Here is a 57,199-nt window from a genome sequence, read left to right as displayed (position 1 = left end):
CGGGTGCGGAGCCCCGAGGGCGCTTCGGCCGGTTCCTGCTGGAGCGCGAAGATGGCCGTACGGATCTCCTGGATGGTCACGTCCAGCTCGTCGACCGCCCGGCCCACCCCCGTCCGCACCTCGGGGACCACCGACCGGCGCTGCGCGCTCTCCAGCATCATCCCGGTGGCGAACAGCCGCTGGATGACCAGGTCGTGCAGGTCCCGGGCGATCCGGTCACGGTCCTCGTAGACCGCGAGCCGCTCCCGGTCCCGCTGCGCCTCGGCCATCATCAGCGCGAGGGCGGCCTGCGAGGCGAACTGGGTGGCGAGCGTCCGCTCGGTCCGGCTGAACGGGCGCGCACCCCGCGCCCGGGGCGTGGCCAGGGCGCCGAGCACCCGGCCGCCGCTCTGCAGCGGCAGCAGCATGCTCGGCCCGAACCGGCCGGCCAGCCTGGTGACCATGCGGCTGTCGGCGGCCGAGTCGTCGATGAAGACCGCCTCACCCGCCAGCAGCTTCGCCACCACCGTGGAGCGGGCCGGAATGATCACCCCGAGCGAGGACGAGGGATCGTCGGCGGAGACGGCGACGATCTCCAGACCACCGTCCCCGGAGGGCAGCAGCACGATGCCGGCGGCGGAATCGGCGAGGTGGCGGGCCTGCTCGGCGACGACGGAGAGCGCGTCGTCGGCGTCCCCGCCCGACAGGAGCGCGGTGGTCACCGCCACCGATCCGTCGATCCAGCGCTCCCGCTGCCGTGCCGCCTCGTACAACCGGGCGTTGCCGATGGCGATCCCGGCCTCGGTGGCGAGCACCCGCACCATGTGGAGGTCGTAGTCGCTGAACTCGCCGCCGCCTTGCTTCTCGGTCAGGTAGAGGTTGCCGAAGGTCTCCCCCTGGACCCGGATCGGCACCCCGAGGAAGCCGCGCATCCCGGGATGGCCGGGCGGGAAGCCGGCGGACCGCGGATCGCCGGTGAGGTCGGCCAGCCGTACGGGTTCGGGGTGGTGGATCAGCGCGCCGAGCAGGCCGCGGTGTCCGTCGGGCCCGCGCCCGATCGCCCGGGCGACCTCCGCCGGGACCCCGTGGGTGACGAAGTCGCAGAGCCCGTCGCCCGCCTCGTCGACGACGCCGATGGCGGCGTACCGGGCGTGGGCGAGCTCGGCCGCGGTCGCACAGATCCGGTCGAGGGTGGAGTGCAGTTCCAGCCCGGTGCCCACCGAACGCATCGCTTCCAGGAGCTGCGGAATCCGGGCCGCGAGTTCGGTGGAGAGGCCGCGCAGGCCCCGGGTGGCCTCGGTGGCGGCGTCGACTGGGTCCTGCGGGTCCGGCTCTGCCATGACCCGAGCCTAGTTAGTGGCGATTGGGGAGGAAAGTCGGGTTTTCTCTTTGTTGGTGCCGGACGGGGCTCAGGCCGCCGCCACCGTCTCCACCTCCCGCTCCAGCATCCGGCGCAGCAAACCGTCCTCGGCGGCGAGTTCCGCGTACGGGCCGCGCTGCGCCACCCGGCCCGCGTCCAGCACCAGTACCTCGTCGACCGCTTCGACTCCGGCCAGCCGGTGGGTGATCAGCACGGTCGTCCGCCCTTCGGTCGCCGCCAGCAGGTCGGCGGTGAGCGCGTCGGCGGTCGCCAGGTCGAGGTGCTCGGCCGGCTCGTCCAGGACCAGGACCGGGAAGTCGGCCAGCAGCGCCCTTGCCAGGGCGAGGCGCTGGCACTGGCCGCCGGAGAGCCGGGCACCGTGCTCGCCCACCGGGGTGTCGAGCCCTCGGGGCAGGGAGCGGACCCACTCCAGCAGCCGGGCCCGGGCGAGCGCGTCGTACAAATCGGCGTCGGTCGCGCCGGTACGGGCCAGGCGCAGGTTCTCGCGGATCGAGCTGTCGAAGACATGGGCGTCCTGGGCGCACAGGCCGACGGACCGCCGTACGGTGTCGCCGTCCAGGTCGGCCGCCTCCACACCACCGAGGCTGTACGTCCCCGAGGAGGCGTCCAGGAAGCGGAGCAGGACCTGCGCGAGCGTCGTCTTCCCGGAGCCGGAAGGGCCGACGACCGCGATGCGGCGACCGGGCACCAGCGTCAGGTCGAGCGCCTCCAGGGCGTCGTGGCGCGCCCCCGGATAGCGGGCCGACAGCCCCCGGACCTCCAGCGGGAACGGAGAGGCGGGCGCATCGGCCGGGGTCGCGGGCTCCCGTACGGGTACGGGGGCGTCGAGCACCTCGTACACCCGCTCCGCGCTCCTCAGGACCCGTTGGCGGTACTGCACCGCGAGCGGCATTCCGGCGACGGCCTCGAAGGCGGCGAGCGGGGTGAGCACCACCACCGCGAGCGCGACCCCGGACAGCCGGCCGTCCTGCACGGCGGGCACGGCGACGAGTGCGGCGGCCACCACCGTGAGCCCGCAGGCCAGGGCGGAGAGCCCGCCGCCGAGAGCCGTCGCGGTGGCGGCGCGGGAGGCGATCCGGGTCAGCAGGCCGTCGGCGGCCCGCACGTGGGCCTGCCGGGCCGGGAGCTCTCCGGCGACGGTCAGCTCGGCCGTACCGCCCAGGAGATCGGTGACCCGGGTGGCCAGGGCGGCCCGCGCCGGGGCCAGCCGACGCTCCGCACGGCGGGCGCAGGCACCGCTGACCAGCGGCACACCGGCCCCGGCGACCAGCAGCCCGACCGCCAGGATCACGCCCGCCTCGGGCAGCAGCCAGCCGGTGAACCCGGCGGCGGCCACGGAGACGGTGAGCGCGGTCCCGGCGGGCAGCCGCCAGCGCAGCCAGTAGTCCTGGAGCGCGTCCACGTCGGCGACGAGCCGGGAGAGCAGGTCGCCCCGGCGCACCGTGCGCAGACCGGCGGGCGCGACGCGTTCGAGGCCCCGGTAGACCGCCACCCGGAGTTCGGCGAGCAGCTTGAGCACGGCGTCATGGGAGACCAGGCGTTCCGCGTACCGGAAGACCGCCCGGCCGATGCCGAAGGCGCGGGTCGCGGTGACCGCCATCATCAGGTAGAGCACCGGAGGCTGTTCGGAGGCGCGGGAGATCAGCCAGCCGGAGACGGCCATCAGCCCCACGGCCGACCCCACCGCGAGGCTGCCCAGCAGGAGCGCCAGGGCCAGCTGCCCGCGCTGCGCGCCCGCCGCCCCACGGACCCGGGCGAGCACCCGCCCGGAGCGGGCGTCGGTCGCCCGCGCCCCTTCGGTCGCGGAAGCCGCGTCGGCCTCCCGGCCGCTCCGAGCCTCCGTGCCGCTCCGGGTTTCCCTACCGCCCCCGGTCTCCCGTACGTCCTCGGGCTCCCGTACGTCCTCGGGTTCCCGTACGTCCTCGGGCTCCAGCAGGTCAGCGGCTTCCAGTACGTCGCCGGGGCGGCGCGCGTCCATCGGCTCGCCGCCCGCGAACGGCTGCGGGACGGGCAGGCCCGGCGCGGCGAAGGTGTCCACGGGCTCGGCGCCGTCGGCCCCCCGTGGCTCCAGCGTCACCACCCGGTCCGCCACCGCCAGCAGCGCCGGGCGGTGGACGACCAGCAGCACGGTCCGTCCCGCCGCCAGCCTCCGTACCGCGTCGACGATCCCCGCCTCCGTCTCACCGTCCAGGCCCGCGGTGGGCTCGTCGAGCAGCAGCAGCGGCCGGTCCGCCAGAAACGCGCGGGCGAGCGCGAGGCGCTGGCGCTGGCCCGCGGAGAGCCCGGCGCCGTCCTCGCCCAGCCGGGTCCGCACCCCGTCGGGCAGCTCCCTGACGAAGTCGTACGCCCCCGCGTCCCGCAACGCCCCCGCCACGGCCTCGTCGTCGGCGTCGGGCCGGGCCAGCCGGACGTTCTCCGCGATGGTGCCCGCGAAGAGGTGCGGGCGCTGCGGGACCCAGGCGATCCGGCGCCGCCAGCGCTCCAGGTCCACGCCGGCGAGGTCCCGGCCGCCGACCCGGACATGTCCCTCGTCGGGTACGGCGAACCCCAGGACCACGTTCAGCAGGGTGGACTTGCCGACGCCGCTCGGGCCGACCAGGGCGACGGTCTCGCCCGGCTCGACGGTGAGCGAGACGGCATCCAGCGAGGGGTCGGTACGCCCCTCGTGGCGCACGGTCACACCCTCCAATTCCAGGCGCGTCGAGTCCGGAACGTCCTCGGTGCCCACCGCCCGGGACTCGGCCTCCAGGACCGCGAAGATCTCCTCGGCGGCCGAGAGCCCTTCCGCCGCCGCATGGTACTGCGCCCCTACCTGCCGGACCGGCAGATACGCCTCCGGGGCCAGGATCAGGACCACCAGACCGGTGTAGAGGTCGAGTTCCCCGTGCACGAGTCGCATCCCGACGGTGACGGCGACCAGGGCGACCGACAGGGTCGCCAGCAGCTCCAGGGCGAACGAGGAGAGGAAGGCGATCCGCAGAGTGCGCAGGGTCGCCCGGCGGTACTGCGAGGTGATGGTGCGGATCGATTCGGCCTGCGCCTTGGCCCGGCCGAAGACCTTGAGCGTCGGCAGTCCGGCGACGACGTCCAGGAAGTGGCCGGAGAGCCGGGAGAGCAGCTGCCACTGCCGGTCCATCCGGGACCGGGTGGCCCAGCCGATCAGGATCATGAAGAGGGGGATGAGCGGCAGGGTGACCACGATGATCGCCGCCGAGACCCAGTCCTCGGTGACGATCCGGACCAGCACCGCCACCGGCACCACGACCGCGAGTCCGAGCTGTGGGAGGTAGCGCGCGAAGTAGTCGTCGAGCGCGTCGACCCCGCGGGTCGCCAGTGCCACCAGGGAGCCGGTGCGCTGCCCGCTCAGCCAACCGGGGCCGAGGAGCGTGGCCCGCTCCAGGAGCCGGCCACGCAGCTCGGACTTGACCGCCGCGCTCGCCCGGTGGGCCGCCAGCTCGGTGAGCCAGGCGATCAGGGCGCGCCCGAGGGCGACCGCCGCGAGCAGGAGCAGCGGGGTACGGAGTTCGGTGACCGTAAGGCCTTCCTCGAAACCGCCCACCACGATCTCGGCGATGAGCATCGCCTGGGCGATCACCAGTGCGGCGCCGACCAGGCCGAGGGCCACCACGGCCGCCAGGAAGAAGCGGGTGGCCCGGGCGTACCGCAGCAGGCGCGGGTCGATCGGTTTCACGTGAAACATCCCCCAGCGGGATCGGTGGGATCGGTGAGATCGGTGGGATTGGCGAGATCGTTGGGATCGGCGAGATCGGCGAGATCGGCGAGGTGAGCCGGGCGGTGTTTCACGTGAAACACCGCCCGTCGGGGCCGGTGCGGATCAGTGCGCGTCCGCGATGTGCTGGGTGCCGATCCGCTTGCGGAACACCCAGTACGTCCAGCTCTGGTAGAGCAGCACCATGGGTGTGGCGATGCCGGCGCACCAGGTCATGATCTTCAGCGTGTACGGCGTGGACGAGGCGTTGGTGACCGTGAGGTTCCACGCGTCGTTTAGCGAGGACGGCATGACGTTCGGGAAGAGCGTCAGGAAGAGCATCCCGACCGCCGCCACGATCGTCAGCCCCGAGAACGCGAACGACCAGCCCTCGCGCCCCTTGGCGATGGCGCCGATCGCCGCCACCAGGGCCACCGCCGCCACGATCAACGCCGCCAGGCTCCAGCGGTCACCGCTCACGGCCTGGGTCCAGAGCAGGAAGCCGAGCGCGAGCACCGCGGTGGCGAGGCCCAGCTTCAGCGCCAGGGAGCGCGCCCGCACCCGGATGTCCCCGGCCGTCTTGAGCGCGGCGAACACCGCGCCGTGGAAGGTGAAGAGGAAGAGCGTGACGAGCCCGCCGAGGATCGCGTACGGGTTCAGCAGGTCGGCGAAAGTGCCGACGTACTCCATGTCGGCGTCGATCTTCACCCCGCGCACGATGTTCCCGAACGCCACGCCCCACAGCACCGCGGGGATCAGCGAGGTCCAGAAGATGGCGTTCTCCCAGTTCGTCTGCCACCGCTCCTCGGTCCGCTTGGCGCGGTACTCGAAGGCGACCCCACGCACGATCAGGCAGAGCAGGATGATCAGCAGGGGGAGGTAGAAGCCGGAGAACAGCGTGGCGTACCACTCGGGGAAGGCCGCGAAGGTCGCGCCGCCGGCGCTGAGCAACCAGACCTCGTTGCCGTCCCAGACGGGTCCGATGGTGTTGATAAGGACCCGCCGCTCCTTGCGGCCGCGGGCGAGCAGCTTGGTAAGGACCCCGATGCCGAAGTCGAATCCCTCCAGGAAGAAGTAGCCGATCCAGAGGACGGCGATGAGCACGAACCAGATGTCGTGGAGTTCCATCTCTCAGCTCCTGCGCTCTCAGTACGAGAAGGCCATGGGCCGGTCGGCGTCTTCGTCGTCGTGGCCGTTGATCCGGGTGGGCGGGTTGAGGTCGGACTCGGTGAGCTCCGGCGGCCCGGCCTTGATGTACTTCACGAGCAGCTTGACCTTGACGACGGCGAGCACGGCGTAGAGGAGGGTGAAGAGGATCATCGAGGTGAGGATCTCGCCCTGCGATACGCCGGGGGAGACCCCGGCGCGGGTCTGGAGCACGCCGTAGACCACCCACGGCTGGCGGCCCATCTCGGTGAAGATCCAGCCCCAGGAGTTGGCGATGAGCGGGAAGAGCAGGGTCCAGAGCGCGACGAGCCAGTAGAGCCTGGTGAGCTTCGGACTGAGCGCCTTGTTCCGGAAGAGGACCAGGTTCGGCACTTCGTCCTCGCCGGTCCGCAGCGCCGGTGGCAGCAGGAACTTCCGCCGGGTCAGCCAGAGCCCCAGGATGCCGAGGCCGAAGGAGGCCATGCCGAAGCCGATCATCCAGCGGAAGCTCCAGAACGCGACCGGGATGTTGGGCCGGTAGTCGCCGGGGCCGTACTTCTCCTGCTGGGCCTTGTTGATGTCGTTGATGCCCGGGACGTAGGAGTCCGGGTCGTTGTCGGCGAGGAAGGAGAGCACCCCGGGGAGCGAGATCTCGACCGAGTTGTGGCCCTCGCTGACATCGCCGTACGCGAAGATCGAGAAGGGCGCGCCTTCCTGGCCGTCCCACAGGGCCTCGGCGGCGGCCATCTTCATCGGCTGCTGGCGGAACATCACCTTGGCGAGCGTGTCGCCGCTGACGGCGGTGAGCAGTCCGGCGACGACGACCGTGACCAGCCCCAGCCGCAGCGAGGTCCGCATCACCGGGATGTGCTTCCCGCGCGCGAGATGGAAGGCGGCGATGCCGACCATGAAGGCCCCGCCGACCAGGAACGCCGCCGTGATGGTGTGGAAGAACTGGGTCACCGCGGTGTCCTGGGTGAGCACCTTCCAGAAGTCGGTGAGCTCGGCGCGGCCGCGCTCTTCGTTGATGCGGTAGCCGACCGGGTGCTGCATCCAGGAGTTGGCCGCCAGGATGAAGTAGGCGGAGAGGATCGTGCCGAGCGAGACCATCCATATGCAGGCGAGGTGGATCTTCTTCGGCAGCCGGTCCCAGCCGAAGATCCACAGTCCGATGAAGGTGGACTCGAAGAAGAAGGCGATCAGCGCCTCGAAGGCGAGCGGGGCGCCGAAGACGTCGCCGACGAAGCGCGAGTAGTCCGACCAGTTCATGCCGAACTGGAACTCCTGGACGATGCCCGTGACCACGCCCATGGCGATGTTGATCAGGAACAGCTTGCCCCAGAACTTGGTCGCCCTGAGGTACTTCTCGTTGTTCGTCCGCACCCAGGCGGTCTGCAGGCCGGCGGTGAGCGCGGCGAGCGAGATCGTCAGCGGAACGAAGAGGAAGTGGTAGACGGTGGTGATGCCGAACTGCCATCGCGCCAGGGTCTCCGGCGCCAGAGCGAGGTCCACGTCGTCTTTCTCCTTACGTCGCCGTGGTGACGCCACGTCGCCGTGACCACACCGGGCACTCCGCCCCTTTAATCCCACTGATCACGGGACCAAACGGGGCACGCTTGTGAACGCGTTCACATTCACAAGCAATTATGGCGCACACACTTTCGGGCCGTTCGCCGGGGGTACCCCTTTCGGCCACGGGCGCCCGGGACGTATGCGAAAAGGCCCCTGACCTCGTCGAACGAGGTCAGGGGCCACCGGCCCTACCGGCGCCGCGAACGGCCTCGGGGAACATCGGTACAGCGGCTATCGGTGAGAACGATCACGGCCGGTGGTGTCGATGAGCGCGCACGTCGTCTCGACCCGTGGCGGGCTTCGCAGAAGCAGTGAGAATGCCCTGAACCAGCGGACGGCGGCTGTCTTCGCCTGCGGGTCGTGCAGGCATCCCCGCAGAGCGCTTGACCTTACCCTCAAGGGCAAGGTTTAGCGTTCTTCGAGGTGAGAGGCATGCGGATCGGTGAGCTGGCCCGGCGAGCGGGTGTGACGACCAAGGCGGTGCGCTACTACGAATCGCTGGGGCTGCTCACACCGGTGCGGCTGGCCAACGGCTATAGGGACTACGACGAGCACGACGTACGGCTCACGCAGGAAATCCGGGCGCTGTGTCGCCTCGGCATCCCTGTGGAGGCGACACGGCCGTTTCTGGAATGCCTGGCTCTGGGGCACCGGCAGGCGGACGACTGCCCGGCTGCGCCGGCCGGGTACCGGGACGCCATTGACGAGCTCACGCAGCGGATCGAGGGCCTCACCGCCCGCCGGGCGGTGCTGGTGGCGCACCTGCACGAGGCCGCTCATCGCAACAGCCGCTTCTCAGCGGCCAACGGAGAGGAACCGATGACCGACTACACGAGCCTGCCTGCCGATCTGCCCGTTCCCGAGGACGACAGCGCTGCTGCCCACCTGCGCGGGGCGAGAATGCCGCAGCTGGACCTCCAGGCCACCGACGGCGCCACAATCAGCCTTGAGGCGCTGGGTGCAGGCCGCACGGTGCTCTACATCTACCCGCTGACGGGCCGCCCCGGCACCGATCTGCCCGAGGGCTGGGACTCCATCCCTGGCGCCCGTGGCTGCACCGCCGAGACATGCGGCTTCCGCGACCACCACCAGGACCTGCTCGCGGCCGGCGCGACCCGGGTGTACGGCCTTTCCAGCCAGGACCGCGACTACCAACGTGAGGTCACCGAGCGGCTCCGCCTCCCGTTCCGGATGCTGTCCGACCCCGCACGGAGCTTGGCCCAGGCACTGGACCTTCCCACATTCACCACAAGCGGGCTGACGCTGTACAAGCGGCTCACACTGATCATCAATAACAACGTGATCGAGCACGTTTTCTACCCGATCTTCCCGCCGGACCAGCACGCCGACCACGTCCTGGCCTGGCTCAGCGACAACGCTGACCGGCCTTGATGCATCGGCTACAGCTGTTGGCGATGATCATGGTGCGGTCGGGAAAAGGGCGCTGACCCGGTTCTCGTATTCGCGGCGGGCCTTGGCGCTGTGCCGGGACGGTCGGGGCGCCTTGAGTGCCGTCGAGGGGTTGGCAGCGGGCGAGGAGCTGGCGGTGGACTGCCGGGGTGGCGCTGAACCCGCAGGGTGTAGCCCTGGCCGCGCCGCACGGTTACGCCGTGGTCGAGCGCGGCCAGCTCGGCGTCGCCCATCTCGGTGGCGCGGAGGAAGTCGGCGACCTTGCCCGGCATGTCGAGGGTGACCGGCAACTCCTGGGCGGGGGCGTCCTCCTCGATGTTGGTGTGGTCGGGCATGAGGTCGGCCACGGCCGTGCGGATCGCGCCGCGGCTGACGCCGTGCTCACGGGCGAGTGCGGCGATCGAGCGGCCCTCCAGGTACGCGGTGCGTACGGCGTCGGTCTTCGCGGACGCCACGGCGGGGCGGCGCCCGCCTTTGCTGCCCTTGGCCTCGGCGGCGCGCAGTCCGTCGTAGGTCAGCTCGCGCTGGAGGTCGCGCTGGAGTTCGCCGGCGGCGGCGAGGGTCTGCACCATGAACTTCACGGTGGACAGCGGCTCGTCGGTGCGCGGGTGGCGGGCGGTGAGGTCCATCGCGGAGAGCGCGCCGTCGTGGATGCGCAGCGCGAGGCGGTTGCGGTGGAGGATGTCGAGCACGTAGAGGATGTGCCCGGTGCCGCGGACGAGGCGGCTGTGCACAACATCTTCACCACCACCGAGCTGGTGCCGATGCGCGTCCGGGGCATCGAACTGTCCGCCTCGCAGATTCACCGCCTGGTCTCCGGCACCCCCGAACGGCTCTCTCTCCAGGTGCTGGCCGCGTTCTGCGACATCCTCGCCTGCTCACCGGCCGACTTGGTCGCAACACCTGCCGAGAACGATGGGGTCCGCAAGACCGCGACTGGTGGCGTTCCGGCGCCGCCGTCGACCGTCGCGAAACTGCGACCCCGGCCGGCCCGGATCCTGCCCGACGCATGAGCTCCACCTATACCCCGGAAGAGTGCGAGCGCTGGCACAAGAGGACCCGCGCCCGCTGGCACAAGAGGACCTGCGCCCGCTGCCGGCGGCACAGCTGGTTCGCCGCCCGATGGCCCGATGGCCACGTCTGCCGCACCTGCCACGACAAGGCCCTCCTTGTCCGCGGCACCTGCCCGGGTGCGGCGACGAGCGCGCGCTTCCCGGCCTGCGGTCCGGGGACGGCACACGAATCTGCTCCGACTGCGCGGGCTTCATGATGTCCTAACGATGCTCTCGCTGCGGGATGGAGGACAAGCTTCACCGCGCACGGCTCTGCACTCGATGCACCATCGCCGACCGGCTCGACGAGCTGTCAAGCAGGCTGTTACGACGGGCACGCCGTCCTCGTCGGTGAACGCCGGCTCCTCCACGAAGGGCCGAAAGACCTCAGGGACTTCGTCGATCACTCCCGGCCAAGGCTCGCCATCGTTGCCATATGGGCTCATCGGCGATTCGTGGCTGAAGCCGCGGACATAGACCCCGGCCGCCGAGAACACTATGGAGTACTCACCTCCTCACCCGTTGCGCATCGAGGCCATCTCCTCGCCTTCAGCCCAAGCGGCGTTGAAGGAGTAGTACCGGCTTTCCCAGTCCGGGCTCAGGATCGCGTCGAGCATCGCAAGCGAGCGGCACAGGTCCCGCAGGTCAGAGATGGTGGGAAGCTGGCGGACCACGTCATGGACAGTCACGGGCTCATCCAACCGGATCCCTCTGACATCAGCCCCGCCCCTGCCAGACGTCACGGTCAGTAGCAGTTCCAGAGCCGGACGGACCAACACGCGACTGTTGATTAGGCGAGCCCACCAGTACCGAGGTCGGCGAAGCGCCGGGCCGCTACTGCTCCGCGCGGAACGCCTCCGCCGCCTTCAGGAAGAGGTCGTTGCCCTCACACTCCCCGATCGTGACCCGTACGCCCTCACCCTTGAACGGGCGCACCACCACGCCGGCCCGCTCACAGGCGGCGGCGAAGTCGAGGGTCCGCTCGCCCAGGCGCAGCCAGACGAAGTTGGCGTGCGACTCCGGAACCGTCCAGCCCTGCCGCACCAGCTCCTCGCTCACCCGGCTCCGCTCGGAGACCAGCGAGCCGACCCGGCCCAGCAGCTCGTCCTCGGCGCGCAGCGATGCGACCGCCGCGTCCTGGGCGAGCTGGCTGACGCCGAAGGGGACGGCGGTCTTGCGCAGCGCCGCGGCCACCGGCTCGTGGGCCACGGCGAACCCGACCCGCAGCCCCGCGAGGCCGTACGCCTTGGAGAAGGTCCGCAGCACCGCCACATTGGGCCGGTCCCGGTAGATCTCGATGCCGTCGGGCACGTCGGCGTCGCGGATGAACTCCTTGTACGCCTCGTCCAGCACCACCAGCACATCGCTCGGCACCCGGTCCAGGAACCGCTCCAGCTCGGCCCGGCGCACCACGGTCCCGGTGGGGTTGTTCGGGTTGCAGACGAAGATCAGCCGGGTCCGGTCGGTGATGGCCGCGGCCATCGCGTCGAGGTCGTGCACCTCACCGCTGGTCAGCGGGACCTTCACCGAGGTCGCGCCGCTCACCTGCGTGATGATCGGGTAGGCCTCGAAGGACCGCCAGGCGTAGATGACCTCGTCGCCCGGGCCCGAGGTGGCCTGGAGCAGCTGCTGGGCCACCCCGACCGACCCGGTGCCGGTGGCCAGGTGCGAGAGCGGCACACCGAAGCGGTCGGACAGCTCGTTCATCAGCCCGGTGCACGCCATGTCCGGGTAGCGGTTGAAGCTGCCCGCCGCGGCGAGCGCCGACTCCAGGACCCCCGGCAGCGGCGGGTAGGGGTTCTCGTTGGAGGACAGCTTGTACGCGACCGGCCCGCCGGCCGCCGCGGGCTTGCCCGGCACATAGGCGGGGACGCCGTCCAGCTCGGCGCGCAGCTTGGGGCTCGTCTCGCTCACCGCAGGTCCTCCTCGACCGTCGTACACATCAATACTGCTCACCTTATGAGGATTGGGCGCCGGTGCGAATGGCCCGGGAGAGGAATCTCCCGCAGTGCCGGGAATGGCCCGTCCGCGCACGGCTCCTCAGGGGGAGTGTTCGGGGTTCCGGCGCGCGCCCGTGTCTCACGCCGTGGCGCGCGTCCCCCGAAGTGGTGAGTTGAGACCTCTTCGAGACATCGACCATTCAACAGGCCCTCAGCCGTCCATACCTGAAACACGAATGTCCTTACTGCCAACCCCCTTGCATTGCACGGTATTTGACGGCCAATAACCTTGCAGAAACGTGCCTGCTGGTGCGTGCATATGCGACCGGACCGACCGCCCCTCCGAGCCCTACTATCGGCTCGCCATGACAGCAGCAGGGAAGCACCAGGTGAGCCGGACGGAGACCCCCCGGCGCAGCGGCCGGCCAGGACGGGCGGGGATCCGTGACGTGGCCGCCGCGGCCGGAGTCTCGATCACGACCGTCTCCGACGCGCTCAACGGCAAGGGCAGGCTTCCGGACGCCACCCGCAGCCATGTCCGCGAGGTCGCAGAGCGCTTGGGCTACCGCCCCTCCGCAGCGGCCCGAACCCTCCGTACGGGCAAGTCGGGCCTGATCGGCCTGACCGTGACCACCTACGGGGATGAACCTTTCACCTTCACCGAGTTCGCGTACTTCGCGGAGATGGCGAGAGCCGCGACCTCGGCGGCGCTCGCCCGGGGCTACGCCCTCGTCATCCTCCCCGCCACCTCCCGCCACGACGTCTGGTCGAACGTCGCGCTCGACGGGACCGTCGTGATCGACCCCTCCGACCAGGACCCGGTCGTCACCGAGCTCGTCCGCCAGGGACTGCCCGTCGTCTCGGACGGCCGCCCGGCCGGGACACTCCCCGTCACCGCCTGGGTCGACAACGACCACCGGGCCGCCGTGCTCGACCTCCTCGACCACCTCGCCGCCGCCGGGGCCCGCCGTATCGGCCTGCTGACCGGCACCACCACCGACACGTACACCCGGCTCTCCACCACGGCCTATCTCCACTGGTGCGAGCGGGTCGGCCAGGACCCCGTCTACGAGTCCTACCCGGCGCACGACCCCTGCGCGGGCGCGGTCGCCGCCGACCGGTTGCTCGCCCGCCCGGACCGCCCCGACGCGGTCTACGGGCTCTTCGACCCCAACGGCACCGATCTCCTCGCGGCCGCCCGCCGCTACGGCCTGCGGGTACCCGAGGACCTGCTGCTGGTCTGCTGCAGCGAGTCCACCGTGTACGCCGCCACCGAACCGCCCATCACGACGCTCTCGCTGAAGCCGCGCCGCATCGGCACGGCCGTCGTCCAGCTCCTCATCGACGCCATCGAAGGGGTGGAGCACGACGGGCCGGTGGAGCAGGTGATACCGACGGAGCTCATCGTCCGGACCTCCTCGCAACGCCGGCCGCCGCGCACCACGGTCAGCGCGCCACGCTCCCCCAGCAGGGACTGATCGTCTCTTTCCGGACCAATCGGCCGGTGATCCGCACGTGCGCCCGGATTCACCACCCCTGGTGCGTCACACAGATCGATCCGCATTCCTATGATGGGCGCACGACACCGCGGACCACCTCGACCAGGCAGGGCCCGTCAGGTGTACGGCGGCGCGACGGTGGTGGAGGGGTCGATGACACAGGGGGCCGGTCAGGAACCCGTGGTGCGGACGGCGACGTTGCGTGACTTCCGGGTTCCGCCGTATGCGCAGACGCCCGTGCCACCGCAGACGCCCGTACCACCGCAGACGCACGGTGCCGTGCCGCACCCGTCACTGCCCCCGCGTGCGCCGGAGCAGCCCGCTCCCATGCCGTACGCCTCCGTGCCGGCGCACGCGCCCGTCCCGCCCCGGCTGCCGCATCCCGGCAACGTGGCTGTCGGCGACGAGCCCCCGGAGGGGTACACGCCCACCGAGCGCGATCTCCCCGTCATCAACCGCGGCGACACCGTCAGGATGCAGACCGTCCCCGAGTCCCACCCCGACACGGGGGAGGGGCGCGGCCCGCTCTTCGTCGTCGGCGACGTCCACGGTTATCTGGACGAGCTGCTGGCCGCCCTCGCCACGCAGGGCCTCGTCGACGCCGACGGCAACTGGGCCGCGGGCAACGCCCGTCTGTGGTTCCTGGGCGACTTCACCGACCGCGGCCCCGACGGCATCGGAGTCATCGACCTCGTCATGCGGCTCTCCGCGGAGGCGGCCGCGGCGGGCGGCTACTGCAAGGCACTGATGGGCAACCACGAGCTGCTGCTCATCGGCGCCAAGCGGTTCGCCGACACCCCCGTCAACTCCGGAGCCGGCACCGCCACCTTCCAGGCCGCCTGGCTGCTCAACGGCGGCCAGAAGAGCGACATGGACCGCCTCCAGGACGTACACCTGCAATGGATGTCCCGACTCGACGCGGTCATCGAGGAGGACGGGCATCTGCTGATGCACTCCGACACGACGGCCTACCTCGACTACGGCTCCACCATCGAGGACGTCAACGACACCATCACCGCCATCCTCACGCGTAACGACGCCGATGAGTGCTGGGACCTCTTCCGCAAGCTCACCAGGCGGTTCGCCTTCCGGGACGAGGGCGGCGCCGAGGCGGTGCGCGAGCTGCTGACGACGTACGGCGGACAGCGCGTCGTCCATGGTCACAGCCCCATTCCGTATCTTCTCGGCGAGGTCGGCACCGAGGACGGCGAGGACGGCTCGGGTCCGGTGGTGAACGGCCCGCACGTGTACGCCGAGGGGCTCGCCATCGCCATGGACGGCGGAGTGACCATGGCCGGAAAGCTCCTGGTCGTCCAACTCCCCCTGCATGTCTGAACTCCGGCGGGGAAGGCGCTTCTGGATCGGACCGCGCCGATCAGCGGGCCTATTTCCGGAAACACCCTGTCACCGCGCGCCGTGAGCGCTCTACCATCGGCTCATCAGTAGCAGGCTCTCCTCCGTTTCCGCCCGATCGCCCGGTCAGACGCGGGCCGCCCGGGCCCGACGGAGCATCGGGGGATGCAGATGACAAGCGCTCCGCACCTGCTGGCCGAGGACGGCCCCGAGTACGGGCGGATCCTGGACGACGCACTGCGTCACGCCCACGAACGCCCGGACCTGGAGGGCGTCGGTGACCGGCTCAACACCGAACAGCTGCGCACGATGGCGCTCAACGCCACGGCGCTGATCACCGCGGCCGCCGCCACCGAGTACGAGCACTACGTGAAGGCCCGGGCCGAGCTGCGCGCGGCGAGCGCCACCGTCCAGGAGGGCGAGCCGTACGCGGACGGCTCATCGACGGTCGAACCGGGCGCCGGCATAGGAGCGGTGCTCACGGTCCTCACACCGCTCCTCGCGGGCGCCGCCGCCGTGATCTTCCTGCTCGTCGGCTATCTGCTGAAGGCGGTCAGCCCGTCGGTCGCCTTCGCCACCACCATGGTGGCGGCCGGGTGGTTCTTCGCGGCCGTCGCCGCCGCGGCCATCCTGGTCGCCGCCGGGGGGCTCCTCGTCACCGCCCTGCGCAACGGCTCGACCTCCCTGGCCGCCGAGGACGAGGAACAGGGGCTGCCGGAGGAGGTCGCCAGGGCCAGGGAGGCCTGGCGGCACGCCCTGCTGGAGCGCGGCATCCTGCCGTTCCTCCGGGACGCGCTGGCCGACCCGACCGCGGGCCCCGCCGCCCGGACCCCGCACCGCTCGCCCAACCGCATTCCGAAGGTCGGCTACAGCAGGCCGGACTTCTCCGGCCCGGAGGACGGCCCGTCGGCGGGGCCCCGGCCGACCTTCACGAGCCCCGACTTCAGCAGCCCGGACTTCGGCGGGCCGGAGCACCGGCCGGAATAGCGGTACGGGGCCGAGCCCTCCGGCCCCGTACCGGGCAGAGCCCTCCCGGGGTCCGGGAGGGCTTGCGGCTCCCGGCCGGCCCCGCCCTCGCCCCCGGAAACGCCGCAGGCCGGGGCGGCAAGTGCCGCACCCGGCCCGGGAGATGCTCCGGATCGACCGGAGCAGTGGATCAGACCGTCTGCGGAGCGAGCTTCGGGTTGGTCCCGTACTCGTTCGCCTCCGCCTTGCCCTCCGAGGCAAGGAAGACCAGCAGGACGATGCCGCCGACCAGCGGGACGAACGAGATCAGGAACCACCAGCCGGACCGGCCGGTGTCGTGCAGCCGGCGCACCATCACGGCGAGCGACGGGATGATCGTCGCAACCATGTAGATGAGGTACGGGACCGTCGTGTCGATCGCGGCGCCGAGACCCATCAGGATGGCCACCACAATCAGGTTGATGAGCGTGAACAGCCAGTACTCCTTGCGGCGCGCGCGTCCACTGAAGCCTGCGTAGTTCTTGAGTACGGCCAGGTACCAGTTCACTGTGTTTCCCTCCCCAGGCCCCCCGTGCGAGGGCCACCAATTTCAGCCAAGCAAGCCGGAAAGTAAGCCACAGATAAGGAGCGGGTCAAGCTCAGTTGACGCAGCTGCGAAACGTACATCCAGCTGCCGCACGACTGTGTCCATACTGTCGCCTAACAAGGCCCGCAACCACACCAGATGATCATCAAGGCCGCAAGGCGCCCATAAGGGAAGCCCGTTGGCCTCACGTCAATCGGTCAAGAGGCTGGAACGGCAGCCGTCCCCGACACCGCCGGGGGTGTCGGGGACGGCGATCGGGCCGCAGAGGCTAGTCGGCGATCGGCAGGTAGACGCGGTTGCCGGCGGCCGCGAACTCCTTCGACTTCTCGGCCATGCCCTCCTCGATCTCCTCCTGTGAACCGCCGTGCTGGCGGCGGATGTCCTGGGAGATCTTCATCGAGCAGAACTTCGGCCCGCACATGGAGCAGAAGTGCGCCGTCTTCGCCGGCTCGGCGGGCAGCGTCTCGTCGTGGAACTCCCGGGCCGTGTCCGGGTCGAGGGCCAGGTTGAACTGGTCCTCCCACCGGAACTCGAACCGAGCGTCGGAGAGCGCGTCGTCCCACTCCTGCGCGCCCGGGTGCCCCTTGGCGAGGTCGGCCGCGTGGGCGGCGATCTTGTAGGTGATCACGCCCGTCTTCACGTCGTCCCGGTTGGGCAGCCCCAGGTGCTCCTTGGGCGTGACGTAGCAGAGCATCGCCGTGCCCCACCAGGCGATCATCGCGGCGCCGATGCCCGAGGTGATGTGGTCGTAGGCGGGCGCGACGTCCGTGGTCAGCGGGCCGAGCGTGTAGAACGGCGCCTCCTCGCAGATCTCCTGCTGGAGGTCGATGTTCTCCTTGATCTTGTGCATCGGGACGTGCCCGGGGCCCTCGATCATGGTCTGGACGCCGAACCGCTTGGCGATCGTGTTCAGCTCGCCCAGCGTGCGCAGCTCGGCGAACTGCGCCTCGTCGTTGGCGTCGGCGATCGAACCGGGGCGCAGCCCGTCACCGAGGGAGTAGGTGACGTCGTACGCCGCGAGGATCTCGCAGAGCTCCTCGAAGCGCTCGTAGAGGAACGACTCCTTGTGGTGCGCCAGGCACCAGGCCGCCATGATCGAGCCGCCGCGCGAGACGATACCGGTCTTGCGACGGGCCGTCAGTGGGACGTACGGCAGGCGCACTCCGGCGTGCACCGTCATGTAGTCCACGCCCTGTTCGGCCTGCTCGATGACGGTGTCCTTGTAGATCTCCCAGGTCAGCTCCTCGGCCCGGCCGTCCACCTTTTCCAGCGCCTGGTACAGCGGGACGGTGCCGATCGGTACGGGGGAGTTGCGCAGCACCCACTCACGGGTGGTGTGGATGTTGCGGCCGGTGGACAGGTCCATGACCGTGTCGGCGCCCCATTTGGTCGCCCAGGTCATCTTGTCCACCTCCTCCTCGATGGAGGAGGTGACGGCCGAGTTGCCGATGTTGGCGTTGACCTTCACCAGGAACCGCTTGCCGATGATCATCGGCTCGATCTCGGGGTGGTTGACGTTGGCCGGCAGCACGGCGCGACCCGCCGCGATCTCCTCGCGGACGACCTCGGCCTCGACGTTCTCCCGGATCGCGACGTATTCCATCTCCGGGGTGATCTCACCCCGCCGGGCGTACGCGAGCTGGGTGACGGGGCGTCCGTCGCGGCTGCGGCGCGGCTGGCGCGGCCGGCCGGGGAAGACGGCGTCCAGGTTGCGCAGCCCGCCGCGCGGCGAGGTGTGCTTGAGCCCGTCGTCCTCGGGGCGGGCCGGGCGGCCCGCGTACTCCTCGGTGTCGCCGCGGGCGATGATCCAGTTCTCCCGCAGGGGCGCGAGGCCGCGGCGGACATCGGTGTCGATGGAGGGATCGGTGTACGGCCCCGACGTGTCGTACAGCGTCACGTCCTTGCCGTTGGTCAGGTGCACCTGTCGGACCGGCACCCGGAGGTCCGGGCGTGAGCCCTGGACGTACCCCTTGTGCCAACCGATGGACTTCCCGGCCTCGTCCTTCGGGGTCCCGTCGCCCGGCGTCGTGCCGTTCGGCGTTCCGTCGTTCTGTTTCGAGGCAGGCGTGCGTGCGTCCGCTGTGGTCATGAGACCTACTCCCTACGCCGGCATTACCCGGTAACAGGTTCGGCGGTCGGCGCAGCGTGTTCCGTACAGATGTACGGCGGTCAGCGCCCTCTCAGCCCGGTGCTCCGAGCTCCCGCGTGTGCAAAGGTGCCTCCACGCTAGCGTCCTTTCCGGCGAGCTGACCAGAGGGCCCTCCCGTTCTTGCGATGATCGCCCCGTGACCTCCCCCCAAAGTGACCCCGCACCCCCGCCCCAGGACCACCCCCACGGCCACACGCACAGCCACGGGCCCGCCGCCCCGGTCTCCCAGCACCTGCGCAAGGTCATCGCCGCGGTACTGATCCCGTTCGCCACGGCGGTCGTCGTCGGCCTGATCGCGTTCTGGCCCGGTGGCGCCCCCGACCACGAGCGCACCGGTGTCGGATTCGACCGGCAGACCCAGGACGGCAAGGTGGTCCAGGTCGTCAAGGTCGACTGCGCCGACGTCAACGCCGCGCAGGTCCCGCCGACCGGTGACACCTCCACCCCCCCGGGCCGGGAAGCCGTGGACGAGGAGGAAGGGGAGTGCGCGAAGGCGACCGTCGAAGTGACCAGCGGTGACGACAAGGGCCGCAGGTTCGTCGAGGTGGTCCAGCCGGACGCGCCCCGCCAACTACGCGAGGGCCAGGGCGTGGTCGTGGCCTACGCCCCCGACGCGCCCCGCGACCTCCAGTACTCCGTCACCGATGTGAACCGGAAGATCCCGATGACGCTGCTGGCCGCGATCTTCGCCCTGGCGGTGGTCGCGGTGGGCCGGCTGCGCGGGGTGATGGCGCTGGTGGCGCTGGCCGTCTCGTTCGCCGTACTGACGCTGTTCATCCTGCCGGCGATCCTGCAGGGCTCGAATCCGCTGGTGGTGGCGGTGATCGGGGCCAGCGCCATCATGCTGGCGGCGCTCTACATGTGCCACGGGGTGACCGCGCGCACCTCCGTAGCGGTCATCGGCACGCTGATCTCCCTGCTGCTGATCGGGCTGCTGGGCTCCCTGTTCATCGGCTGGGCGGACCTGAGCGGCAACACCGACGACAACACCGGCCTCATCCACGGGCTGTACCCGGACATCGACATGAGCGGTCTGCTGCTGGCCGGTGTCATCATCGGATCGCTCGGGGTGCTCGACGATGTGACGGTCACCCAGACCTCCGCCGTCTGGGAACTGCATCAGGCGGACCCGCGGATGGGTTGGCGCGGGCTGTACCGGGCAGGTATCCGCATCGGACGGGACCACATCGCCTCGGTCGTGAACACCCTGGTGCTGGCGTACGCGGGCGCGGCGCTGCCGCTGCTGCTGCTCTTCTCCATCGCCCAGAGCAACGTGGGGACGGTGGCCAACAGCGAGTTGGTCGCCGAGGAGATCGTCCGGACGCTGGTCGGTTCGATCGGTCTGGTCGCGTCGGTGCCGGTGACGACGGTGCTCGCCGCACTGGTGGTCTCCGCGGACCGCCCGGGGACCGGCACCTCCTCATCCACGGCCGCCGCCCCCGCGCGGACCGGCAGGGGCCGCCGCCGTAAGGCGTGAGGCGGGGAGGTACGGGCGCTCAGCCCGCGTTCTGTTCCTCGGCGAGGATGCGGCCGAGCGCCTCCTCCAGGTTGCCGTCGAAGTCACCCAGCGTGTGCTCCTGACCGAGGGGCACCAGCTTGTCGGTCCGGTCGAGGAACGCCACCAGCGGTGCCGTGCCGGCTCTGAACAGCGCGCGGTCCGCGCCCACCTGGAGGCGGATGTGCACATCGCCGAGGCCCTCGGGCTCCGTCGGCCCGATGTGCACATCGCCGTCGCCACTGGGGCTGTTGATCCCGTCCAGCAGCAGCTCGCGGCCGAATGCCCAGGTCACAGGGGCATCGCCGGGCAGATGGAACGTCATCCGGATGGCATAGGGATCAGCCACCTCGTACCGGAGCTCCACCGGAATACGGAAGGAGAGCTCCTCGGAGACGAGGAAGCTCATCATGACCTCTGCTTGAACCGACTCGCGCATCGTTCAACCCCGCAGTAGATGAAACTGGCCAGGAATGATCCCCTATGGCCCTATTGACGCCATCGTGGTGCACGCGATAGCAGATCACAAGGAGTGATTTTTCAGATACTGATAGAGAACACGAACGAACGCAAGAGGCTCGCCACTTCGCCACGTAGCTGTTCGACTGCGGGCAGCAACCGTTCCTCCCGGTCCAGGGGTACGGAAATGGCCATGGCCGCAATGGTGGCACCGGCCGTGACGGGAATGGCGGCGCAGACGGTCCCCAGTGCGTACTCCTGGCGTTCGATGACCGGTTCACCCCGCCGCAACGTCCGCAGCCGCTCCAGAAGTGCCGCTCGATCTCGCACTGAGTAACGGGTAAGGGGCCGAACGGGGTGCCGGTCGAGGTGGTCCTCGCGGTCCTTCTCGTCGAGCTGGCCGAGAAGGCACTGCCCGATCGCGTGCGCGTGGCCGGTCTCCCGGAAGGAGGCCCACTCGTCCACCGCGGGGGTGTCGGGGGCGTCCGCGACCCCGATGAGCTCGATCTCACCGTCCCGGTAGACAGCGCAGTACACCGGGACCCCGATGACGTCCCGCCAGTGCGCGAGGGAGTCGGTGACGGTGGCGGGGCGGCTTCTGGGGCCCTGGGCCGCGGTCAGGTTCTCGGCGGCCTCGCCGAAGAGGAAGACACCGTTCTCCCGGCGGAGATAGCCCTCATGAGTGAGGGTGCGCAGCAGGTGGTACGCGGTCGGCAGCGGTAGGCCCGCCTCACGTGCGAGCTGCTTGGCGGGCGCCCCGTCCCGATGGGTGCCCACAGCCTCCAGCAGCCTCAACGCCCGCTGAACCGAACCGATCAACGTCGGGACAGCGGTGCTCGATGCCGTGGTCAAAGGTCACCCCCAGGGCATGGTGACGGGCCCTCAGCCCTCCCGTGGAGGCCGCCCCCACGGGCCTGCCGCACCAACGACCGGACCGTCGTCCACACCACTGGTCACTCGGTCGGTTCGGTGACAGAAGGTCACATTCCAGATGGCGGCAGCGTTATGTCACTGTATCGGCCGCGTCCGACCGGAGGGGGTTTTCCTCCGGGACTTAGCTCAGCTGGGCTAATCCGCAGGCCCGTGCGCACCCCCGCGCCGCACCGGCTCACGGGACGTCTCCTACCAGTCGCCACGCGAGGACGACGAGGACATGAACGTGCGTACGACGAAGATCAGACCGCCGACCAGCACGACGAAGACCAGCACCTTGAAGAGCAGGCCGATCACGAAGCCGATCACGCTGGCGATCAGTCCGCCGAAAACGAAGATCGCGATCACGGGCACCGCGATCCACTTCACCCACCAGGGCATCCCCGCGTACATCTCCCGCACGGCCATCGCCATCTACCTCGTCTCTCTGGGTCGCTGCCTCGATGCTAAGGGCGCGCACGACCCCGGCGGGGGCCTCGCAGCCCTTGAAGACCCCTGATCGAACCCTTAGGGAACCCCGGGGTTCAGCCCTCCGGCGGGGAGAAGACGACCATCACGCGCAGGTCCTCGGTGATGTGGTGGAACTTGTGGGCGACTCCGGCCGGCACATAGACGACGCTCCCCCGGCCGACCTGCGTCGTCTCCGTCCCGACCGTGATCGACGCGCGGCCGCTGACGACGAAGTACACCTCGTCCTGCTGGTGCGGCTGCTGCGGATCGAGCGCGCCCGCGTCCAGGGCGTACAGTCCGACGGACATGTTCCGCTCCCGCAAGAACTGCAGGTAGGCGCCGTCATTGGCCGCCCGTTCCGCCTCCAGCTCATCCAGTCTGAATGCCTTCATTGCCGTCCGCCCCTTGTGATCCGTACTACCGGGTCCGCCTGCGCTGCCGGTGTCCACCACCGATCATGTCTGCCACGATCAGACACATGATGAATTTCGTAGTCAAGACGATCGCCAACGCGGGCGCGCTTGCCGTGGCGATCTGGCTGATCGACGACATCACGCTGGAGGGCGGCTCCACCGGCCGCAAAGTCCTCACGCTGATCCTGGTCGCGCTGCTCTTCGGACTGGTGAACTTCCTGGTCAAGCCGGTGGTCCAGCTCCTGACGCTGCCGCTGTTCATCCTGACGCTCGGGCTGATCACCCTGGTGGTCAACGCCCTGATGCTGCTGCTGACCTCCTGGCTGGCCGGCGTCTTCGATCTCAGTTTCCACGTCGAGGGTTTCTGGACCGCCGTGCTCGGCGCCCTGATCATCTCGGTCGTCTCCTGGGCCCTCGACCTGGTCCTGCCGGACAAGGACTGATCCCGGCTCATCCCCAGCCGCCTGACAACTTACGGAGCAGCATGAGCACCATGGGCGACGGAACGCGCGCGGTACGCGCCGGGCTTCCGGAACCGGAGCAGTACGAGCCGACCCTGCCCGGGCCGGTCTTCGCCGCGCACTTCCACCTCTCCGGCGAACCGGTGGGTCCCTATACCTACGGCCGGGACACCAACCCGACCTGGACCCATCTGGAGCGGGCCATCGGCGAGCTGGAAGCGCCCGGTGAGGAGGTGGACACGACGGTGTTCGCCTCCGGCATGGCGGCGGTCACCGCCGTACTGCTCTCCCAGGTCCGCACGGGCGACACCGTGGTGCTGCCGGACGACGGCTATCAGGCGCTGCCGCTCGTACGGGAGCAGTTGGCGGCTTTCGGCGTCGAGGTCCGGACCGCGCCGACCGGCGGTGATGCCCAGCTGGCTCTGCTCGAGGGGGCGAAGCTGCTGTGGATCGAGAGCCCGTCCAACCCGGGGCTGGACGTCTGCGACATCCGCCGGCTCGTGGCGGCGGCGCACGAGGCGGGTGCGCTGGTCGCCGTCGACAACACCCTGGCCACCCCGATCGGCCAGCGCCCGCTGGAGCTCGGCGCGGACTTCTCGGTGGCCAGCGACACCAAGGGCATGACCGGGCACGGCGACATCCTGCTGGGCCACGTCACCTGCCGTGATCCCCGGCTGACCGCCGGCGTACGGCGCTGGCGCAAGGTGGTCGGAGCGATTCCGGGTCCGATGGAGGCCTGGCTCGCCCACCGCTCGCTCGCCACGCTCCAGCTGCGTATCGACCGGCAGTGCACCACGGCTCTGGCCCTCGCCGAGGCGCTGGCCAAGCGGACCGAGGTCAGCGGGCTGCGGTATCCCGGGCTGCCCGCCGACCCGTCGTACGGGACGGCCGTGCGCCAGATGAGGCGCTTCGGTTCGGTGGTGTCGTTCGAGCTGGCCGGCCGGGAGACGGCGGAGCGCTTCCTCGCCGCGCTGCGGCTGGTGGACGACGCGACGAGTTTCGGTGGCGTACGTTCCACCGCCGAGCGCCGGGGACGTTGGGGCGGCGACGCCGTGCCGGAGGGGTTCGTCCGCTTCTCGGTCGGCGCGGAGGACCCGGAGGATCTGCTGGCGGACGTCGAGCGGGCGCTGGACGAAGCGGTCCGGTAGGCCGGGGGAGTTTCAGACGGGTCCGCGCGGGCCACTCTCTTGCCATGACCGAACGTCCTGTGGTCAAGCGCACCGCACGCGCCATTCTGCTCGACGGCGACGACCTCGTCCTCATCAAGCGCACGAAGCCGGGGGTCGATCCGTACTGGCTCACGCCCGGCGGCGGGGTCGAGCCGGAGGACGCCACGGTCGTCGACGCGCTGCACCGGGAGGTCGACGAGGAGCTCGGCGCCAAGATCACCGATGTGGTGCCGTGTTTCGTCGACACCGTCGAGCACATCGCGGACGGCGGTGTGACGGGGGTGAAGGTCCAGCACTTCTTCGTCTGCCGGCTCGTCTCGATGGACCTCACCCGGCGGCACGGTCCGGAGATCGACGAACCCTGCGGGGAGTACGAGATCGTCCGGGTGCCGTTCAGCCGGGTCGGGATCGCCGCCGTTCACCTCGTACCCCTCTCCCTGCGCCACTATCTGGACGGCAACATCGAGGGTGTACGGGCGATGCACGCCCCCGACCTGGGCTGACGACTCCCCAGGGGGTGGCCGGCACGCGACCGTGCTCATGTTTCACGTGAAACCAAGCGGTGGGCGCTCGGAGGTTCTCGGCCAGTTCCGGGAAACCGGTGGACGGGCGATGATCGCTTCGGACAGCCTGACCCCATGCACAGCCCCTCACCCCTGCCCCTCGTCGACCTGCCCGTACGGCGCCTCACGCGAGGAGACCTGGTCTCCTGCGCCGACCTCTCCGAGGACCGGGGCTGGCCGCGCGACGAACACCGATGGGCGCTGCTCCTCTCCGCGGGAACGGGGTACGGCATCGCGGCACCCGACGGAGAGGGGTTGGTGGCGGCCTGTGTGATGACCTCGTACGGGGCCGGCCTGGCGGCCGTCGGCATGCTGCTCGTCGCCGGACGCCACGCCCGGCAGGGGATCGCCCGTCGACTCATGCGCCATGTGATGGAGGAAGCCGGGTCCACTCCGCTCTCGCTGTACGCCACACCCCAGGGACAGCGTCTCTACGAGGAGCTCGGCTTCGCCCACGTGGGCCGCACCGAGCGGGCCCACGGCCGGTTCCGGCCGGAGGCGCGGGCTTCGGCGGTGGTCCGGGGTTCGGTGGAGCTTCGGGCATCCGCGGTGGCCACCCGTCCCGCCGCCGCGGACGACCTGCGGGCGATGGTCCAGCTCGACCTGCCGGTCTTCGGTGTCGACCGCACGCACATCATCGCCCGGCTCCCGTCCTTCTCCGACCGGCTCCAGGTCGCCGAGGAGAACGGCGAGCTGACCGGTTACGCGGGCCTCTGGCCGAGCGACGACGACCATGTCGTGGGTCCGCTCATCGCGCGGGACACCGCCACGGCGAAGGCGCTCGTCACCGCACTGGCCGCGACGACGGACCGGCCGCTGCGGATCGACGTCGACGCGCGCCACGAGGAGCTGCTGTCCTGGCTGGTGGAGCGCGGGCTCGAACCGGGCTCCGGGACCGCGGTGATGACGTACGGCGTTCCGGATCTGCCGGGCGACGCGACCCGCAGGTTCGCTCCGCTCACCGTCGCAACGGGCTGACGCCTGGCAGCCGCACCGCCGGGAAGGACGGTGCGGCTGCCAGGTGATCCTGCCGGCCCCGGGGCCGGGGTTCTTCGTCTCAGACGAGGGAGTCCGTCGCGGCCGACGCGAATCCGTGGTCCTGCTCCGGGGCTCCGCCGCCGACCCCGATGGCGCCGATCAGGCGTCCGTCGCGGTGCAGCGGGATGCCGCCGGCGATGAAGAGCAGCGGCCGGTCCAGCGCGGTCGGCAGGGTGTGGAAGAGCCCGCCGGGCCGCACGGCGTCGACGAGGTCCGCGGTGGGGGTGTCGAGCTGCAGCGCGGTGAACGCCTTGCGGGTGCTGGTCTCGCCGGCGATGAGGACCGCCCGGTCGTCGCGCCGGAAGGCCAGCAGGTGGCCGCCCGCGTCCACCACACTCACGGCGACGGCGACCCCGGCCGCCTCGGCGGCGTTACGAGCGGCCGTGACAAGGGCTTCCGCGTCCTGGATGGTCAGCGGGGGGACAGCGGTGGTGGTGCTCATGGAACTGCTCCTGATCGTTGCGTGGTGCGGTGGGGTGGGGTTTCCGGGACGGGGCTCAGCGCCGGGCCATGGCGCCGTCCGGCTCGGGGCTGCTCCCGGTGACGGTCCGCCCTTCGATGCCGGTGGTGCGGCGCTCCAGCAGGCTGGAGAGCACGGCCAGGACCAGGGCGGACGCGGCGAGGACCGCGCCGACCCAGTTGGGGGCGGTGTAGCCGAGACCGGCGGCGATGACGAGGCCGCCGAGCCAGGCGGCGAGGGCGTTGCCCAGATTGAAGGCCCCGATGTTGACGGCGGAGGCCAGGGTGGGGGCGCCTGCCGCCTGGTCGAGGACCCGCTTCTGCAGCGGGGGGACGGTCGCGAAGCCCAGGGCGCCGATCAGGAAGATGGTGACGGCTGCGGCGACCTTGTTGTGGGCGGTCACGGTGAAGAGACCGAGGACGAGGGCGAGCGCGCCGAGCGAGACGAACAGCATCGGCATCAGATGGCGGTCGGCGAACTTTCCGCCGACCAGGTTGCCACCCACCATGCCGAGGCCGAACAGGACCAGCAGCCAGGTGACGGACGAGGCCGAGTAGCCGGCGATCTCGGTCATCATCGGGGTGATGTAGGTGATGGCGGCGAAGACTCCGCCGAAGCCCAGGACGGTCATGGCCATGGCGAGCAGGACCTGGACGTTGCGGAACGCGGCGAGTTCATGGCGGATACGCACGCCTTCGGGCTTGTGCTGCTCGGGGACGAGCTTCGCCACTCCGAGGAGCCCGACCACACCGAGGAGCGCCACCATGACGAACGTGGTGCGCCAGCCCGCGGACTGTCCGATGTAGGTGCCGAGCGGGACGCCGACGACGTTGGCGACGGTGAGTCCGGTGAACATCATGGCGATGGCCCCGGCCTTCTTCTGCGGGGCGACCAGATCGGCCGCGACCACCGAGCCGATGCCGAAGAAGGCACCGTGTGCGAGGGAGGCGATCACCCGGCCGGCGAGCATGACGCCGAAGACGGGGGCGAGGGCGGACACCACGTTGCCCACGATGAACAGCCCCATCAGGAGCATCAGCATCCGCTTACGGGTGATCCGGGTGCTAAGGAGGGTCATGAGCGGGGCACCGAGGACGACGCCGAGCGCGTAGCCGGTCACCAGGAAGCCTGCGGTCGGGATCGACACCTGGAAGTCCGCGGCAACCTCGGGGAGCAACCCCATGATCACGAACTCGGTCGTGCCGATACCGAATGCCCCGATGGCCAGGGCGAGGAGCGCGAGCGGCATGGGTTTCACCTTCCCTGAAGATTGCGTCTGCGCCTTACAAGCGTCCACAATAATTGCATGCGCTGGTTAATTGCAAGCGCGGGCTATTGCATCCGTCCCCTATCCTGGAACCACGCAGCTCCCGCACGGAGGAGAGACCATGACCGCGACGGACCCCGCCCTGACCGCCCTGGCCCAAGGCTGGTGCGCCCTCTCCCTGCTCCACGGGAAGATCGAGGCCCGCATCGAGCGCGCCCTCCAGTCAGGCCACGGGCTCAGCGCGCGCGAGTACTCACTGCTCGACGTGTTGAGCCGGCAGCACAGCGGCCCCGGCGGCCATCTCCAGATGAAGCAGGTCGCCGACGCCGTCGTACTCAGCCAGAGCGCCACTACCCGTCTGGTCACGAGGCTGGAGGACCGCGGGCTGCTGACCCGGTATCTGTGCGACACCGACCGGCGGGGCATCTACACCGACGTCACCGAGTACGGCCTCGCCCTGCTCGCTCAGGCCCGGCCGACCAACGACAGCGCCCTGCGGGACGCGCTGGACGAGGCGTCGGACAACCCCGAGCTCGCCCCCTTGGTCCGGGCGGTCGAAGAGCTGAAGGTCGCGGCCTGACGACCGTCGGCCGGTACGCTGCCGCTCATGAGCGATCTTGAGATACGTCCCGTTGCCGAGACCGACCTCGCCGCCGTGGTGGCCATGCTGGCCGACGACCCGCTCGGCGCGCAGCGGGAGTCGCCGGACGACCTCACGCCGTACCGCGCCGCGTTCCGACGGCTGGCCGACGACCCGAACCAGCACATCGTGGTCGCCGTCCGCGAGGACCGCGTGGTCGGCACCCTCCAGCTGACCGTGATCCACGGGCTGTCCCGGCGCGGCACCACCCGCTCGATCATCGAGGCCGTCCGCATCCACGCCGACGAGCGGGGCGGCGGGCTCGGCACGCAGCTGATCCAGTGGGCGGTCGACGAATCCCGCCGCCAGGGCTGCCAGTTGGTGCAGCTGACCTCGAACGTCTCCCGCAAGGACGCGCACCGCTTCTATACGCGGCTCGGATTCACCGCGAGCCATGTGGGCTTCAAGCTCGCTCTCTGAGAGAACACCGGGCGGTGGGGTGGATGTTTCACGTGAAACATCCACCCCACCGCCCGTCACCGTTCAGAGCTCAGCCGCCGAGCCCGCGCCAGCCGGCCGGGTCCAGCCCGCCGGGGACATCCGCTCCCGCCTCGTACGGCTCGCGGGTGAAGACGAACGAGCCGAGGTCGAGGTGGTCGACCGAACCGTCGTCCCTGCGTACGACGCGGAGGGTCTCCCCCGCGTAGTAGTCGTCCAGGCCTGTCCAGGTGCCGTCCGGGCGGGACGTGAAGAACGCTCCGCGGCCGGTGCCGCCCAGCGGCCGGAGCTCAAACCCCCGGCCCCCGGACAGCCTCAGCGTGAACGTGTGGGTCCCCCAGTGCCAGACCCCGGTCAGGGCCAGCAACTCCTCGTCGGCCTCGGGCAACGGGCACCAGGGCTCCGGGATCCGCGGCTCCGCGTCCGCGACGATGCTCAGGAGTTCGGCGGCCACCGTTCCGGCGGGCAGTCCGGAGGTCGCGTTGGCGAGGGCGACCGCCGCGACGTCGTCCTCCTCGCTGAACCACAGACCGGCGACGAATCCGGGCAGCGAACCCGCGTGTCCGAAGAGGACGCGGCTGCCGGCCTTCACGACCTGGAGACCGAGGCCGTAGGCGTTGCCTCCACCCTCGGCGGCGGGTGCGGCGGGCGTCCGCATCTGCCGTACGGACGCGGCCGACAGGACCCGGTCGTCGCCCGAGGTCAGGAAGGCGGCGAACCGCAAAAGGTCTGCGGCGGTCGACCAGAGCTGACCGGCGGGCGCCATCAGCCCGAGGTTCTCGGCCGGTTCGCTCACCACCACATCGGCCCAGGGGTGGACGGCCCAGCCCTCCGCGTACGGGGCGACCGGCCCGGCCGTCGTACGGTGCATGCCCAGCGGCTCCAGGATCTCGCGGCGCAGCGCCACCTCCCAGGAGACCCCGCGTACCGCTTCGACCAGCGAACCGAGCAGGGTGTAGCCCGGGTTGGAGTAGTGGAAGCGGTGGCCCGCCGGGTGCATCTGCGGCCGGTCGCCGAGCACAGCGGCGAGCTCGGGCCGCAGGGCTCCCGGGGTCCGCTCCCACCAGGGGGCGGGTGCCTCGGCGCCGAGACCCGCGCTGTGTCCGAGCAGTTGGAAGACGGTCGCACCGCCCGCACCGGTGCCGGGGAGGTGCTTCTCCAGCTGGTCGTCCAGATCGATCAGCCCCTCGTCCCGCAGCCGCAGGACCAGAACCGCGGTGAACGTCTTGGTGATCGAGCCGATCCGGTACTGCGTATCCGCGTCCGGGGACGCCCCCTCCAGTCCCGTACGGCCCCCGCTCCAGGCGATCCGGCCCTCCCGCTGAACGGCAGCCGCGAGGGTGGGCGCCCGGCCGTCCCGTTGAGCGGTGGCGATGCGATGGAGGAGGGATCGCCGGGTGCTGGGAAGCAGTTGTTCACTGGGAGAAGTCATGGTCAACCCTTACCCGACGGGCTGCCGCCTGACGAGAGGATTACCGGGCGGGACGACCGCTCCCCGAACAGCTCCCCCAGGGCTCAGCGCTCACGGCCGGCAGACCCCAGATCCGTTCGCCGGTGGTGACGGTCAGCAGTTGCTGGCACCTCCACTGCAGCGGCACCCCGGGACGGTGCGTGAGCCGCTGCACGAGCGTCGGGAACAGGTAGTGCGTCGCCCTCGCGGCAAGGTGCTCCCGGAGCCAGTCGACCGGGAGCCGCTGGCTGAAGCTGTGCATGGCGGCCTGCTGGGCCAGGTCCAGGAGCTGAGCGGTGTCGACGGCTCGGACGGTGCGGGGAAGGGTCGGGGTCATGCCGCGATGATGCCAAGAAGCCAGTGCGGCGCCGAGAGGTCAGCTGGGCCGGGATGCGATCTGCTGACGGGCAGGGCCCCAGACATCGTCGAACTCCTCGAGGGTGAGTCGCTCGGGGTCGTGGCCTTCCCATTCCGAGACGGGCAGCTCGGCGGTGATCCCGAATCTGCTGTCGCAATCACCGAGGCGGCCTGCGTCGCGGGCCCGCTGCCACTCGGCGAGGGAAGCAGCTGCGATCGGGATCAGCTCAGGCCCTTCGAGTTCGACCTGCCGGATCACCCAGCCTTCGGCGTCGACCTCGAAGTAGAACCAGGTGTCTTCCTCGTCCCAGTAGCAGCGCATCCATGTGGTCACCAGGCCATGATGCCGGGCCAGATGCGCCTACCTACCCCGCTCTATCTCATGACTGCGCGATGAATCCCGCGGATCGGTCGAGCTGGAAAGGAGAACCGACCCGGGTTGGATCCCAGCCTTGATCCCGTGCCTCTCGAAATGCTGGCAGCAACGTGAGCCGGACGAATGGGCTCCGTCTCGACGCCCACCCAGTTGCTGGGATGGGCCTGACCGCTGGTGACGATCAAGGTCGTGCCCGGCTGGCTGCCGCTGGCCGTTTCAACCGCATAGGTCATCGGTGTCCAGCAAAGTCCCTGCATGTAGGAGGGCTTCCCGCGGATCCGCCAGCGGTACTCGATCCCGTCAACGGTTGTGCGCCGAGAACCCTTCTTGTTCAGCCATCTTCGCCTCCTCCGCTGTCGGGCTCCAGCGCCATGCAACAGGTCCGTCTCAGCCGGAATCTTCCGGACCGCCGGGCAGCACGACATCCATCCGACATCGATCGTGAGATTCCGACACGGGAAATGAGGCCCTACAACGGTGTAGGTTCCGGCGAGCGGTGTCATCTGCCGCGTCGCTGACCTGCCAACTCTCTCGATGTCTCAGGCCGTGTCCAGCCGCTCATTCTCACAACCATGTCCAAATCCTCAGAAGCGACAGGAGAAGAGGTTCGTGGCTCCTCCTCTGAGGCACGCCTCGTTGCCCACTCCGCCATGTACTACGACGGAGTTCGATGTTGCTGATCGGCAAGCAGAGTCATATACCCACTAGGCCGAGCGCGACCAGTCGTTCGGACCGGCGGGCAGTGCACTGAGGGACCGCGCCCATAAAAGTCGGCGGCGGTGAGGCAAGTGCCCCACCGCCGCCGAAGCCAGCCCCTGTGTACTCACTCCTAGAGCTTCCGCGTCTCACCCGTGCGCATCAGAACTGTCCTATTTGCTGAGGAGAGACAGCCGGGAGCGTGTCACTCCCTGGTCCCCTCAGCGCTTGGGGAGGAGAGCGTTCATTCGGGTGAAGAGCCGGTTGGCGCGGGCGATCGTGGCGGCGTCGATCTTCGAGATGAGTTCGTTCTGCTCACGGAGGAGGACAGCGGCTGGCCTGTAGTGGTTGAACCGCGTATCGATCTTCCGCTTCTTGAAGACCGATTCAATCTGCCGGACGACGCGGGGGTCCTTGGCATTGAGATCCGCAGCGGTGATGGGCGCGGCCAACTCGGCGGCGTAGGCGCGGTTCACGAGTTCGACATAGAAGTCACGGTCGAACAGGTCCTCGACATCCGCGTCACCGGCGTCGGTGAACTCGCTGATCTCGACGAGCCCGTTCTTGGAGAGCTGGTCGTTGTCGCGGAGTCGCTGGACAGCGCCCACGTCCTTGGTGCTGGAGTCGATGAGGACGGCAACGTTCAGCTTGTTCGCGCCGAGGAGAGTCACGAAGGTGGACAGCTTGCCGGAGCCGCCGATGGGGGTCTTCACCCAGCGCGGGTCGAGCCCGGTGGAGCCATTCGCTTCGGCAAGATCCGTGAGAACGTCCAGATAGATCAGGTCGCTGGGGCCTTCGAGGAGCAGGATGTGCTCTCCCACGAACAGCGTCTGAGTCATCTCGATGCCCATCGCGGTCAGCAGGGGGAAGGCGGTGTCCTCGTCGGCCTTGAAGATCTCCGAGGAGACCTTGGCGCCGCCTCGCTCCATGTCGATCACGGTTCGGACGCGGTTGAGGTGGTCGGGATCGACCATGAAGGGCGAGTGCGTCGTGTAGAGGACCTGGTGCTTCGGCGCGAGGCGGTCGTCGACCAGACGAAGGAAGTCCTCCTGGGCGCGTCCGTGGAGAGAAAGGCCGGGTTCGTCGAGCAGAAGGATCAGGTCGGTGGTTCCGGCAGCCTCCAGCTCGTTGAAGTAGGCGAGGAAGGAGAAGAACCAGACGAAGCCGCGGGACCGCTCATCGAAGGGCACGGATGCGCGGTGGCGGCGGTTGAAGACCCGGACCTGCAGGATCGGGCCTTGGTCGAAGGGGGCCAGGGCGCCAGGTTCCGGCGCGAGGGTCTTCAGTTGGACTTCCAACTCCGTGTTCTGCGACCAGTACTCGAAGACCTCGTCGGAGATGACGTTGCCCGAGTTCTCCAATTCGCGGATGAGCCGTTCGTGCTGATCGGAGTCGTTGAACTCCTCGGGAGATACGCCGGCCATGTCGAGAAGGCTCAGCAGTGCCCGCTCCCCTCGCGTGACATCGCCGGCATCGCTGCGTCGGATCAGGTCTGGGAGCGAGACCTTGCCGGGCATGGAGTCGTAGTCGTCGAAGTAGACGAACGTCGGCATCCACTTACTCGCGTAGGCGTCGATCAGGTGCATCACCACGCTGCTGTCGCGCCATTCGCGGATGCGCTCGGCCAGAGCGCTGGCGTCCGAGGGGCTCTCGTCCAGTTCGTCCAGGGCGTCGAGCAGATCCTTGACCGTCTTCGCGCCGCTGAGCGCCTTGGCCGCCGCTGCGGGCAGATCGAGAGCCGAGCGCAGGTGGTCGACGATGGCCGCTTCGTTGTAGGGGAGCGTGAACCGCTTGATGGGGTCGCGGTAGCCGATGGTGACCTGGAACTCCGGGCTACGCAGGGCCTTCGGTCCCAGTTCGTCCACGATCTGCTTCATCTCCGCCTCATCGAAGCGGAAGGTTGCGCGGACCACGGGAATCTGCTTCCCGTCGGGGAGCCGCTTGCGCTCCCGGGTCTTGCGGGCCGGGAAGTCGATCACCTCGTCGAGCTTCACGCCCTCTACCGGCTTGAGCCGGTAGAGGGCCTGCAGCAGCGTGGTCTTGCCCGACTCATTCTTGCCGACCAGACAGGTGACGTCGTCTTCGATGTCGAAGGTCTCGGAGTCCTCGATGGACCGGTAGTCGGTGACGCGGGCCTTTATCAGGTGCACGTTCTGGGGTCCTTCCTCGTGTTTCGCGAGGAGGCCCGGTGTGCCGCGATCGGCGAGGCAATGATCACAAACTCCGGCACTGAGTGCCTTCGGCGTTGTGTTCGAGGTAGGTTCCAAATGCCAGTAAGGAAGAGACCCCGGTGCCCGTCGACCTCGACGCCACCGGGGTCCTCTTTGAGCTAGATCTGAGGGTACCGTCCCCCACTGACAGTCCTTCACTATTTGTCTTTCCGCGGGCTGTAACCCCAAGCTGAGGAGAGAGTTTCCCCCTGATCAGCTTCCGTCTGTTCTCCGAAGCGGGGTGTTGCTGGCAGCCTGGTCTGGAAAGGCTTTGTTGATCGCTCTCTTCGCTCGCCTTCCCAGTGCTGTGAGCCGCATGGGACGTCCGCGGACCGCTCGTTCCAGTAGCGGCCCGCCAAGGTCTCGCTCCAGTCGGTTGATCTGCCCGACGAGAGTGAACCGCTTGACGTTCAGAGCGTCTGCTGCGGCGCCGAGGGTGGGGTAGGAGGCCGCGGCGGCAAAGTTACGGAGGTGTTCACGACCACCCCGGCGTTCGAGTGCCAGCCGAAGTAAGGGTGGTGCGGTAGCGCCGTCGGCGAGGGCTCTGAGGGCTGGGTTGTGGCCGGCTCCGCCGCGGCGGGTCGAGATCTGGTGGTGTCTCGCCCAGCGAGCCATCGATGTGGGACTCATGCCGGTCTCGCGGGCGAGGTCCGCGAGAGGTCGGCGGTGAACCGTGTACTGCTCGTGGAGCCATTCCCTGGTGATGGGCTTCGCCCGGCTTGTTCTGCCTGTAGGACGCAGGGCAATGTCGTACTCACGGGTGAGAGCGGTGACCACACTGATGCTGATGCCTGTTGCCTGGGAGATGCGGCGGATGGACAGCCGTTCATCGATGTAGAGACGCCGCAGTTCAGAATCCGGTAGCTGTGCCCGGGCCACTGCACTGATGTGACCTGTCGCCCAGGCTTTGCCAGGGGTGATGGGTCGTGGTGGCGGCGGATGCTCGGCGAGGAGATGCTTGACCGCATCGTTGCTTGTGCCGAGGAGGTTGGCCGCTTGCGTGACGGTCATGCGAGACCGGCCGATGAGCTCGTGCAGAGTGGCGACGCTGACAGCGTCGGGGTTGGTTCCTGGGAGCTCGAGCCCTTTCAGGAGCGTGGTGTCTGGCTGCCAGGTGAGTGGCTCGTCGTGGATGCGGTGACGGTCGAGGAAGGATCTGGCTGTGTGGTCGAGCTCGGTTGCCAGGTCCGAGGTCAGATGAGTGGTGAACTCGCTGATCCACTTGCGGGTCTCGGCTTCCGTCACGATCGTCTCAGCTGGCATGAGCTCGGCCGGGAGTCCGCTGATGCGTTCGAAGAGGTGGCTGCGGGCAGCGTGGATTCGCCGCTCACGACCGCGGAATTGCGCTGTGCGTCGGCAGATGTCATCCCACTCTTGAGGGGGCAGGAGGCCGCTGTAGTCAAGGTGGCGTCGGCGTTCGTAGTCGATGGGTGCCGGTTGTGCGTCGAGTTGCTCAGCCAGCAGGGTCATGCCGTTCTGCATGACCGTCCACCAAGGGGTGCGTCGCAGATACTGCATGACTCTGGAGGCAGCGAGGCCGCTGGTTGCGCTTCCCAGGCGGCGTGAGATCTCTTCCATGTCCAGACGGCTGCCGGTGAGGCCGAGCATGCAGGACAGGGCGGGTCTCAGGATGCGTTGATAGTGGCCCGCTGGAGGTGCAATCCGTAGCGACAGCGCTGGCCAGAACACCGCAGGGATCGAGTGAAGTCGACGGTGGGAGTCCTGGACGCTGTCCGGGTAGCGGGGCCGGTTTGACGCTGTTCGGTAGCGGAGCTGGTCAGTGCATCTGAGGTCGGGTCCGATCGACGCGAGCTGGACGGCCAGCAGTCGCGGGCTTGTGTACTTGCCCCAGGCGGTCATCGTGGTCGGGGTTGCCGGTGTGGTGCTCCTCGGATGGTGTCCGGTGAATCGGCGAAGTTCCGCGCCCGCCAGCTGGACGCGCCGCCCTCCCAGGATGTGCAGGGCCGCGATGACACCGGCTGCGGTGCCGGCGGCCGTGGGAGGGGCCATGAACCCGGGCCGGACGGTGGGGTTAGTCAGAGAGCGAGGACCTGACCGCGGGCTTGCGGCCGCGTTGTGGGCATCGAGTACGTCGGCTGGGACCAGGGTCCTGAGGAGGTCGCTTCTGGAGGCGGCCAGGGTTCGGGAAGCGACTGCTCGGAGGTCGGCCAAGGCATTCAACGAAGGAACCGCGGAGCGTTCGTAGATCCCGAAGTCCGCAGTCCCCGAGGTGATCGTTTCACTCACGATCCGTTGTGCAGCCAGGGCCGGGTGTTCGTGCGGCAGCGTCAGCGTGGGCATTTGTGCAAGATCAGCTCGGCAGCGGGGCGATTCCGGGCCGGTGGACCGGTTGGTCGCGGGGTTCGCGCAGTGCCCTGGCTGTGGAATGCCGGCGACGGGGTGCGGGTGGCTTCTCTGCAGGGAGCCGCAGTGGGGGCAGGTGTCCGCCAGGAGCCTGTGGTGTTGGAGGCAGGCGAAGGACCAGCCGAGCCGCCATTCCAGCTGCCATCGTCCGCCGGAGGCTGCCAGACAGTCGGGGCAGTAGCGGGAGCCGCTGCCTCGGCCCCAGAGCACCCAGCGTTTGACCTGTCGGGTGCGGTGATCAAGTAGCAGGGCTCGCTCGTCGTAGTGGGCCAAGGTCGCTGCGATGACCTGCTCGGGATCGATGCCGCAGGTATGCGCGATGTCGTTGACCTCCGCGGGTCGGAGGAGCTGGACCCAGTCGCGCGGAATGTCGGCTTCTGGTTCCGTCTTTCGTCTTGCTCTGGCATGACGGGCCAGCCCCAGCTGGGGCAACAGTTCGCCCATGGGTGTGTGGAGCCGGTGGGCCATCGCCTCGAACCACGAGTCGAGTGCCTCTCCTGGAAGGGGCACGACCCTGATGGAGAACATGCGCATAGCGGGACGGCTCATGATGCTGTGCAACGCTGGAGTTTCGGGAGGCTGGTCAGTTTGTTGTTCTCAAAGGCCAGTTGAAGCTCTCGGCGAGCCTCCTCGGAGGCGGCGTCGTTCTTCACCCGGTCCAGCAGTTCCCTGTCCAGGTGTTCCGCGCCGGTGCGTACGGCTCTCTGGCAGCCGCGGTTGATCAACGTCATGAGCGAGCCGATGTGTCCGGTGCTGCGGGCGAAGAGGTAGTCGGACAGGTCGTCCGCGATCATGCCTGGGTGCTTGTTCGCGAGGAGCACGCGTTCCTCGATCGCGAGAAGGGTGTCGCGCCATCCGTGGCGTCCCTGCTCGGTCCTGATGTCGAACGGGTCCATGTCCAGCCGGGTCGTGCGGCGACCGGTCTGGGCGAGGACCCCATCCTCATAGGTTGCTCCCTCGCTGAACAGGCCCCGTTTCTCCAGCCCGACTCCGACCAACAAGAGGGTCACCGGGAACTCGTTGGCGATGTATTTGAAGTGGTTGCTGACCTCGATCCCGCTCTTGTTCCGCCACTTCAGAAAGTGCAGATCGTCCACGATCAGCAACCTCGTTTCCGCGGACAGCACGGAATCGAGAGCGCGATAGCCGAAGTCAGCCGTGGTGCCGCGGAAGCGGCCGGGGTGCGCGAAGTACTCCAGAATGGCCCGGTTGAAGTCGCGCATCCCGGTGTTACTGGTCAGGCCAACCCGGCAGACGGGCCAGCGTTCATGTCCGTCGTCGGTGTACTTGCCTTCCTCCCTGATGATGCGGCGGTGGAGCTTGCGCGCGAAGGCAAGCACGGCCGTGGTCTTGCCCAGCCCGGGAAAGGCGTCGAGGGCGATCCCGCCCTTGACCTTGTCGCTGTCCTGGTCGTTGCTGTCGAAGATGTCCCAGAGGTCTTCGTGCAGGGCCTTCATCTGCGGAGTTCCGAGCGGGCCGAGGTTCGCGTGCCATTTGCGGCGGGCGCGGTTGTACTCGGCCAGGGCTTCCTCACCCAGCTTCTTCAACTGCCGGTGGGGCACGAGATCCGGACGGATCCGGCGCGGGGCGTCCGCGAGGCGGGCGAAGCCTTCCTTGCGGGACAGCGTGAGGTGATCCAGCCGGGAGCGCAGATCGGCTTCCTCGGCCTGGGCGCGGGTCGGCTTACTCGTCATCGTCGATGTCCTTCAAGGCCGTGGCGTAGAAGTCGAGTTCCTCAGCCAACTCCTCCAGACCGTCGGCATCGTCATCGCCCGCCTCCGCCTCCTGGACGGTCTCGATCGCCGGAGGCGCAGGTTGCTCGGGAAGGGACAGCACGCGGGCGACCGAGGGCAGCGAAGTGACGTCGTCGGCCTGCTGCCCGGGAAGATCCATGGCGACCTGTTCGCGGGAGAGCCGCAGCGCCATCCGCCGTTCGACCAGAGAAGTGCCAAGGCCGAGGTTCCACCGCTTCAGCAGCAGGGCGATGGCGAGCCGGTCGTCGAGGTACGTGTACTCCTTCGCCGCCAGACGCCGGGCGAACTGCAGCGCTTCATCGCTCAGCGGCATGTCGAGGCTGGGCGCGTGTTCCCACTGAAGCGTGTGCCAGACGCGCTTGTGGTCCCGGAAATGGATCCGGGTGACATCGTCGGGGTCCGCGAAGAACTCCAGCCGGCGCTTGTCAAGGTCGATGTCGGAGCTGGCCATGTCCCGCAGCCCGTCGAGGCAGCCGCCGTTGTAGCGGCGGCCGTTGATCTCGACGCCGTAGTGCTGGACCGTGCGCATCGTGACGCCGAGGAACTCCAAAGCCAGATTCGGGTCGCGGGGCACCTCAATGTAGCCCGCCCGCGCGAGCCCGTGCTCGAACATCACCGCCGGGGACAACTCCACCTTCGGCAGGTGCGGATCGACGAGACCCTCGTGTGGCCTGCGGTGATATGTCACCGCGGTCCACTCCCGGATGATCGCCTCCAACTCATGGTGGAAGAAGAAAGCGTCCTTCTCCGGGTTCAGCCCGCGCGAGTGAATGTCCGGTCCCTTGTAACCGGGCAGCCGCTGCAGCAGGTCTTCCCGCAGGGTTCGGAAATACCGCTCCACCGGCCCCTTGTCCCGGCCCGTGCGCAGCCTCGCCGGCTGCACTGAGATCCCCATCCGGCGGCAGACGCTGGTCAGATGCGCCGACAGGTAGATCTTGCCGTGGTCGACGATCAACGTCTCGGGCGCCACCTTCGGGCCCCAGACCCCTGTGGCGGGCCCGTGGACGGCCTCGGCCTCTACTAGCACCCCGCGCGGAATGCCGTGTTCGGGCCAGGCCGCATCTCTCGGCCAGCTCTCCGGAACCGGCTGAGGACGGTAGACCTGATAGAGAACCGCCGCCGCATCGATCGCCTTCGTCGACACCGGAGTCACCCGCAGGCCGATGATGCAGCGGGTGTACCAGTCCATCGCGACGGTCAACTCCGCCTGCATCCACCGCAGCGTCACCGGGTCCAGCGCGAACACGTCCAGCCGCGTGGTGTCCATCAACACGTACTCGCCCGGCCTCGTGGGCCGGAGCTTCCCGTAGACGCCCTTCGGGCGACCGGCGATGTCCCGGTTGCGCTGCATGCTCAGCCGAAACGTCGGATGACGCCGCTCCAGCGCCTGCATCCACCGGTAGGCCGTCGTCCGTGGCGGCACCGGCACCTTGACCAGCTTGAACTTGGTCTTGACGCGGGCCTCGACTTCCTCCAGCACCACCTTCACCGAGGGCCGTGACTCCTCCTCGTAATCCCTCAGCACTTCCTCCGCGGCCTCGACCCAGCGCGGATCGGCGTTGCCCAGCCCGCTGTCCGCCCGCGCGGTCTTCAGCACCAGCCCGCCTTCGCCCAGCTCCCGGAAGGCCCGCGCCCACCGGCGCACTGTCCGCTCGGTCACCCCCAGTTCCGCCGCCTTAGCCTCATACCGAGCTCGCAGGGGCAGGTCAGGGGCGTACTGCGGGCGCGGCTCATCCGGCCGTGGGAGGTCCTCGCTGCCGGAGCGGTAGCCCGTCAGCATCTCCCGAACATGCTCGGCTCGCTCCAGGACGTCCTTCCTCTCGTCCTTGGTCAGCCGGTTCAGCACCACGGCCGCGAGGTCCTCGTCATCGGTGGAAGACGGGCCCGCACTGTCATGGATCAGCTCGGCGCGGTCCGAGGTCAGCAACTCACGCAGCGACATGCGAGCCAGCCTGTCGCGCCCGTCCTTGAGGACGACCTGCATGCCCGTGGCCAGGCTGGCGAACTCCACGACCTCGACCGTCTCGCCGTCCAGCCGGAAGTGTGTCCCGACCCCGAGCCTGGTTCCGGCCCTGTTCATGCGGCCGTCCGCAGCATGTGCGCCGAGCTCAGCGGCCGGTCCAGCGCGGTCGTCACATGCCCAGACCACAACAGGTGCAGTACCGCCGACTTCACCAGCGGCCGAGGAGAGTGCGGGAGCAGCCGGAAAGCATCCCCCAGGGACATCCCATCCAGATCCGCAACCCGCAGCGCGGACACCAGATCCGGGTCGAACAGCCAGGCGCGGCGGTAGCCGGCGAGGAACCGGACATTCTCCAGCACGAAAGGATCCGGTTCACTCCACACCTCGTACTGCCATCCGCGAGAAGTAACCGCCTCCCGCGTCCAAGCGAACGTGAACGCGATCTCCGGCTTCTCAAGCCGGTGACGCGGCTTGACGTCCACGACCACCGGCCCGTCGTCCGTCACCAGCAGATAGTCCGGGATGTGCTTGCGAACCTTGCCGTCCACGTCGGCCTTGAGCATGAACGGCTGGGCGACGATGTGCCGCACCTCCGGGGCAAAGTCGGCGAACAGCAGCCGCCCCAACTCCAGCCGCGACTCGTAGATCACGTGGTCGCCCACCGTCGCCGACCAGTACGTGCCCGAATAGTGCTGCTGCCCCTTGTACCAGCGGAACATCCGCCACGGCCGGGCCTCCCGCAGCAGCCCGAGCGGCACCGACGGCCACTCCAGGTCCTCCACCACGGACTCGTCACCACGTCGGACACTCAGCCGTACCGGCGCGGCCACCGCTGTACCCATCGGACCACCAACCCCGCGTTTCCCGAGGCGGCCCCGCTGGCCGCGTAACGCCGGGGTCCTGCCCCGGCCACGCCCACAGACGCTGACCAGGGCGGTCCTGTACACAAAGAGGGGAACTACTCGCTCACGGGGCATGAATCCCATCACCCTGTCCTATTGGCCACGCGGTGGACATCGCCGGTGGGAAAAGGACACGGGATCTGGGATCCCACAAACGGATCCCCTCAGGTCTGCGCCATGTCCACGAAACGGGAGTAGTGGCCCTGGAAGGCCACGGTGATGGTCGCCGTCGGACCGTTACGGTGCTTGCCGACGATGATGTCGGCCTCGCCCGCGCGCGGTGACTCCTTCTCGTACGCGTCCTCGCGGTGGAGCAGGATGACCATGTCGGCGTCCTGCTCGATGGAGCCGGACTCGCGCAGGTCGGACACCATCGGCTTCTTGTCCGTGCGCTGCTCGGGGCCACGGTTCAGCTGCGAAAGCGCGATCACCGGTACCTCCAGCTCTTTGGCCAGCAGCTTCAGGTTTCGTGACATGTCCGATACCTCCTGCTGGCGGCTCTCAGAACGCTTCGACCCACCGGCCTGCATCAGCTGCAGATAGTCGATGATCACGAGCTTGATGTCGTTGCGTTGCTTGAGCCGGCGGCACTTCGCGCGGATCTCCATCATCGACAGGTTGGGGGAGTCGTCGATGTAGAGCGGGGCGGCCGAGACCTCCGGCATCCGCCGCGCGAGCCGCGTCCAGTCCTCGTCCGTCATCGTGCCGGACCGCATGTGGTGCAGGGCCACGCGCGCCTCCGCCGACAGCAGACGCATGGCGATCTCGTTGCGCCCCATTTCAAGGGAGAAGATGACGCTGGGGAGGTTGTTCTTGATCGACGCGGCGCGCGCGAAGTCCAGCGCCAGCGTGGACTTGCCCATGGCGGGACGGGCCGCGATGACGATCATCTGGCCGGGGTGCATGCCGTTCGTCAGGGCGTCGAGGTCCGTGAAGCCCGTCGGGACGCCGGTCATCTCGCCGCTGCGCGAACCGATGGCCTCGATCTCGTCGAGCGCGCCCTCCATGATGTCGCCGAGGGGGAGGTAGTCCTCACTGGTGCGCTGCTCGGTGACGGCGTAGATCTCGGCCTGTGCGGAGTTGACGATCTCGTCCACGTCGCCGTCGGCCGCGTATCCCATCTGCGTGATCTTCGTGCCGGCCTCGACGAGCCGTCGGAGGACCGCACGCTCGTGGACGATCTCCGCGTAGAACGAGGCGTTGGCCGCGGTCGGAACCGACTGCACCAGCGTGTGGAGGTACGGTGCCCCGCCGACCTTGGTGATCTCCCCGCGTTTGACCAGCTCGGCGGCGACCGTGATGGGGTCGGCCGGCTCACCCTTGGCGTACAGGTCGAGGATCGCCAGGAAGACGGTCTCGTGCGCCGGACGGTAGAAGTCGTGCCCCTTGATGACCTCGACGACCTCGGCGATGGCGTCCTTGGAGAGCAGCATGCCGCCCAGGACCGACTGCTCCGCGTCCAGGTCCTGAGGCGGCACCCGCTCGAAGCTGGAGGGGCCCCCGCCGTCCCAGCCGTCGTCCGAGCCCCGGTCGTGCCGGTCCTCGCGGCTCCCCTTGCGCTCCCCGCGACGCGGGCGGGAGACAGGCAGACGGTCGCCGGGACCGGCCTCGGTCCAGGGGTCGTCCAAAGGCTCGGGAATGCTCACCGGGCCACCTCCTCCCGTCCGCTTCGCGGACCTAGCCGTGCCACTCTTTCTTACGGCACGGCACCGACAAACAAGTCGCCCGACTCCGCTTCTGGCGCGTCTGGTCCTGCTGACTCCGGTGCCGGAACGGAGTGCGGGCGCCGGACCACGGTAGGCCTGTCTCCACCGTCAGCCAATCTGGTTATCCACAGGGCATGTGGATGACGGACCAGATGCTGTGGAGAACTCCTCGGAACCTGTGCACGGACCGGGGGACAGCACTGTGGACAAACTCATAGCAGGACCACCATCACATGTTTGACCTGCATGTTCTCCATCCACTGACTGTGGGGGAGAAAAACTTTCGCCCCGATGTCAAGATCCCTGCACACCGCACCCGGGTGAGCGTCCCAAGGAAGCGCGAGTAAGGGACAATAGGGCATTGCATCTCTTACCTGTGGAAGATTAGATTGACCGCCATGAGCCCGGCCCCCACCTCCTCCCGATCAGGTCGTCGACGGCACGACCGCGAGATCATCGCCCTCGCCGTTCCGGCGTTCGGAGCGCTGGTCGCCGAGCCCCTGTTCGTAATGGTCGACAGCGCCATCGTCGGCCACCTCGGCACCCCGCAACTGGCCGGTCTCGGAATCGCCGCGGCCCTGCTGATGACCGCCGTGAGCGTCTTCGTCTTCCTCGCCTACGCCACCACGGCCGCCGTCGCCCGTCGCGTCGGGGCGGGCGATCTGCCCGCCGCGATCCGCCAGGGCATGGACGGCATCTGGCTTGCCCTGCTGCTCGGTGCCGTCGTCGTCGCGCTCGCCGTCCCCTCGGCACCCTGGCTCGTCGACGTCTTCGGCGCCTCCGACACCGCCGCCCCGTACGCCATCACGTATCTGCGGATCTCCAGCTTCGGTATCCCGGCGATGCTCGTGGTCCTGGCGGCCACCGGAGTGCTGCGCGGACTCCAGGACACCCGTACCCCGCTGTACGTCGCTATCGGCGGTTTCACGGCGAACGCCGTCCTCAACGTGGTCCTCGTCTACGGGGCCGGGCTCGGCATCGCCGGATCCGCCTGGGGCACGGTGTCGGCCCAGGCGGGCATGGCCGTCGCCTATCTGATCGTGGTCGTCCGCGGCGCCCGTAGACACGGCGCCTCCCTGCGTCCCGACGCCGCCGGTATCAGGGCCAGCGCCCGGGCGGGTGTCCCCCTCCTGGTCCGGACGCTGTCGCTGCGGGCCGTGCTCATGATCGCCACCGCCGTGGCAGCCCGGCTCGGCGACAGCGACATCGCCGCGCACCAGGTCATCCTCTCCCTCTGGAGCCTGACCGCCTTCGCCCTCGACGCCATCGCCATCGCGGGCCAGGCCATCATCGGCCGGTATCTGGGGGCGAACGACGAGAAGGGGGCTCGGGAGGCATGCCGTCGCATGGTCGAGTGGGGCATCGGCTGCGGCATCGTGCTCGGCCTCTTGATCATGCTCGCCCGGTCTCTGTTCATTCCGCTCTTCACCAGCGACCCGGCGGTGACGAATACTTTGCTCCCGGCGCTCCTGGTCGTGGCGGTCTCGCAGCCGATCGCCGGGGTGGTCTTCGTCCTGGACGGCGTACTGATGGGCGCGGGGGACGGACGCTACCTCGCGTGGGCCATGCTGGTGACGCTCGCCGTCTTCGCTCCCGTCGCACTTCTGGTCCCGTCCCTCGGTGGCGGTCTCACCGGACTCTGGTGGGCGATGACGCTGATGATGGCCGTCCGGCTGATCACCCTGTGGATGCGCACCCGCTCCGGCCGGTGGATCGTCACCGGAGCGGCCCGCTGATGCACGTGGTCCGCGGACTGTTTCACGTGAAACGGTGCGGCCGGAACCCTGCTGAGCGCGTGAACCATCGCGCTGTTTCACGTGAAACACTCCACCCCCAGGACAGAGCGAAGGGCCGCACCCCGATGGGATGCGGCCCTTCACCTGCTCAGCTGAGCTCTGCCCTTAGGCAGCAACGACCTCGACGCCGAGCTTCGCTGCGACCTCGGGGTGCAGACGGACGGACACCTGGTGCCCACCGAGCGTCTTGATCGGCGAACCGAGCTCGACGCGACGCTTGTCGACGTCGGGACCACCGGCGGCCTTGATCGCCGAAGCGATGTCGGCCGGGGTGACCGAGCCGAAGAGCCGACCGGCGTCGCCGGAGCGAACGGCCAGACGGACCTTCACGCTCTCAAGCTTGGCCTTGATCTCGTTGGCCTGCTCGATCGTCGCGATCTCGTGGATCTTGCGGGCGCGGCGGATCTGCGCCACGTCCTTCTCGCCGCCCTTGGTCCAGCGGATGGCGAAGCCACGCGGAACCAGGTAGTTGCGGGCGTACCCGTCCTTGACGTCGACGACGTCGCCGGCGGTGCCGAGGCCGGAGACCTCGTGGGTGAGGATGATCTTCATGCTGTTGTCACCCTTCCCTTATCGCGCGGTGGACGTGTAGGGCAGCAGCGCCATCTCACGGCTGTTCTTGACAGCCGTGGCGACGTCACGCTGGTGCTGCGTGCAGTTGCCGGTGACGCGGCGGGCACGGATCTTGCCACGGTCGGAAATGAACTTCCGCAGCATGTTCGTGTCCTTGTAGTCCACGTACTGGGTCTTGTCCTTGCAGAACGCGCAGACCTTCTTCTTAGGCTTGCGCACAGGCGGCTTCGCCATGGTGTTTCTCCTGTGTGATCAAGAAGTGGGGTACGAGCCCGCCCTAGAAGGGGGGCTCGTCCGAGTAGCCGCCGCCGGAACCGCCGGAGCCGCCGGAACCACCGGGGCTTCCGCCCCAGCCGCTCCCGCCGCCCTGGCCCCCGCCCTGCTGGCCGCCGGCCGGCGCGCCGGTCGCCCACGGGTCGTCGGCGGGAGCACCGCCGCCGCCCTGCTGGCCACCGCCACCGGGACCGCCGCCCCAGTTGCCGCCACCCTGCTGGCCACCGCCGCCGTATCCGCCCTGGCCGCCCTGACCGCCGCGACCGGTGGTCTTGGTGACCTTGGCCGTGGCGTTCTTGAGGCTGGGGCCGACTTCCTCGACATCCAGCTCGTAGACCGTGCGCTTGACGCCCTCACGGTCCTCGTAGGACCGCTGCTTCAGCCGGCCCTGCACGACGACGCGCATGCCTCGCTGGAGCGATTCCGCGACGTTCTCCGCCGCCTGACGCCAGACCGAGCAGGTGAGGAACAGGCCTTCGCCGTCCTTCCACTCATTGGTCTGCCGGTCGAAGATGCGGGGAGTGGACGCGACACGGAACTTCGCGACCGCCGCACCGGACGGGGTGAAGCGCAGCTCGGGGTCGTCGACGAGATTGCCGACGACCGTGATGACGGTCTCGCCTGCCATGGGTGAACCTCTCGGCGGGGATTGCTTCTGGCTGCTTGCTGCTACTCGGACCCGAAAACCGCTGAGCTAGATGCTCAGTGGATCTCGGGACGGAGGACCTTGGTCCGGAGGACCGACTCGTTCAGGTTCATCTGGCGGTCGAGCTCCTTGACGACCGCAGGCTCGGCCTGCAGGTCGATGACCGAGTAGATGCCCTCGGGCTTCTTCTTGATCTCGTAAGCGAGCCGACGACGGCCCCAGGTGTCGACCTTCTCCACCTTTCCGTTGCCCTCACGGACGACGGAGAGGAAGTTCTCGATCAGCGGGGAGACTGCTCGCTCCTCGAGATCGGGGTCGAGGATGACCATCACCTCGTAGTGACGCATGTGGAACCCACCTCCTTTGGACTCAGCGGCCACGGTCGTTCCGTGGCAGGAGGGTCGTGATGCGTGAGCAACGGTGTCTCCTGAGGAGAACACCCGGCACTGACACCCGTCTCTCGGATGTTCCTGGGGAGGGGGCTCGCCGTGCCGGCCTGGGCAGACACCGGTGCAGACCGTACAGACTACCCGTAGACCGGCTTCCGGTTGAAATCCGGAGCTCAGAGGCACTTCCGGTCCGGATCCCGACGGCACGGCGGACCGGGTACCGGAGGGCGGATCCGGGGCCCCGGGGGCACAATCGAGACAGATGCGGTGTGAGAGGCGCTACATTCCACCGCCCGTCCGGCCAGGAGGTACTCCATGGCACAGACCATTCGTCCCGCCGGCTCCCGGTCCACCACCGGCCGCCCGGCCACCGGCTCCCTCTTCGCCACGGACGGCAGGCCACACCCCGTCCAGGACGTCTTGATGGCGGTGACCGGGGTGCTCGGCGTCCTCGCCTTCGTGACGGCGATGTTCCACCATCTGCACCTGATCAGCTCATGGGCCGGGCTGATCGGGATCCTGACCGGCCTCTACGGCCAGTACATCTCGAAGACCACCTGGGAGAGGTTCGGCCTGATCATGGGCATCGGCGCCTCCGCCGTGGGCTTGTACCTCGGTATGGCGCACGGCGGCCTCTTCGGCGGCGTCGTCACCTGACCGGCGCACGACCCGGCGCGGCCGTCAGGGCGGCCGTGCCGGTCCGTAGCGGGAGGTTCGGCCCTACGCGGCCAGGCCGGGCACCCCTCGGTCACAGTAGGCTTCGGCGCGAGAGCCGGAGCCCCTGACCGATGGGGACACACCTGCCGAGGAGCGCCCCGCATGAGCCTGACCCTGAGGACCATCAGCCGAGAGCAGCATCTGGCGTACATCCAGAGCCTGCCCTCGGCCAGTCATTGCCAGGTCCCGGCGTGGGCTGATGTGAAAACGGAATGGCGCTCGGAGAACCTGGGCTGGTTCGACAAGAACGGCGAGATCGTCGGCGCCGGCCTCGTCCTGTACCGCCAGCTGCCCAAGATCAAGCGCTACCTGGCGTACCTGCCCGAGGGCCCGGTGATCAACTGGTACGCGCCCAACCTGGACGAATGGCTCCAGCCGATGCTCGCCCACCTCAAGCAGCAGGGCGCGTTCTCCGTGAAGATGGGCCCGCCGGTGGTCATCCGGCGCTGGGACTCGGCGGCCATCAAGTCCGGCATCCAGGACCCCGACGTGAAGCGCCTGCGCGACGTCGAGGCCAGCCACATCGAGCCGCGCGCCTTCGAGGTGGCCGACCGGCTGCGGAAGATGGGCTGGCAGCAGGGTGAGGACGGCGGCGCCGGATTCGGTGACGTACAGCCCCGCTACGTCTTCCAGGTGCCGCTGGCCAACCGCTCCCTGGAAGACGTCCTCAAGGGCTTCAACCAGTTGTGGCGCCGCAACATCAAGAAGGCCGACAAGGCCGGCGTCGAGGTGGTCCAGGGCGGCTACGAGGACCTGGCCGAGTGGCAGCGCCTCTACGAGATCACGGCCGTCCGCGACCACTTCCGGCCGCGCCCGCTCTCGTACTTCCAGCGCATGTGGACGGTCCTCAACTCCGAGGACCCCAACCGGATGCGGCTGTACTTCGCCCGCCACAACGGCGTGAACCTCTCCGCCGCCACGATGCTCGTCGTCGGCGGGCACGTCTGGTACTCCTACGGCGCATCCGACAACATCGGGCGTGAGGTCCGGCCGTCGAACGCCATGCAGTGGCGGATGCTCCGCGACAGTTACGCGATGGGCGCCACCGTCTACGACCTGCGCGGGATCAGTGACTCGCTGGACGAGAACGACCACCTCTTCGGCCTGATCCAGTTCAAGGTCGGCACGGGCGGTGAGGCCGTCGAGTACGTCGGCGAGTGGGACTTCCCGCTCAACAAGCTGCTCCACAAGGCGCTCGACATCTACATGTCGCGCCGCTGACCCGCTCATCCATCCTCTCGGCACACCCCCGTTCGCTCCTGATTCACCGCAGCCACCAGAAAGGTTCCGGGCCGGCCATGGCGCTCTCCCTCTACGTCGACACCGCGCGCTGGCGGGCGCACCAGAAGTCCGTGATCGACCAGTTCCCCGGGCTCGTACCGGTCTGCAAGGGCAACGGTTACGGCTTCGGCCACGAGCGGCTCGCCGACGAGACGATCCGCTTCGGCGCCGACACGCTCGCCGTGGGAACCACCTACGAGGCCGCCACGATCAAGGACTGGTTCAGCGGCGACCTGCTCGTCCTGACCCCGTTCCGGCGGGGTGAGGAGCCCGTTCCGCTGCCGGACCGCGTCATCCGGTCCGTCTCCTCGGTCGACGGGGTGCACGCCCTGGTGGGCGCCCGGGTCGTCATCGAGTGCATGAGTTCGATGAAGCGCCACGGGGTCAAGGAGGAGGAGCTCGGGCTGCTGCACGCGGCGATCGAGGACGTACGCCTCGAAGGCTTCGCGCTGCACCTGCCGCTGGACCGCACCGACGGCTCGGACGCCGTCGAGGAGGTCATAGGGTGGATGGACCGGCTGCGCGCGGCCCGGCTTCCGCTGCACACCATGTTCGTCAGCCATCTGCGCGCCGAGGAGCTGGCCCGGCTCCAGCAGCAGTTCCCGCAGACCCGCTTCCGCGCCCGGATCGGCACCCGGCTCTGGCTCGGCGACCACGAGGCCACCGAGTACCGGGGGGCCGTCCTGGACGTCACGCCCGTCGTCAAGGGCGACCGGTTCGGCTACCGCCAGCAGAAGGCCGCGTCCGACGGCTGGCTGGTCGTCGTCGCGGGCGGTACGTCCCACGGGGTCGGCCTGGAGGCGCCCAAGGCGCTGCACGGGGTGATGCCGCGGGCCAAGGGGGTCGCGCGCGCGGGTCTGGCCACGGTCAACCGCAACCTGTCGCCGTTCGTCTGGGCGGGCAAGCAGCGGTGGTTCGCCGAGCCGCCGCACATGCAGGTGTCGATCCTGTTCGTGCCCTCGGACGCGCAGGAGCCGCGGGTCGGTGACGAGCTGGTCGCCCACCTGCGCCACACGACCACCCAGTACGACCGGCTCGTGGACCGCTGAGCGAGCCGCCCCGGGTCAGCGCTCCCGGGCCGTGCCCCACTCCATCCGAGGTCCCATGACCGTCGGGGCGCCATGCCCGGACGGCCGGGCCTCGGGCGCGAGCACGAACGCGTCCGGCGCCCCGTCGAGCACCCCGCCCGACGGGTCGTCCGACCCGTCCCTGCGCACCGGGTCCTTCCCCGGCGTCAGGATGTCCCGGACGACCAGAGCGCACAGGTAGAGCGTGCCCAGCAGGTGCAGGGCGATCGCCAGCTGGTAGCCCTCCTGCGGCAGCCCCTGGTGCTCGTCGCCCCCGCTCGTGTACGCGAGGTAGGACCAGATCCCCAGGAAGTACATGACCTCGCAGGCCTGCCAGATGAGGAAGTCGCGCCAGCGCGGCCGGGCCAGCACGGCGAGCGGGATCAGCCAGAGCACGTACTGCGGTGAGTAGACCTTGTTCGTCAGGATGAACGCGGCCACCACCAGGAACGCCAGCTGGGCGAAGCGCGGCCGGCGTGCGGCGGTCAGGGCCAGGCCCGCGATGCCCGCGCAGAGCACGACCATCAGGACCACGGACGCGGTGTTCACCGTCTCCACGCCGATGGGCTTCCCGGTGCGTTGGGTGATGATCAGCCAGAAGGAGCCGAAGTCGATGGGCCGCTCCTGGCTGAACGCGTAGAACTTCCGCCACCCCTCGGGGGCGTAGAGCATGATCGGCAGGTTCACCGCCAGCCAGGCCGCCCCGGTGCCGAGCAGGGCGGTGGAGAACTCGCGCCACCTGCCCGCCCGCCAGCAGAGCACCAGCAGCGGGCCGAGCAGCAGGACGGGGTAGAGCTTGGCGGCCGTCGCAAGGCCGATGAGGACGCCGAACGCGAGCACCCGGCCCCGCGACCACATGAGCATCGCCGCGGCCGTCAGGGCGACGGCCAGCAGGTCCCAGTTGATGGTGGCGGTGAGGGCGAACGCGGGGGCCAGCGCGACCAGCAGACCGTCCCAGGGGCGCCGCCGGTGCGTACGCACGGTGCACACGGCGATGATCACGGCGCAGATCATCAGCATGCCCGCGTTGACCATCCAGTACATCTGCTCGCGCTGCTGGATGGGGTCGCTGTCCGGCGTCAGCGTCAGCCAGGCGGCCACCTGCATGAACACCCCGGTCAGTACGGGGTACTCCAGGTACTGCATGTCGCCGCTCAGCCGGTCGAAGTACGGCACCAGGCCGTCGGCGAAGCCGCGTCCCAGGAAGAGGTGCGGGATGTCGGAGTAGCAGGCGTGCGTGTACTGCGAGGTCGCTCCGCGGAACCAGGCCCACTCGTAGCAGGGGATCTTCTGCACCATGCCGAGGGCGAACATCCCGATCATGACCAGGGCGACGACCCGTACGGGCGTCAGCGGGCCCTCACCGAGCCGCGCCCAGCGCCCGGCCGGCCCGCCGAACAGCCCGCTGCCGGCCGCCGCGACCTCGTCCTGGTCGGTGGGCCGCACGACGGGCCGCTCCTGCTGCTGCACGCTCGCGTCCTCTGCACTGGGGCTTGGCATGCCGCACATCCTGCCGTACGGGGCTGTGGCCCGGACGTGGACCGGCCCGGGACACGGAAGGACGGCCCGAAGCGGCCCGGAACGCGGCGAGGGCCGCTCGCACCCCGTCCGGTGCGGCGGCCCTCGTCCTGCGGGCGTCCAGGGCCGGTCACGGCCCTGCTGCGGTGCGGCTATCCGCCGCCGTCGGCGCCGCTCCACAGGCCGCCGCCACCGTTGTTGTTCGCCCCGTTGCCGCCGTTGGCACCTTCGGTCGTGCCTTCCGTGGTGCCGGTGTTGGCACCTCCGTCGGCCCCTGCGTTCGCGCCGCCGTCGGCTCCGACGTTCGTACCCCCGTCCGCACCCGCGTTGGCGCCGCCGTCGGCTCCGGCGTTGGCGCCGCCGTTGGGGTTCTGGCAGCTCAGGTCCCAGGGCTCACAGGTCTTGCTCGGCGTGGGCGAGGGGGTGGTGGGCTTCGGGGACGGCTTCGGCGGCTCCGGCTTCTCGCTGGAGGGCGTCGGAGAGGGCGTCGGGCTGGGCGTCGGGCTCGGGCTCTCCGCGCCACCGCCCCAGACCGTCTCGCCGATGGGCTGCGGCTCCGGGAACGAAAGGACCTTCTTCCCCTTCATCGCCGCGGTCATGTAGTCGTGCCAGATGGACGCCGGGAACGAGTTTCCGTGGATCTTCTTCTCACCACCGGTGCCGAACATCTTCTCGAACTGGCGCTTGGTGTTGGTCTCGTCGTCGTCCAGCCGGAACATGCTGATCGCCGTCGAGAGCTGCGGGGTGTAACCGACGAACCAGGCGGACTTGTTGCCGTCCGTCGTACCCGTCTTGCCCGCCGCCGCCCGCCCGGGCAGCCGTGCGGGCCGGCCCGTTCCGTTCTCCACCACGTTCTTCAGCACGTCCGTGACGTTGTCCGCGATGAGCGGGGAGAAGGCGCGCTTGGGCTGCTTCTTGTGCTGGAAGACGACCTGGCCCTGCTTCTTCACCTCGGTGACCGAGTACGTGGGGTTCTGCTGGCCGCTCGTGGCGAAGGTGGCGTAGGCGCCCGCCATCCGGATGGCGCTGGGCGAGGACGTGCCGATGGAGAACGACGGAACGGTCGAGTCCGCCATCATGTCGTCGTCCCGCAGACCGGCGGCGACGGCGGCGTCCTTGACCTTGTCCGTCCCGACGTCCATACCGAGCTGCACGAAGGGGGAGTTGGCCGACTGCTCCATGGCGTGCCGCAGGTCGATCTCGCCGTGGTCGTAGTCACCGTCGTTCGTCTGGAGCCACTCGTTGTCGTCCTTGTCCTTCCAGACCTCGCCGTTGTAGTTCCTGATCCGCAGCTTGTTGTCGCCGTTGTAGATGCTTTCCGGCGAGACGACGGTGCGCTCGGACTTGCTCTGCTCCGGCCCGCCCTGCGGGTTACGTACGCCGTACTCCATCGCTGCGGCCAGGACGAAGGGCTTCCACGTCGAGCCGACCTGGGCACCGGTGGCATCGGCGTTGTTGGTGAAGTGCTTCGTGGCGTCCTGCCCGCCGTACGTGGCGAGGATGGCGCCCGTCCTGGTGTCCACCGAGGCCCCGCCGAACTCGACGTGGGTGTCCGTCTTGGGGCGCTCCTCGGGACGGATCTTGGCGTCGTAGACCTTCTTCACCGCCGCGCTGAGCTGCTTCACCTTCTTCTCGTCGAAGGTGGTGTGGATCTCGAAGCCGCCGAGCTCCATGTCCTTGGCGGTGATATTCCTGTCGTTGTTGGCGAGGAAGTACTTGCGCGCCAGCTCCACCAGGTAGCCGGTCTGTCCGCCGAGCTTCGCGTTCTTCTTCGGCGGCTTGGGCATCGGGAACTCGGTGATCTTTTCCCGTTCCGCCTTCTCCAGCGTGCCGTCCTTGACCTGCTCGTCCAGGATCCATTGCCAGCGTTCCTTGGCACGCCTGGTGTTGGCCTTGTCGGTCGCCTTCGGATCGATGTCGGTGGCGCCGGCCGGGTCGTAGTAGCTCGCGCCCTTGAGCAGCGTCGCCAGGAAGGCGCACTCGCTCACGGTCAGATCCTTGGCTTCCTTGTCGTAGTACGTACGGGCCGCGGCCTGGATACCGGAAGCCCCACGTCCGTAGTACGAGACGTTCAGGTAGCCGGCCATGACTTCCCGCTTGTCCTCGTTGCCGGCGACCTTGAGCGTGATGAAGAATTCCTTGAACTTCCGCGAGAGCGTCTGGTCCTGAGTGAGGTGGGAGTTCTTCACGTACTGCTGGGTGATGGTCGACCCGCCCTGGGTCTCACCGCCCGTGGCCATGTTGAACACGGCGCGGCCGATGCCCTTGGGGTCGATGCCCCGGTCCGTCCAGAAGGTCTTGTTCTCGGCCGCGACGACGGCGTTGCGCATCGCCACGGGGATCTGCTCGTAGCTGATCTCCTGGCGGTTGACCGCACCCCCGGTCGCCACCATCGGCTCACCGTTGGACCAGTAGTAGACGTTGTTCTGCGCCTTGGCCGCCTTCTGGATGTCCGGCGTCTCGACCATCGCGTACGAAATGCCCGCCACGCCCATCAGCATGCCGAGGAAGCCCACGCAGAGGCCCGAGACGAGCTTCCACGAGGGCAGCCAGCGACGGAATCCGTACCTGCCGTGACGCGGGTAGTCGATGACGCGCTTCTTGCCGGGGGGCCCCGCGGCGCCCCGGACGCGCGACTCGTCGCCCCCGCCCCGCCGCCGGCCTCCACCGCGCTGGGCCGCGCGACGGGCCTCGGCACGGCTGCCGTACTGGCGCTCCGCCTCAGGCGCCTCGGACAATGATTCGGAAGGTGATACGGGTGTTGCTCTGCGTGACGGGACTGCTCGGCGTCCCGTCGACTGCTGGGCGGCTCGTCTGGCCGCGGCCCGCCCGCCACCTTGCGGCTGAGGCGATTTGCGACGGTGCTCGCTCATGGAACGACTACTCCTCGGGCAGGCGAGAGCGCCTGGAAGCGGCAGTTGAGATCCGGTCCCCCCGAATTACGGACCAGCCCTGCGGAAGGCTCATCCGCAAAACATCCGGCAGTCCGCGATGACTGACGTACAACGGCGCCTCACGGTTCCCGGTGGTCTGCATGCCGCACAGACTACGCACCGTCAAAACCCTCCTAGGGCCGAAGTTCACCCCAAACAACGCAAGTCGGTTCCTACGAATTGACGATGTGATGCCGCTCACGAAGGTCACCCTTGTCGAACCCGGCGGGCCGATCTATCGTGCTGATGTATCGAGTCGATACATCAGCGCGGCATAAGTACGTCAGTGGGTCCGGCAGACCGTCCCCGCGGAATCAACGGCAGAAGGAGGAGACGCCCGTGAGCCGACGCTCCGGCATCCTCGAGTTCGCCGTCCTCGGGCTGCTCCGCGAGTCTCCGATGCACGGCTACGAGCTGCGCAAACGCCTCAACACCTCGCTGGGGATCTTCCGCGCGTTCAGCTACGGGACTCTCTATCCGTGCCTCAAGACGCTGGTGGCCAGCGGCTGGTTGATCGAGGAGCCCGCCGGTGACCCGGCGGACACCACGCCCGCCTCCTCCCTCACGGGACGCCGGGCCAAGATCGTCTACCGGCTGACGGCGGAAGGTAAGGAGCACTTCGAGGAGCTGCTCTCGCACACCGGTCCGGACACCTGGGAGGACGAGCACTTCGCCGCACGCTTCGCCTTCTTCGGGCAGACCGAACGCGAGGTGCGGATGCGGGTGCTCGAAGGCAGGCGCAGCAGGCTGGAGGAGCGTCTGGAGAAGATGCGCGCCTCCCTCGCCCGCACCCGTGAACGACTCGACGACTACACACTTGAGCTGCAGCGACACGGCATGGAGTCCGTGGAGCGCGAAGTGCGCTGGCTGAACGAGCTCATCGAGAGCGAGCGGTCGGGACGGGATCGGCGACGATCCTCGCCCGAGGGCTCCGCTCAGCAGGACACATCAGGAGAGACGGGCGGCCTGCCCCGGCACCGGGATGACACCCCGCCGGATCCGTCCGACGACACCGCCAAGTGAAGTCACCGCGTTCCGCGGGGACTTCATCGGAAACACCGATCACACAGGGAGCAACCGGAATGGGTTCGGTTCGCGTAGCCATCGTAGGCGTGGGCAACTGCGCCGCCTCGCTGGTGCAGGGCGTCGAGTACTACAAGGACGCAGATCCGGCCGGCAAGGTGCCCGGCCTGATGCACGTCCAGTTCGGCGATTACCACGTCAGCGACGTCGAGTTCGTCGCCGCCTTCGACGTCGACGCGAAGAAGGTCGGCCTCGACCTCGCGGACGCCATCGGCGCCAGCGAGAACAACACCATCAAGATCGCGGACGTGCCGAACACGGGCGTCACCGTCCAGCGGGGCCACACCCACGACGGTCTGGGCAAGTACTACCGCGAGACGATCGAGGAGTCCGCGGACACCCCGGTCGACGTCGTCCAGGTCCTCAAGGACAAGCAGGTCGACGTCCTCGTCTGCTACCTGCCCGTCGGGTCCGAGGTCGCCGCGAAGTTCTACGCGCAGTGCGCCATCGACGCCAAGGTCGCCTTCGTCAACGCTCTCCCGGTCTTCATCGCGGGCACCAAGGAGTGGGCCGACAAGTTCACCGAGGCCGGTGTCCCGATCGTCGGCGACGACATCAAGTCCCAGGTGGGCGCCACCATCACGCACCGCGTGATGGCGAAGCTCTTCGAGGACCGGGGCGTCGTCCTGGACCGCACGATGCAGCTGAACGTCGGCGGCAACATGGACTTCAAGAACATGCTCGAGCGTGAGCGCCTGGAGTCCAAGAAGATCTCGAAGACGCAGGCCGTCACCTCGCAGATCCGTGACCGCGAGCTCGGTGCGGACAACGTCCACATCGGCCCCTCGGACTACGTGGCCTGGCTGGACGACCGCAAGTGGGCGTACGTGCGCCTCGAAGGCCGCGCCTTCGGTGACGTCCCGCTGAACCTGGAGTACAAGCTCGAGGTGTGGGACTCCCCGAACTCGGCCGGTGTCATCATCGACGCCGTCCGTGCGGCGAAGATCGCCAAGGACCGCGGCATCGGCGGCCCGATCCTCTCGGCTTCGAGCTACTTCATGAAGAGCCCGCCGGTGCAGTACTTCGACGACGAGGCCCGCGAGAACGTCGAGAAGTTCATCAACGGCGATGCCGAGAGCTGAACCAGCCCTCACACGTTGACCGCATCACCGGAGCACTGAGCGGCGAAGCTCACCTCTTCCTGCCGCACGTCGGGGGTCCCCGGGCAATCCGCCCGGGGACCCCCGACGTGTGTGACGCTTGCTCCCATGTCTGTCGCGCGTGATCTGCGCACCCTGCTACGCCTGCGCAACTTCCGCCGCCTGCTCACCGTGCGGCTCCTCTCCCAGTCCGCCGACGGCGTCTATCAGGTCGCCCTCGCCGCATACGTCGTCTTCTCCCCGGAGAAGCAGACATCGGCGACCGCCATCGCCTCGGCCATGGCGGTGCTCCTCCTGCCGTACTCACTGATCGGCCCGTTCGCGGGTGTCCTGCTGGACCGCTGGCCCCGCCGCCAGGTCTTTCTGTACGGGAGCCTCCTGCGGGCCGCCCTGGCCTGCTGCACGGCCCTGCTGATCCTCGCCTCGGTACCGGACTGGCTCTTCTACGCCTCGGCCCTCTGTGTCACCGCCGTCAACCGCTTCGTGCTGGCGGGGCTCTCCGCCGCGCTGCCGCGGGTGGTCGACACCGAACGGCTCGTCATCGCCAACTCGCTCTCCCCGACGGCCGGCACGCTCGCGGCCACCGCGGGCGGCGGCCTCGCCTTCGTCGTACGGCTGATGGCCGACGAGTCCGATGCGGCGGTCGTCCTGCTCGGGGCCCTGCTCTATCTGCTCTCCGCGCTGGCGTCGCTGAGTCTGCCGCGAGCGCTGCTGGGACCCGATCCCGACGGAACGCCTCTGCGGCTGCGGGCCGCACTCGCCGTGACGGCCCACGGGCTCGTCGCCGGACTGCGCCACCTGCGGAACCGGACCCATGCGGCCCGGGCGCTGGCCGCGATGACGGTGCTGCGCTTCTGCTACGGAGCGCTCACCGTGATGGTGCTCATGCTCTGCCGCTACGCCTGGTCGAACGACGAGTCCGACGGGCTGGCGCTCCTCGGCCTGGCGGTCGGTGCCTCCGGTGCGGGCTTCTTCGTCGCCGCCGTGGTGACCCCCTGGGCCGTGGGGCGGCTCGGACGGTACGGCTGGATCGCGGGGTGCGCAGGATCCGCGGCCGTCCTGGTACCGGCTCTGGGGCTCCCCTTCACGCCGATGCCGATACTGGTCGCCGCCTTCGTGCTCGGTGTCGTGACCCAGGGGGCGAAGATCGCCACGGACACGGTCGTCCAGACCTCGGTGGACGACTCCTTCCGTGGCCGGGTCTTCTCGCTCTACGACGTGCTCTTCAACGTCGCCTTCGTGAGCGCGGCGGGGGTGGCGGCGCTGATGCTTCCACCGGACGGCAGGTCCGCCGCCGTGGTGGCCGGGGTGGGCGTGCTGTACGCGGGCGTCGCCGTGGCGATGTCGCGGTGGCGGTACACGAGCAGCGGGGAGTAGCCGGAACCGGTTGTGCGGAGGGGCGTTGTGGGGGGGGGGGGGGGGGGTGGGCGTAAAAAAAGAACAACCCCCCCAAAGGCAGCTGGTGGGGTGATGTATAGTCAAAAACAACGAACACACCCCCCCGTATCCGCACCCCC

47 protein-coding genes, 3 pseudogenes and 1 riboswitch (1 of these 51 running past the window's edge) are annotated in these 57,199 nt (G+C 68.9%); of the genes and pseudogenes, 19 read left to right on the top strand and 31 right to left on the bottom strand.

Annotated features, from left to right (window positions below; genetic code table 11):
- The 4 genes from ACIQAK_RS11800 to ACIQAK_RS11785 form a co-directional block, all read right to left on the bottom strand.
- Window positions 1-1,319, bottom strand: the 5' portion of a protein-coding gene (locus ACIQAK_RS11800) for a GAF domain-containing protein (RefSeq protein WP_366391635.1). 388 nt of this gene lie to the left of the window's left edge; only the first 1,319 of its 1,707 coding nucleotides appear in the window; the start codon lies at window positions 1,317-1,319; its stop codon lies off the left edge, out of view.
- 69 nt (window positions 1,320-1,388) lie between these two features.
- Window positions 1,389-5,051, bottom strand: a complete 3,663-nt coding sequence (gene cydD, locus ACIQAK_RS11795) for a thiol reductant ABC exporter subunit CydD (RefSeq protein ID WP_366391634.1) — start codon at window positions 5,049-5,051, stop codon at window positions 1,389-1,391.
- Between the two features lie 144 nt (window positions 5,052-5,195).
- The gene (gene cydB, locus ACIQAK_RS11790; RefSeq protein ID WP_366391633.1) at window positions 5,196-6,197 is read right to left on the bottom strand and encodes a cytochrome d ubiquinol oxidase subunit II; all 1,002 of its coding nucleotides are present in this window, start codon (window positions 6,195-6,197) and stop codon (window positions 5,196-5,198) included.
- Window positions 6,198-6,215: 18 nt separating this feature from the next.
- A complete protein-coding gene (locus ACIQAK_RS11785) occupies window positions 6,216-7,727 on the bottom strand; it encodes a cytochrome ubiquinol oxidase subunit I (protein ID WP_366391632.1) in 1,512 nt (503 codons plus the stop codon).
- Window positions 7,728-8,219: 492 nt separating this feature from the next.
- On the opposite strand from ACIQAK_RS11785, the gene ACIQAK_RS11780 reads away from it, so the two are divergent.
- Window positions 8,220-9,179, top strand: a complete 960-nt coding sequence (locus tag ACIQAK_RS11780) for a redoxin family protein (protein ID WP_366391631.1) — start codon at window positions 8,220-8,222, stop codon at window positions 9,177-9,179.
- Window positions 9,180-9,187: 8 nt separating this feature from the next.
- On the opposite strand, the gene ACIQAK_RS11775 is transcribed toward ACIQAK_RS11780, so the two are convergent.
- Window positions 9,188-9,889 (bottom strand): hypothetical protein, encoded by a 702-nt coding sequence (locus tag ACIQAK_RS11775; protein ID WP_366391630.1) that lies wholly within the window; start codon window positions 9,887-9,889, stop codon window positions 9,188-9,190.
- Between ACIQAK_RS11775 and ACIQAK_RS11770 the strand changes: the two genes are divergently transcribed.
- On the top strand, window positions 9,872-10,210 hold the full coding sequence (locus tag ACIQAK_RS11770; RefSeq protein WP_366391629.1) for a helix-turn-helix transcriptional regulator: 339 nt from the start codon (window positions 9,872-9,874) through the stop codon (window positions 10,208-10,210). The genes ACIQAK_RS11775 and ACIQAK_RS11770 overlap by 18 nt on opposite strands.
- Before the next feature lie 326 nt (window positions 10,211-10,536).
- Here ACIQAK_RS11770 and ACIQAK_RS11765 read toward each other — a convergent pair.
- Window positions 10,537-10,938 (bottom strand): annotated as a pseudogene (locus tag ACIQAK_RS11765) (hypothetical protein); the annotation flags it as partial.
- A gap of 145 nt (window positions 10,939-11,083) precedes the next feature.
- Window positions 11,084-12,163, bottom strand: coding sequence for a histidinol-phosphate transaminase (gene hisC, locus ACIQAK_RS11760; RefSeq protein WP_366391628.1), 1,080 nt, complete (start codon window positions 12,161-12,163; stop codon window positions 11,084-11,086).
- A gap of 391 nt (window positions 12,164-12,554) precedes the next feature.
- On the opposite strand from hisC, the gene ACIQAK_RS11755 reads away from it, so the two are divergent.
- The 3 genes from ACIQAK_RS11755 (at window position 12,555) to ACIQAK_RS11745 (ending at window position 16,028) form a co-directional block, all read left to right on the top strand.
- Window positions 12,555-13,667, top strand: coding sequence for a LacI family DNA-binding transcriptional regulator (locus ACIQAK_RS11755; protein ID WP_076967683.1), 1,113 nt, complete (start codon window positions 12,555-12,557; stop codon window positions 13,665-13,667).
- 159 nt (window positions 13,668-13,826) lie between these two features.
- Complete coding sequence (locus ACIQAK_RS11750; protein WP_401848002.1) at window positions 13,827-15,023, top strand: metallophosphoesterase; 1,197 nt, start codon at window positions 13,827-13,829, stop codon at window positions 15,021-15,023.
- 183 nt (window positions 15,024-15,206) lie between these two features.
- Complete coding sequence (locus ACIQAK_RS11745) at window positions 15,207-16,028, top strand: hypothetical protein (protein WP_366391626.1); 822 nt, start codon at window positions 15,207-15,209, stop codon at window positions 16,026-16,028.
- Window positions 16,029-16,197: 169 nt separating this feature from the next.
- On the opposite strand, the gene ACIQAK_RS11740 is transcribed toward ACIQAK_RS11745, so the two are convergent.
- Together ACIQAK_RS11740 and thiC are read right to left on the bottom strand one after the other, a co-directional pair.
- Entirely contained in the window at window positions 16,198-16,554 is a 357-nt protein-coding gene (locus tag ACIQAK_RS11740; protein WP_366391625.1) for a DUF805 domain-containing protein, read from the bottom strand.
- Window positions 16,555-16,861: 307 nt separating this feature from the next.
- Window positions 16,862-18,682 carry a phosphomethylpyrimidine synthase ThiC gene (thiC, locus tag ACIQAK_RS11735; protein ID WP_366391624.1) on the bottom strand — a complete coding sequence of 607 codons (1,821 nt, stop codon included), beginning with the start codon at window positions 18,680-18,682 and terminating at the stop codon, window positions 16,862-16,864.
- Window positions 18,675-18,808: riboswitch (TPP riboswitch) on the bottom strand. (Overlaps the previous gene by 8 nt.)
- A 70-nt stretch (window positions 18,809-18,878) precedes the next feature.
- On the opposite strand from thiC, the gene ACIQAK_RS11730 reads away from it, so the two are divergent.
- Window positions 18,879-20,219, top strand: a complete 1,341-nt coding sequence (locus ACIQAK_RS11730; protein WP_366391623.1) for a YibE/F family protein — start codon at window positions 18,879-18,881, stop codon at window positions 20,217-20,219.
- A 19-nt stretch (window positions 20,220-20,238) separates the two neighbouring features.
- On the opposite strand, the gene ACIQAK_RS11725 is transcribed toward ACIQAK_RS11730, so the two are convergent.
- From ACIQAK_RS11725 to ACIQAK_RS11710, 4 genes are all read right to left on the bottom strand, one after another.
- The gene (locus tag ACIQAK_RS11725; RefSeq protein WP_084747662.1) at window positions 20,239-20,676 is read right to left on the bottom strand and encodes an SsgA family sporulation/cell division regulator; all 438 of its coding nucleotides are present in this window, start codon (window positions 20,674-20,676) and stop codon (window positions 20,239-20,241) included.
- A gap of 101 nt (window positions 20,677-20,777) precedes the next feature.
- Window positions 20,778-21,548 (bottom strand): helix-turn-helix domain-containing protein, encoded by a 771-nt coding sequence (locus ACIQAK_RS11720; RefSeq protein WP_366391622.1) that lies wholly within the window; start codon window positions 21,546-21,548, stop codon window positions 20,778-20,780.
- Window positions 21,549-21,818: 270 nt separating this feature from the next.
- Window positions 21,819-22,031: a DUF5326 family protein gene (locus tag ACIQAK_RS11715; protein ID WP_366391727.1), complete on the bottom strand. Its 213-nt coding sequence runs from the start codon at window positions 22,029-22,031 to the stop codon at window positions 21,819-21,821.
- 122 nt (window positions 22,032-22,153) lie between these two features.
- Complete coding sequence (locus ACIQAK_RS11710) at window positions 22,154-22,471, bottom strand: cupin domain-containing protein (RefSeq protein WP_366391621.1); 318 nt, start codon at window positions 22,469-22,471, stop codon at window positions 22,154-22,156.
- An 86-nt stretch (window positions 22,472-22,557) separates the two neighbouring features.
- On the opposite strand from ACIQAK_RS11710, the gene ACIQAK_RS11705 reads away from it, so the two are divergent.
- The 4 genes from ACIQAK_RS11705 to ACIQAK_RS11690 all read left to right on the top strand — a co-directional run bounded on the left by ACIQAK_RS11705 (window position 22,558) and on the right by ACIQAK_RS11690 (window position 25,663).
- On the top strand, window positions 22,558-22,935 hold the full coding sequence (locus ACIQAK_RS11705) for a phage holin family protein (protein ID WP_366391620.1): 378 nt from the start codon (window positions 22,558-22,560) through the stop codon (window positions 22,933-22,935).
- Window positions 22,936-22,976: 41 nt separating this feature from the next.
- Window positions 22,977-24,101 (top strand): cystathionine gamma-lyase, encoded by a 1,125-nt coding sequence (locus ACIQAK_RS11700; RefSeq protein ID WP_366391619.1) that lies wholly within the window; start codon window positions 22,977-22,979, stop codon window positions 24,099-24,101.
- Between the two features lie 44 nt (window positions 24,102-24,145).
- Window positions 24,146-24,625, top strand: a complete 480-nt coding sequence (locus tag ACIQAK_RS11695; protein ID WP_366391618.1) for an NUDIX hydrolase — start codon at window positions 24,146-24,148, stop codon at window positions 24,623-24,625.
- Between the two features lie 135 nt (window positions 24,626-24,760).
- Window positions 24,761-25,663, top strand: coding sequence for a GNAT family N-acetyltransferase (locus ACIQAK_RS11690; RefSeq protein ID WP_366391617.1), 903 nt, complete (start codon window positions 24,761-24,763; stop codon window positions 25,661-25,663).
- A gap of 79 nt (window positions 25,664-25,742) precedes the next feature.
- Here the strand turns inward: ACIQAK_RS11690 and ACIQAK_RS11685 are convergent, their stop codons facing one another.
- Entirely contained in the window at window positions 25,743-26,165 is a 423-nt protein-coding gene (locus ACIQAK_RS11685; RefSeq protein WP_366391616.1) for a heme-binding protein, read from the bottom strand.
- Window positions 26,166-26,220: 55 nt separating this feature from the next.
- Complete coding sequence (locus ACIQAK_RS11680; protein WP_366391615.1) at window positions 26,221-27,432, bottom strand: MFS transporter; 1,212 nt, start codon at window positions 27,430-27,432, stop codon at window positions 26,221-26,223.
- A 139-nt stretch (window positions 27,433-27,571) separates the two neighbouring features.
- Here ACIQAK_RS11680 and ACIQAK_RS11675 point away from each other — a divergent pair, with 139 nt between their 5' ends.
- Together ACIQAK_RS11675 and ACIQAK_RS11670 are read left to right on the top strand one after the other, a co-directional pair.
- Entirely contained in the window at window positions 27,572-28,030 is a 459-nt protein-coding gene (locus ACIQAK_RS11675; RefSeq protein ID WP_366391614.1) for a MarR family transcriptional regulator, read from the top strand.
- A 27-nt stretch (window positions 28,031-28,057) separates the two neighbouring features.
- Window positions 28,058-28,510 carry a GNAT family N-acetyltransferase gene (locus ACIQAK_RS11670; protein WP_366391613.1) on the top strand — a complete coding sequence of 151 codons (453 nt, stop codon included), beginning with the start codon at window positions 28,058-28,060 and terminating at the stop codon, window positions 28,508-28,510.
- Between the two features lie 70 nt (window positions 28,511-28,580).
- On the opposite strand, the gene ACIQAK_RS11665 is transcribed toward ACIQAK_RS11670, so the two are convergent.
- The 10 genes and pseudogenes from ACIQAK_RS11665 to dnaB all read right to left on the bottom strand — a co-directional run bounded on the left by ACIQAK_RS11665 (window position 28,581) and on the right by dnaB (window position 42,246).
- Window positions 28,581-29,960, bottom strand: coding sequence for a serine hydrolase domain-containing protein (locus ACIQAK_RS11665; protein ID WP_366392806.1), 1,380 nt, complete (start codon window positions 29,958-29,960; stop codon window positions 28,581-28,583).
- Window positions 29,961-30,060: 100 nt separating this feature from the next.
- A pseudogene (locus tag ACIQAK_RS11660) lies at window positions 30,061-30,315 on the bottom strand (hypothetical protein); the annotation flags it as partial.
- A gap of 39 nt (window positions 30,316-30,354) precedes the next feature.
- Window positions 30,355-30,657, bottom strand: coding sequence for a hypothetical protein (locus ACIQAK_RS11655; protein WP_401848000.1), 303 nt, complete (start codon window positions 30,655-30,657; stop codon window positions 30,355-30,357).
- A gap of 971 nt (window positions 30,658-31,628) precedes the next feature.
- A complete protein-coding gene (locus ACIQAK_RS11650; RefSeq protein WP_366392808.1) occupies window positions 31,629-33,557 on the bottom strand; it encodes an AAA family ATPase in 1,929 nt (642 codons plus the stop codon).
- A 273-nt stretch (window positions 33,558-33,830) separates the two neighbouring features.
- Window positions 33,831-35,225, bottom strand: coding sequence for a LysR family transcriptional regulator (locus tag ACIQAK_RS11645; RefSeq protein WP_366392823.1), 1,395 nt, complete (start codon window positions 35,223-35,225; stop codon window positions 33,831-33,833).
- Between the two features lie 852 nt (window positions 35,226-36,077).
- Window positions 36,078-36,509: pseudogene (locus ACIQAK_RS11640) on the bottom strand (TniQ family protein); the annotation flags it as partial.
- Between the two features lie 17 nt (window positions 36,510-36,526).
- Window positions 36,527-37,675 (bottom strand): AAA family ATPase, encoded by a 1,149-nt coding sequence (locus ACIQAK_RS11635; protein WP_366392809.1) that lies wholly within the window; start codon window positions 37,673-37,675, stop codon window positions 36,527-36,529.
- Window positions 37,665-39,746 (bottom strand): transposase, encoded by a 2,082-nt coding sequence (locus ACIQAK_RS11630; RefSeq protein WP_366392810.1) that lies wholly within the window; start codon window positions 39,744-39,746, stop codon window positions 37,665-37,667. The genes ACIQAK_RS11635 and ACIQAK_RS11630 overlap by 11 nt, the downstream gene beginning before the upstream one ends.
- Before the next feature lie 65 nt (window positions 39,747-39,811).
- A complete protein-coding gene (locus ACIQAK_RS11625) occupies window positions 39,812-40,540 on the bottom strand; it encodes a TnsA-like heteromeric transposase endonuclease subunit (protein ID WP_366392811.1) in 729 nt (242 codons plus the stop codon).
- A gap of 224 nt (window positions 40,541-40,764) precedes the next feature.
- Complete coding sequence (gene dnaB / locus ACIQAK_RS11620; protein ID WP_366392812.1) at window positions 40,765-42,246, bottom strand: replicative DNA helicase; 1,482 nt, start codon at window positions 42,244-42,246, stop codon at window positions 40,765-40,767.
- 458 nt (window positions 42,247-42,704) lie between these two features.
- Here dnaB and ACIQAK_RS11615 point away from each other — a divergent pair, with 458 nt between their 5' ends.
- On the top strand, window positions 42,705-44,042 hold the full coding sequence (locus tag ACIQAK_RS11615; protein ID WP_366392813.1) for an MATE family efflux transporter: 1,338 nt from the start codon (window positions 42,705-42,707) through the stop codon (window positions 44,040-44,042).
- A gap of 165 nt (window positions 44,043-44,207) precedes the next feature.
- Here the strand turns inward: ACIQAK_RS11615 and rplI are convergent, their stop codons facing one another.
- From rplI to rpsF, 4 genes are all read right to left on the bottom strand, one after another.
- Window positions 44,208-44,654: a 50S ribosomal protein L9 gene (gene rplI / locus ACIQAK_RS11610; RefSeq protein ID WP_366392814.1), complete on the bottom strand. Its 447-nt coding sequence runs from the start codon at window positions 44,652-44,654 to the stop codon at window positions 44,208-44,210.
- An 18-nt stretch (window positions 44,655-44,672) separates the two neighbouring features.
- Window positions 44,673-44,909 (bottom strand): 30S ribosomal protein S18, encoded by a 237-nt coding sequence (rpsR, locus tag ACIQAK_RS11605; RefSeq protein WP_003967857.1) that lies wholly within the window; start codon window positions 44,907-44,909, stop codon window positions 44,673-44,675.
- Window positions 44,910-44,952: 43 nt separating this feature from the next.
- Window positions 44,953-45,576: a single-stranded DNA-binding protein gene (locus tag ACIQAK_RS11600; protein WP_366392815.1), complete on the bottom strand. Its 624-nt coding sequence runs from the start codon at window positions 45,574-45,576 to the stop codon at window positions 44,953-44,955.
- Between the two features lie 74 nt (window positions 45,577-45,650).
- The gene (rpsF, locus tag ACIQAK_RS11595; RefSeq protein WP_015609864.1) at window positions 45,651-45,941 is read right to left on the bottom strand and encodes a 30S ribosomal protein S6; all 291 of its coding nucleotides are present in this window, start codon (window positions 45,939-45,941) and stop codon (window positions 45,651-45,653) included.
- Window positions 45,942-46,298: 357 nt separating this feature from the next.
- Between rpsF and ACIQAK_RS11590 the strand changes: the two genes are divergently transcribed.
- From ACIQAK_RS11590 to ACIQAK_RS11580, 3 genes are all read left to right on the top strand, one after another.
- Window positions 46,299-46,640: a hypothetical protein gene (locus ACIQAK_RS11590; protein ID WP_366392816.1), complete on the top strand. Its 342-nt coding sequence runs from the start codon at window positions 46,299-46,301 to the stop codon at window positions 46,638-46,640.
- Window positions 46,641-46,802: 162 nt separating this feature from the next.
- Window positions 46,803-47,921 (top strand): peptidoglycan bridge formation glycyltransferase FemA/FemB family protein, encoded by a 1,119-nt coding sequence (locus ACIQAK_RS11585; RefSeq protein ID WP_366392817.1) that lies wholly within the window; start codon window positions 46,803-46,805, stop codon window positions 47,919-47,921.
- Window positions 47,922-47,998: 77 nt separating this feature from the next.
- Complete coding sequence (locus ACIQAK_RS11580) at window positions 47,999-49,030, top strand: alanine racemase (RefSeq protein ID WP_018489852.1); 1,032 nt, start codon at window positions 47,999-48,001, stop codon at window positions 49,028-49,030.
- Window positions 49,031-49,045: 15 nt separating this feature from the next.
- Here ACIQAK_RS11580 and ACIQAK_RS11575 read toward each other — a convergent pair whose 3' ends face one another.
- Window positions 49,046-50,548 carry a glycosyltransferase 87 family protein gene (locus tag ACIQAK_RS11575; RefSeq protein WP_366392818.1) on the bottom strand — a complete coding sequence of 501 codons (1,503 nt, stop codon included), beginning with the start codon at window positions 50,546-50,548 and terminating at the stop codon, window positions 49,046-49,048.
- 170 nt (window positions 50,549-50,718) lie between these two features.
- Window positions 50,719-53,439 carry a transglycosylase domain-containing protein gene (locus ACIQAK_RS11570; protein WP_366392819.1) on the bottom strand — a complete coding sequence of 907 codons (2,721 nt, stop codon included), beginning with the start codon at window positions 53,437-53,439 and terminating at the stop codon, window positions 50,719-50,721.
- A 399-nt stretch (window positions 53,440-53,838) separates the two neighbouring features.
- Between ACIQAK_RS11570 and ACIQAK_RS11565 the strand changes: the two genes are divergently transcribed.
- From ACIQAK_RS11565 to ACIQAK_RS11555, 3 genes are all read left to right on the top strand, one after another.
- Complete coding sequence (locus ACIQAK_RS11565; RefSeq protein ID WP_366392820.1) at window positions 53,839-54,522, top strand: helix-turn-helix transcriptional regulator; 684 nt, start codon at window positions 53,839-53,841, stop codon at window positions 54,520-54,522.
- A gap of 59 nt (window positions 54,523-54,581) precedes the next feature.
- Window positions 54,582-55,664 carry an inositol-3-phosphate synthase gene (locus tag ACIQAK_RS11560; RefSeq protein WP_366392821.1) on the top strand — a complete coding sequence of 361 codons (1,083 nt, stop codon included), beginning with the start codon at window positions 54,582-54,584 and terminating at the stop codon, window positions 55,662-55,664.
- 126 nt (window positions 55,665-55,790) lie between these two features.
- Window positions 55,791-57,059, top strand: a complete 1,269-nt coding sequence (locus tag ACIQAK_RS11555; RefSeq protein WP_366392822.1) for an MFS transporter — start codon at window positions 55,791-55,793, stop codon at window positions 57,057-57,059.
- Window positions 57,060-57,199: the final 140 nt, after the last annotated feature.

This window comes from Streptomyces sp. NPDC088706, assembly GCF_044752765.1.
Taxonomy (GTDB): domain Bacteria; phylum Actinomycetota; class Actinomycetes; order Streptomycetales; family Streptomycetaceae; genus Streptomyces.
Note: the sequence above shows the minus strand (reverse complement) of the source record. Positions and strands in the feature narration are given on the sequence as shown.

Excerpts from the sequence above, each read along its gene's own strand:
- cydB (WP_366391633.1), bottom strand. The coding sequence starts at position 6,197 with ATGGAACTCCACGACATCTGGTTCGTGCTCATCGCCGTCCTCTGGATC.
- ACIQAK_RS11780 (WP_366391631.1), top strand. The coding sequence starts at position 8,220 with ATGCGGATCGGTGAGCTGGCCCGGCGAGCGGGTGTGACGACCAAGGCG.
- ACIQAK_RS11755 (WP_076967683.1), top strand. The coding sequence starts at position 12,555 with ATGACAGCAGCAGGGAAGCACCAGGTGAGCCGGACGGAGACCCCCCGG.
- ACIQAK_RS11745 (WP_366391626.1), top strand. The coding sequence starts at position 15,207 with ATGCAGATGACAAGCGCTCCGCACCTGCTGGCCGAGGACGGCCCCGAG.
- thiC (WP_366391624.1), bottom strand. The coding sequence starts at position 18,682 with ATGACCACAGCGGACGCACGCACGCCTGCCTCGAAACAGAACGACGGA.
- ACIQAK_RS11725 (WP_084747662.1), bottom strand. The coding sequence starts at position 20,676 with ATGCGCGAGTCGGTTCAAGCAGAGGTCATGATGAGCTTCCTCGTCTCC.
- ACIQAK_RS11710 (WP_366391621.1), bottom strand. The coding sequence starts at position 22,471 with ATGAAGGCATTCAGACTGGATGAGCTGGAGGCGGAACGGGCGGCCAAT.
- ACIQAK_RS11705 (WP_366391620.1), top strand. The coding sequence starts at position 22,558 with ATGATGAATTTCGTAGTCAAGACGATCGCCAACGCGGGCGCGCTTGCC.
- ACIQAK_RS11700 (WP_366391619.1), top strand. The coding sequence starts at position 22,977 with ATGAGCACCATGGGCGACGGAACGCGCGCGGTACGCGCCGGGCTTCCG.
- ACIQAK_RS11695 (WP_366391618.1), top strand. The coding sequence starts at position 24,146 with ATGACCGAACGTCCTGTGGTCAAGCGCACCGCACGCGCCATTCTGCTC.
- ACIQAK_RS11690 (WP_366391617.1), top strand. The coding sequence starts at position 24,761 with ATGCACAGCCCCTCACCCCTGCCCCTCGTCGACCTGCCCGTACGGCGC.
- ACIQAK_RS11685 (WP_366391616.1), bottom strand. The coding sequence starts at position 26,165 with ATGAGCACCACCACCGCTGTCCCCCCGCTGACCATCCAGGACGCGGAA.
- ACIQAK_RS11680 (WP_366391615.1), bottom strand. The coding sequence starts at position 27,432 with ATGCCGCTCGCGCTCCTCGCCCTGGCCATCGGGGCATTCGGTATCGGC.
- ACIQAK_RS11675 (WP_366391614.1), top strand. The coding sequence starts at position 27,572 with ATGACCGCGACGGACCCCGCCCTGACCGCCCTGGCCCAAGGCTGGTGC.
- ACIQAK_RS11670 (WP_366391613.1), top strand. The coding sequence starts at position 28,058 with ATGAGCGATCTTGAGATACGTCCCGTTGCCGAGACCGACCTCGCCGCC.
- ACIQAK_RS11665 (WP_366392806.1), bottom strand. The coding sequence starts at position 29,960 with ATGACTTCTCCCAGTGAACAACTGCTTCCCAGCACCCGGCGATCCCTC.
- ACIQAK_RS11655 (WP_401848000.1), bottom strand. The coding sequence starts at position 30,657 with ATGCGCTGCTACTGGGACGAGGAAGACACCTGGTTCTACTTCGAGGTC.
- ACIQAK_RS11645 (WP_366392823.1), bottom strand. The coding sequence starts at position 35,225 with ATGCTCGGCCTCACCGGCAGCCGTCTGGACATGGAAGAGATCTCACGC.
- ACIQAK_RS11635 (WP_366392809.1), bottom strand. The coding sequence starts at position 37,675 with ATGACGAGTAAGCCGACCCGCGCCCAGGCCGAGGAAGCCGATCTGCGC.
- ACIQAK_RS11625 (WP_366392811.1), bottom strand. The coding sequence starts at position 40,540 with ATGGGTACAGCGGTGGCCGCGCCGGTACGGCTGAGTGTCCGACGTGGT.
- ACIQAK_RS11615 (WP_366392813.1), top strand. The coding sequence starts at position 42,705 with ATGAGCCCGGCCCCCACCTCCTCCCGATCAGGTCGTCGACGGCACGAC.
- rplI (WP_366392814.1), bottom strand. The coding sequence starts at position 44,654 with ATGAAGATCATCCTCACCCACGAGGTCTCCGGCCTCGGCACCGCCGGC.
- rpsR (WP_003967857.1), bottom strand. The coding sequence starts at position 44,909 with ATGGCGAAGCCGCCTGTGCGCAAGCCTAAGAAGAAGGTCTGCGCGTTC.
- ACIQAK_RS11600 (WP_366392815.1), bottom strand. The coding sequence starts at position 45,576 with ATGGCAGGCGAGACCGTCATCACGGTCGTCGGCAATCTCGTCGACGAC.
- rpsF (WP_015609864.1), bottom strand. The coding sequence starts at position 45,941 with ATGCGTCACTACGAGGTGATGGTCATCCTCGACCCCGATCTCGAGGAG.
- ACIQAK_RS11590 (WP_366392816.1), top strand. The coding sequence starts at position 46,299 with ATGGCACAGACCATTCGTCCCGCCGGCTCCCGGTCCACCACCGGCCGC.
- ACIQAK_RS11585 (WP_366392817.1), top strand. The coding sequence starts at position 46,803 with ATGAGCCTGACCCTGAGGACCATCAGCCGAGAGCAGCATCTGGCGTAC.
- ACIQAK_RS11580 (WP_018489852.1), top strand. The coding sequence starts at position 47,999 with ATGGCGCTCTCCCTCTACGTCGACACCGCGCGCTGGCGGGCGCACCAG.
- ACIQAK_RS11575 (WP_366392818.1), bottom strand. The coding sequence starts at position 50,548 with ATGCCAAGCCCCAGTGCAGAGGACGCGAGCGTGCAGCAGCAGGAGCGG.
- ACIQAK_RS11570 (WP_366392819.1), bottom strand. The coding sequence starts at position 53,439 with ATGAGCGAGCACCGTCGCAAATCGCCTCAGCCGCAAGGTGGCGGGCGG.
- ACIQAK_RS11560 (WP_366392821.1), top strand. The coding sequence starts at position 54,582 with ATGGGTTCGGTTCGCGTAGCCATCGTAGGCGTGGGCAACTGCGCCGCC.
- ACIQAK_RS11555 (WP_366392822.1), top strand. The coding sequence starts at position 55,791 with ATGTCTGTCGCGCGTGATCTGCGCACCCTGCTACGCCTGCGCAACTTC.